We start from the raw sequence: 54,947 nt of genomic DNA, 5'->3' as shown, positions 1-54,947 counted from the left end.
TCCCTCCGCGTTGTGTGGGTGGGGCTTTTTTTTTTTTTAACGGGCGCGGGGGGGGGCGCCCCGCCCCCCGGCCGCCCCCCCGACAGAGCCGGGACGACACGCGGGACACGGGCGCCGCAGTTCCGTCGGCGCCCCCGCCCCGGGCGGGTGGCCATGCGTTCATGGAGCGATCGTGCAACCCTGACGCCGGGTCACGTTCACTCCTGGGCGACGGCTCCCGTGCGGCGGGGTCCCGGAATCCCGGGCGCGCCCGCCCCGGTGCCACGGACGGCCGTGCGACAGCCTCGTCACCATTTCACTCGAATGCCCCGCCCGAACGCATGCACATCTCATATGTGAGATAGCCTGCCGATATGTCAGACGACTACCTCGTACGCATCGGCAAGCTCATCCGTGACGCCCGTCAGCACCGGGGCTGGACACAGACACAGTTGGCCGAGGCTCTCGCCACCAGCCAGAGTGCCGTCAACCGCATCGAGCGGGGCAACCAGAACATCAGCCTTGAGATGATCGCCCGCATCGGCGAGGCTCTCGACAGCGAGATCGTGTCGCTCGGGTACGCCGGTCCGATGCATCTGCGGGTCGTCGGCGGCCGGCGCCTCTCGGGCGCCATCGACGTCAAGACGAGCAAGAACGCCTGCGTCGCCCTGCTCTGCGGCTCCCTCCTCAACAAGGGCCGCACCGTGCTGCGCCGCGTCGCCCGCATCGAAGAGGTCTTCCGGCTCCTGGAGGTCCTCAACTCCATCGGGGTGCGCACCCGCTGGATCAACGACGGCGTGGACCTGGAGATCGTGCCGCCCGCGCAGCTGGACATGGAGGCGATCGACGCCGACGCCGCGCGCCGCACCCGCTCGATCATCATGTTCCTGGGCCCGCTGCTGCACCGCATGGACCAGTTCAAGCTGCCGTACGCCGGTGGCTGCGACCTCGGCACGCGCACGATCGAGCCGCACATGATCGCGCTGCGCCGCTTCGGCCTGGAGATCGCCGCGACGGACGGCCTCTACCACGCACAGATCGACCACACCGTCACCCCCGGCCGCCCCATCGTGCTGACCGAGCGCGGCGACACGGTGACCGAGAACGCGCTGCTCGCCGCCGCCCGGCACGACGGCACCACCGTCATCCGCAACGCCTCCTCCAACTACATGGTCCAGGACCTCTGCTTCTTCCTGGAGGCCCTGGGCGTACGGGTGGACGGGGTCGGCACGACGACGCTGACCGTCCACGGCGTGCCGCAGATCGACGTGGACGTGGACTACTCCCCCTCCGAGGACCCGGTCGAGGCGATGAGCCTGCTCGCCGCGGCCGTGGTGACGGAGTCGGAGCTCACGATCCGCCGGGTGCCGATCGAGTTCCTGGAGATCGAGCTCGCCGTACTGGAGGAGATGGGCGTGGACTGCGCCCGTACCACCGAGTACGCGGCGGACAACGGCCGTACCCGGCTGGTGGACCTCACCGTGCGGCCCTCCAAGCTGGAGGCGCCGATCGACAAGATCCACCCGATGCCGTTCCCCGGCCTGAACATCGACAACGTGCCGTTCTTCGCGGCCATCGCCGCCTCGGCGCACGGCCAGACGCTGATCCACGACTGGGTCTACGACAACCGCGCCATCTACCTGACCGACCTCAACCGCCTCGGCGGGCGCCTCCAGCTGCTCGACCCGCACCGCGTCCTCGTCGAGGGCCCGACCCGCTGGCGCGCGGCCGAGATGATGTGCCCGCCGGCCCTCCGCCCGGCCGTCGTCGTGCTGCTCGCGATGATGGCGGCCGAGGGGACCTCCGTACTCCGCAACGTCTATGTGATCAACCGCGGTTACGAGGACCTGGCGGAGCGGCTCAACTCGGTGGGGGCGCAGATCGAGATCTTCCGGGACATCTGACGGGCGGGGTGTCGTGCCCCTGGAGCAAGGGGCACGACACTGCCCGATGGGGCTCCCCAGCCTCCGGCCCGGTGGCGCTGCCGCCGCTGAAACAGGCAGCGCGGCCGGCGATGCCCGGGTCTCGGTACCGGTGGAAAGACCGAGCCGGGGGTGGACGGCATTCCGCGCGGCGGTGGGGGCCCGTACGCATGCACGGCTTCACCCGCCCAGGCGACCGACACCGCAGCTACGGTTGATATGTCACCTATATCAGGATGGCGTGGGGACCGGCGGAGACGGCCGTCACCGCAGGCTCCGGCGAGTCCTTCGGTTCGGGCGGGCCGTGAGGCGCCGCCGTCAGCGGTCCGTGCCGATCTTCCCGACGACCGTCTCGGAGATCTCGGCCAGCATGGCGACCTGGCCGGGGGTGAGGTGGTCGAGCAGCAGGCGCCGGACGTCCTCGACATGCCTGGGTGCGGCAGCTTCGATCGCCGCACGGCCGACGGGGGTGATCATCACGTACGCTCCACGCCCGTCTTCGGCGCACTCGTCGCGCGCGAGGAGGCCGCGCTGGACCATGCGTTTGATCTGGTGGGACACCCTGCTCTTCTCCCACCCGAGCACCTTGGTGAGTTCGAGGATGCGCAACCGGGCGCCGGGGACGCGGCTCAGCTCCGCCAGCACCGGGTACTCGGCCCCGGACAGCCCGAACTCGCTCTGCATGACCCGGCCGGCCTCGCTCACCACCAGGTCGTGCATCCGCAGCATGCCGCGCCACGCCCGTTCCTCCACGGGGGTGAGCCAGCGGGGCTCCATGTCCATGGGTGCATGGTACCGAGAAGGTTGATGTCTCCACCGCCCTCGCCGCGGTGCCTCCCGCCGTCCCCGCCGGTCCGCCCGAAGGGCACGGGCGGTCAGCGGGCCAGCGGAGCCAGTGCCCGCCATTGGGCGAGCGGAAGTCCCCGGCCGTCGCCGATGGCGTGGATCGCGACGTGGGTGGCACCGGCATCGAGGTGGGCGCGGATGCGCGTGTGGATGGCTTCGAGGTCGCCCCATGCGACGACGGCGTCGATCAGCCGGTCGCTCCCGCCGCGGGCGAGGTCGTCCGCGGTGAAGCCCTGCCTTTGCAGGCTGCCGGCGTAGTGGCCCATGCCGATGAACGGCGCCAGGAACCCGCGGGCCGTGGCACGCGCGCGGTCCGGATCGTCGTCCACGACGACGGCCTGGTACGGGGCGAGCAGCGGGGCGGGGCCGAGCAACTCGCGCGCGCCGGCGGTGAACTCCGGCGTGACGAGGAAGGGGTGGGTGCCGGCGCTGCGCCGACCGGCGAGTTCGGTGAGCTTGGGTCCCATGGCGGCGACGAGGCGCTCGTCGGCGGGAACGGCGGCGGGTGCCTGGTCGAGCTGGTCGAGGTAGGCGTTGAGCGCGGTCAGCGGACGGTACGTCCCCCCGGCCTCCCGCGCGGCCGTGGCGTCGCTCACCCCCAGGCCGAGCAGGAGCCGGCGGCCGTACTCCTGGCTCAGCCGGGCGTGTCCGGCCGCCATGCCGGCCGCGCCGTGGCGCCAGATGCTGAGGACGCCGGTGGCCACCACGGTCTCGTCGGTGGCCCGCAGCAGGCGTTCCGCGTCCCCGAGGATGTCGCCGCCCCCGAGGCCGGGGATCCACAGGGCTCCCCAGCCGTGCCGGTCCAGCTCGGCCGCGGCCTCGTGGATCTCCACGGGGTCGGGGTGCAGGCGAAGTTCCGGGCTCCAGATGCCCAGGGTTCCGATGTCCATGATCATCTTCCTCGGTGGTGGTCCGGGGGAATCTCCGGCGGGGCGGGCGGGGCCGGTCGGCCCCGCGGGTGGACCGGCATCGGTGACGACGTCAGATCTGGTTCGCGCCGCCGTCGACGTAGATCTCGGTGCCGGTGATGAAGCTCGACTCACTGGTGGCGAGGAAGAGCGCGAGGCTCGCGACCTCCTCGGGCTGCCCCATGCGACCGAGCGGTACGCCCGCGGCGAGCGCCTCCCGGAGCTGGCCGGCCTGCTCCTCGTCGGGGGCGAGCCCGTTGAGGCCGGGGGTCGTGATCGGTCCGGGTGCGATCGTGTTGACGCGGATGCCGCGCCCGCGCAGCTCGTTCGCCCAGGTACGGGCGAAGGAGCGGATCGCCGCCTTGGAGGCCCCGTAGACGCCGAACGCCTCGTTGCCGACCGTGGCGGCGGTGGAGCCGGTGAGGATCACCGACGCGCCGTCGACCAGCAGCGGGAGGGCCTTCTGCACGGTGAAGAGCGTCCCCTTGACGTTGGTGCCGAAGGTGGCCTCGAAGTGCTCCTCGGTGACCTCCTCCAGCCGGGCGAACGCGCCGCCGCCGGCGTTGGCGAACAGGACGTCGATGCGGTGCCCGGCGTCGGCGATGGTGGCGTAGAGGCGGTCGAGGTCCGCGAGGTCGCCGCTGTCGGCCTGGACGGCCGTCACGTTTGCGCCGATCCGTGCGACCGCCTGGTCGAGGGCGTCCTTGCGGCGCCCGGTGATGTAGACGTGGGCGCCCTCCTGGCTGAAGCGCTGTGCCGTGGCCAGTCCGATGCCGCTGGTGCCACCGGTGATCACGACCGTCTTGCCGTCCAGCTGTCCCATGGTGTGCTCCTGTCTCCGAGCGGTCCGCGACCGCCCTTCTGTTTAATGTTCAACTAAAGTAGACCCCGAGTGGGTGACGTGTCAACTACTTACCTCCCCTCTGCGCACGCTGCCGACGGGCACCAGCGCGCCGAGCAGCACCGCGACGGCGCCGGCCGCGAACGCGGTTGTGGTGCCGCGGTGGTCGGTCAGCGCCCCGCCCGCCAGTGAGCCGAGCGCGAGGAACGTCTGCGAGGCGGTGACCAGCAGGGCGAGGGCGGCATCCGGGGCTTGCGGGAGCGCACGCATGACCCGCACCTGCCCGATCAGCGGCGCCGCCCCGAAGGCCGCACCCCACAGGAGGACGAGGCCCACGGTGACGGGTGTCGGGGTGGTGAGGGTGAGTGCCAGTACGGCGCCGGCGAGGACGGCTGCCGCACAGCCCGCCATCACTCGCGGCGAGCGGAACGAGGCGAAGCCGATGAGCAGGTTGCCCGCCAGGCCTGCCAGCCCGTAGCCGAGGAGCACCGCGGTGACGGCGCGAGGGCCGAGTTGGGCGTGCTGCTGAAGGTAGGGGGTGATGTAGGTGTAGGCGGCGAAGTGGCCGAAGAACACGGCCGCGGTGGCGAGCAGCGCGAGCGCGACGGGCGGCCGGCGCAGCGCGCTCGTGAGCGTGGCGGCCCGTACCGCCCCGGTCGGTCTGAGGGCGGGCAGCGCGGTGCTCAGCAGCACCGTGGCCAGCGCTCCGGCGGCAACCGCGAGGACGAAAGCGACGCGCCAGCCTGCGAGACGGCCGATCAGTGCGCCGAGAGGGAGGCTGACGACGGTGCCGGCGGAGATACCGGCCGTGATCAACGAGGCCGCCCGGTCGGCGTCGGCGGGTGCCACGAGGCGGCTGCCGACGCCCGCCCCCATGGCCCAGAACCCGCCGACGCTCAGCCCCAGCAGCAGGCGTGCGGCCACCATCACCCCCATGGTGGGCGCGAAGGCGGCCAGCCCGTCGGACAAGGTGATCAGGGCGGCGAGGGCGATCAGGACGTGGCGGCGGTCCAGCATGCCGGAGGCGACCGTGACCAGGGGTGCCGCCACCGCCGCCGTCACTCCGGGTACGACCACCAGGAGACCTGCGGTGCCGGTGTCCACGTGGAGGCCATGGCTGATGGCGGGCAGCAGGCCGACGGGCAGGAACTCCGAGAGCACCAGCACGAACGACACCGCGGCCACGGACGCCACGGCCGGCCAACCACCGCGCGGCCGTCTCGTTCCAGGCTTCGGCCCGGCCGTCTCCTCACGCGCTGTCGAGGGCGCGACTTCGGCCCTGGGGCCGGCCGGGAGGACACCCGGCGTCGGGGGCCGGCTGTTCATGGCTCTCCGTGGGTTGCTGGTCCGGACGGCGGCGGCCCGGGTGGGCCTGATGGCGGGGGCGGCACGAGTCCGGTCGCGCGGGCCGCCGGACCGTCGGCGAAAGGCGTCACTTCACCAGCCGCGTGAACTTGCGGACTTCCTCGGCGAAGAGCTGCGGCTGTTCGAACGCCGCGAAATGGCCGCCGTACGGGACCTGGTCGTTGAAGTAGACCAAGTCGCGGTAGGCCCGCTGGGCCCAGACCCTCGGGCTGCGCACCAGTTCGTGCGGGAACACGCTCAGCCCCACCGGCAGATCGAGCGTGGTCAGCCCGCCGCCGGAGTTCTGCCAGTAGATGCGGGCCGAGGAGGCGGCGGTGTCGGTGAGCCAGTACAGCGTGATGTTGTCCAGGATCTCGTCCGTCGACAGGACACCCTGCGGCCGGCCGGTGTTGTCGGTCCAGTCGAGGAACTTCTCGTAGATCCAGGAAGCCTGTCCCGAGGGCGAGTCGGCCAGGGCGTAGCCGATGGTCTGCGGGCGGGTGGTCTGCTCCTGGAAATAGCCGGAGTACTGGGTGGAGAAGGTCTGGATCTGGTCCAGTGCCGCCTGCTCGGCCGCGGTGACCGTGCCGGTGACCGGCGGGCTGAAGGCGTACTCCGGGAAGTTCAGGTGCACGCCGATGAGGCCCCTGGGGCGCAGCTTGCCGAGCTGGGTCGTCACACCGCCGCCCCAGTCGCCGCCCTGCGCGACGTAACGGGTGTAGCCCAGGCGTTCCATCAGCGTGGCCCAGGCTTCCGCGGTACGGGCGGTGGTCCAGCCGGTGGCGCCGGGACGGTCGGAGAAGCCGAAGCCGGGCTGGGAGGGGATGACGACGTGGAAGGCGTCCCGCGCCGTGCCGCCGTGCGCGGTGGGGTCGGTCAGCGGGCCGATGGCCTTCAGGAACTCCACGAACGAGCCGGGCCACCCGTGGGTGAGAATCAGGGGCGTGGCGTCGGCGTGCCGGGAGCGCACGTGGAGGAAGTGGATGCCCAGGCCGTCGATCCGGGTGCGGTACTGCCCCAGGGCGTTGATCCTCCGCTCGAAGCGCCGCCAGTCGTACTGCGTGCGCCAATACTGCAACAGGCTCTTCTGTGCGGCGAGTTGGACCCCCTGGGAGGAATCGTCGACGGTTTCCCGCTCCGGCAGGCGCACGCTCGCCAGCCGGTGGCGCAGGTCCCTCAGCAGAGCTTCGGGGACGTCGACGTGCAGTGGTGTGATCTGTTCCGTGGCTTCGGGCAGGCGCAGGGGGCCGACTGCGCCGACGCCGCCGTCCGTGCCGGCGAACGCGAGGTTGGCGCCCATGACCGCGGGGACGGTCGCCAGGCCCGCGACGGTGGCGTTCCGCAGCAGGGTGCGCCGGGAGGGCTGGAAGGGCACGGCGCCCGTGGCCGGGCCGGGTTGATGTGATGTACGCATGGGAGCGCTCCAATTCCAGAAGTGGGCACCCGCTGAACGGGTGCGGCGCGAACAGGGGGATTCGGGACGCATGCGCCGACGGGGCCGGCCGCCGGGGCCGCCGCCCGGTCGGCGGACGGCGGCGGACGGCGGCGGACGGCGGCGGACGGGCTACGGGCAGTCAGGCAGCCGGGTGCAGGGCCTGCTTCAGGCTCGCGACCGCGAGCGGCACGGCGTGCTTGGCCGCCTCGGTGTCGTGGAACTCGTCGACCACGACGAAGTCGTGGGCGAAGCGGGTCGGTTGCGCGGGCCGCGCTACCGGGCGGCGGCCTGCAAGGCGCCCAGGACGCCCAGTTGGCCGAACAGGACCGTGCCGGAGGGGTAGCAGTCGAACGACGCGATCTTGCCGTCGCGGACCCGGAACACGTCGCAGCAGGGCACCTCGATGGTCTTGCCGGTGGGTGCGATCACACCGAACGGCGTGCGCAGAGGGCCGTCGTGCGTCCCGTTGAGGGACAGTTCCACGATGACGACGTCGCCCTGGACGTAGACGTCGTAGAGCTCCCGGTGCATGTCCGGGAAGGCCTCGGCATAGTTCTCGACGGGCTGCGCGACATCCTGTCCGCGGTAGGTGACGCCGACCGACTGGTCGGTGAAGGTGCCGTCTTCGGTGAAGCAGGCGATCCATCCGGGAATGTCCTGGATCTCCGCCACCTGGTAGGCGGCCCTGATGAACTTCTCGTTGTCCGACATGAGACCTTGCTCCTTTTGCTGTGCGCGCACACCGGCCGCGGCCGTTCCGCTACGGTGGGCGTCGCTCCTGTGGTGGGTCGGTTCACCTGACGAGGCGGGCGAACGACCTCAGCTCCTGTGTGAAAAGCCCCGGCTGCTCGAAGGCCGCGAAGTGGCCGCCGGCAGCGATGTCGTCGTTGAAGTAGACGAGGTTCCTGTACACCTTCTCGGCCCACACCTTCGGGGTGCGCACCAGTTCGCCCGGGAAGACGCTGACGCCGACCGGCAGGTCGAGAGAGGTCAGTTCGTGGCTGCCCCGGGAGAATTCCCAGTAGAGCCTCGCCGACGACGCCCCGGTGGCCGAGAACCAGTAGAGGCTGATGTCGTCGAGCATGCGGTCGCGCCCGAGTACCCGCTCCGGGTGCAGTCCGCTGTCCGTCCAGTCGATGAACTTCTCGTAGATCCACGCGGCCTGCGCGGTGGGCGAGTCGGTGAGGGCGTAGCCGATGGTCTGCGGGCGCTGGGCCTGCTCGTAGAAGTAGCCCGCATACCGTTCGGCGTAGATCTGCTGCTGGCTGATCGCGGCCTGCTCCTCCGGGGTGCTGTCCCCGAGGGGCGTGTTGGTCAGCATGAACTCCGGGAGGTTCAGGTGGACGCCGATGAGTCCCGCCGGCCGCTGCTTCGCCATCTGCGTGGTGACCGCGCCGCCCCAGTCGCCTCCCTGCGCGATGTAGCGGTGGTAGCCGAGACGTCGCATGAGTTCGATCCAGGCGGAGGCGATGCGGGCCGGATCCCATCCCGGCTCCACGGGCCGGTCCGACCATCCGAATCCGGGCATGGAGGGGATGACGACGTGGAACGCGTCCTCGGCGCGCCCGCCGTACCGGGTCGGATCGGTGAGCGGCCCGATGGTGTCGAGGAACTCGACGAAGGACCCGGGCCAGCCGTGGTTCAGGATCAACGGCAGCGCGTTCGGATGCCTGGACGGAACGTGCAGGAAGTGAATGCCCAGCCCGTCGATCTGCGTACGGTACTGCCCGAGCTTGTTCAGGCGGTTCTCCAGGGAGCGCCAGTCGTAGTCGGTACGCCAGTGGTCGAGGAGGCTTCGCAGACGGCTGAGGGGCACGCCCTGAGAGGCGTCGTCGACGGTCTCGCGTTCCGGCAGGCGTACGGAGGCCAGCCTCCTGCGCAGGTCGTCGAGTGCGCTTCGCGGGACGCGGAGCTTCAGACGAGTGAGCTCCTGGCCGACGGCAGGCAGGGGAACCCCCGCCACCGTGGCTGCCCGGGCAGTGGTGCCGGAGGCGAGCAGACCGGCCGGTACGGCCGTGACCGCCCCGGCGATCGCGGTGGAACGCAGGAAGCGGCGGCGGGTACTTCCTCCCGCGGGTGCCTCGCTCGGGGCGGCGGCAGCAGGAGTGTCAGAGCCGAACATGTTCCGTCCAGGGGTAGGGAGGGCAAAACGATGGGGGCGACGGGCTGTTGTGACGTGCTCCACGTCCCGCTCAGTCCAGCGTGAGGACCACGCGGCCGTGCACCTCGTGGTTTTCCAGCAGCCGATGGGCCGCGGCTGCCTCCCGCATGGGCATCGGGTGGCGCTCCTTCAGCCGCAGCCGCCCCGCTGCGAAGAGGTTCAGTCCGTCGGCGACCGCGTCGGGCGCGCGGTCGGGAGTGGGGACGGACAGCCTGACGCCGAAGCCGGCGGCGTCATGGTCCGAAAGGGTGATGACCCTCTCCGGTCCACCGGCCAGGGCGACGGCGTCGGCCAGCACTCCCGTACCGGCGGCGTCGAAGACGGCGTCCACCGGGCCCAGTGCGCGTACGGCGTTCACGAGGCCGGCCCCGTACCGCACCGGACGCGCTCCGAGTTCCGCGGCGAACACGTCGTCGTGCTGCCCCACGGCGCTGACGACGGCGACGCCCTGGGCCACCGCCAGTTGCGTGGCGATGACTCCGACGGAGCCGCCGCCGCCGATGACCAGCAGCGTCTCGCCGCGTGACACGCCGAGTTGGCGCAGGACTCCGACTGCCGCCTCCACCGAGCCGGGAATCGCGGCGGCGTCCGTCCACGAGACCGAGGGGGCCTTGTGCGCCCACGACGAAGCCACGGCGTACTCGGCGTAGCCCCCGCGATCCATCAGCATGGCCGCCACCTCGTCGCCGACGGCGGTACCCGTCACGCCGGGACCCAGCGCATCGACGATCCCGGCGACCTCGTAGCCGAGGACGGCCGGCTCCCCCAGCGGGAAGCGGAGCCGCCCGGAGCGGATCGCGAGATCGGTGGGGCTGACCCCCGCGGCCTTGACCCGGATCCGGATCCGGCCCTCGCCGGGTTCCGGCATCGCCACCGGTGCCCACCGCAACACTTCCGGCCGACCGTATCCGGTCATCACGACGGCCTCAGGCATCACGCCCGCCTTTCTCTGTTCCGGTTCTCTGTTTCGGTTCTTCGTTTCGGTACTCGGTCGACCGCGTACGAGCGGATGCGGCAGCCACCAGGCCGATGACGGGGGATCCGCGCACGCGCCCCGGAGCAGGGCACGACGACTGTGGCAGGGGCGCCCGGTCCTGAGTGCTCCGTCCGTGCCAGGGAGCAGGACCGTTCGCGCCACCGAGTCGCGCGGGCCGTCCGCTTCCGGCCCCGTGTCCGGGCCGGAAGCGGACGGCAGCGCCACGTCGTCGGTCACACCTGGAGGGCGCCACCGTCGACGAACAGCTCGGTTCCGGTGACGAAGCTCGCCGCCGGCGAGGCGAGGAAGGCGACCACGGACGCGACCTCGTCAGCGGTGCCCATGCGCCCGAGCGGGACGGTGCCCGCCAGGTACTCCCGCATCTCGGCGGCGGCGGCCTCGTCGGCGGCGAGGCCGTTCAGGCCGGGCGTCTCGATCGGTCCCGGCGCCACGGCGTTGACACGGATACCGCGGCCCTTCAGCTCGTTGGCCCAGGTGCGGGCGAACGAGCGGACAGCGGCTTTGGAGGCGCCGTAGACGCCGAACGCCTCGCTGCCCTGGGAGCCGGCGACGGAGCCGGTGAGGACGACCGACGCCCCGTCGTTGAGCAGCGGGAGCGCCTTCTGCACGGTGAAGAGGACGCCTCGGACGTTGGAGCCGAAAATGGTGTCGAAGTGCTCCTCCGTGACCTGGTCGAGGGGAGCGAACTCGCCCCCGCCCGCGTTGGCGAACAGCACGTCGATCCGACGGCCGTCCGCGGCGACAGCCGCATAGAGGCGGTCGAGGTCGGCCGGGTCGGAGCTGTGCGCCTGGACCCCCTTGATGTCGCCGCCGACCAGGGCGACGACCTCGTCCAGAACCTCCTTGCGGCGGCCGGTGATGTACACGCGCGCGCCCTCCTCGGCGAACTTGCGCGCGGCTGCGAGGCCGATGCCCGCAGTGCCTCCGGTGATGACGACGGTCTGGGCGTCGAACTGTCCCATGGCTGGTTTCTCGCTTTCCCCTACGGCGGCCCTGCAGGCCGCAGTAGTAGTAAAAAATAGTTGATGTGTCATGCATTTGAGGATGATGCTCACCCGTCAGCGACCTCCAGGAGCCCTCGGTCGACCGAAGACTCCACGTGCACCCGGAGGCAGCTCCGCCGCTCAAGTAGCCCTCCAAACCGTGTCACGGCGACTCCCCTGCCGGTGTTCCACCCGCGCCCGAGCACCGGTCCATCCGGGCCTCTCTTGCATTCTCACCCTGATCAATCGATGACGTGTCATCTATATTCCTGGATGGATGACACGGCCGGCAGCTGTCGTCCCATTCCCTCGTGCCGCACGCGGCGGGGCGGAGGCCCTCGCGGATCAGCGCTCCTGAACGCCCCGGTGCCAGCCGGGCGACCCGACCACCACGGGTGGTCGCCCTCCTCGGATCGGCGAACGGGAGCATCCGCACCACACGTTTTCTGCCTGCGGATGCTCCTGGGATCCGCCTTCGCCGGACGGTTGGCTCGTGCCTACCAGAGCAGAAGCCGGTGACCGCACCGCTGCGGTCGACGGCCTGCGCCCATCCACGGACCATCGAGGTCGAAGTGACCGCACCACTCCTGCTTCCCGCCCCCGCCCTCCCAACGGTCGACACGGCCAGGGGGCCGGTGGACATCGTTCCGGCGCCCCCCGGTGCCCGGCCCGCCGGCACCGCCCACGTCCTGATCGCGCGAAGCGGCCCCGTGAAGGTTCCGCACCGCGGGGTCCAGCACACCCTGCACCGCGGTGACCTTCTCGTCACCGCCGCCCCCGGCCCGGGTGATCCGCCCCATTGGGATCGTCTGCCGATCTCCTGGTTCCGCTTCCCGGCCTTCTGGCTCGGCGCCTCGGCGTCCGAACTCACCCGCAGGCCGACCATCGTCGTCGACGTGGAGCGCAGTTACCTGGGCCGCCTCACCGGCAGCCTGTTGCTCGCGTCGGACTCCGGCGACCTTCCGGCACCGGAGCGGCACTCGGTTCTCGGCGGAGGCCGTCTCGGCCGGATCGCGGGCGACATGCTCTCTTCACTGATCGACGAACAGGCCGGCCACCGAGAAGGGGAACACGACCTGCGCAGGGGACAGGTGGCGCGGGTACGCGTCCACATCGAGGAGCGGTTGGCCGACCCGGGTCTGTGCGCGCGCTCGGTCGCCCACGCCCTCGGGATGTCCTCTCGCCACCTGCACCGGCTGTTCGAGGCCGAGGAGCTGTCGGTGGCACGGCTGATCCGTCGACGGCGTCTGGAGGTGTGCCGGGCCGAACTCCTCCGCGCGAGGGGGCGGGTGACCGTCGCCTCCGTCGCCCAGCGCTGGGGCTTCGCCAGTTCGGCCCACTTCAGCCGCGTGTTCCGCGAGGCATTCGGCATGAGCCCCCGCCAGTGGCAGCACCAGAACGCCGATCCCGCCCTGTCGGCAGAAGGCGACGCCGAGACCTCCTCCCCGGCAGGCCTGTCATGACGACCCCTCCCCCTCGGCACGGCAAGCCGGGCGACTGCGGCAGCTTAGGCCGTGTCGTGAAGGTCCCGCCCTCCGGGCGGACGACGCCACTTGCACCACACGACCTGGTCGGAGCCGGGCCGACGCCCGGCCCGCTGGAGCGATGCCGTCGGGAGGCCGCCGCTCACCCGGGCGCCGGGAGGCGGGGCACGGGCGGCTCGTCCCGCCCCCCGGCTCCCCGGATGGCGCCGCCTCCGCCCCCTCACCTGGTCGGCCTCGGCCGACCGCCTGCGCGCCGCCGCTGCGCGCAGGACGGATCCGGCCGAGCCCGCTGCGGGCGCGGCCTGTCCGGACCATCGGCGCTGACCAGCACGTATCCCTCCCCGGATGATGCTGCGAGCCGCCCGATCGCTAGCCTGATCGCCACGATGCGACCGTCCGTCCGGTGCGTGCGCAAAGAGCGTCGGGAGGCAGGTATGGCGAGTTTCGGGGCACTGCTGCGGCAGATGCGGCAGGAGGCGTCGCTCACTTTGGAGGAGCTCGCCGAAGCCTCCGGACTCAGCGTGCGCGGCATCGGTGACCTGGAACGCGGACGGCGTGCCGTCCCGCAGCGGTCCACGATCGCGGCCCTGGCCCTCGGCCTGCGTCTTGACGACGCGGGCCGGGCCAGGTTCCAGGCGGCGGCACGCGCCGCCAGGCCCGTGGGCGAGCCCGCGGGGGGAGGACGGCTCCCCCGGGGCGTCGACGACTTCGTGGGCCGGCGCACCGAGCTGGACGGGATGAGGACTCTCGCCGCCTCCGCCGAGAACGGGTACTGCCCCGTCATCGCGGTGTCCGGCCCCCCTGGGGTCGGCAAGAGTTCGCTCGCCCTCCAGGCCACCCGTGAACTCGCCGGCCACTTCCCCGCCGGCCGCACCGTCCTGGACCTGCGCGGCATGGACGAGGACCCGCCCGGTCCGGAGACACTGACCTTGCGCTGCCTCAAGGCGTTCGGCGTCGCCGACCGTGACCTGGCCCGCAGCGGCCCGGAAGGCCATCTTGAGATGTATCGGGACGCCATGGCCGAGCAGCCCCGCCTGCTCGTGCTCGACAACGCCCGCGACGAGGCCCAGGTGCGGCCGTTGTTGCCCGGGGCGGGCCGGAGCATGGTGATCATCACCAGCCGGCGCATGCTGACCGGCCTGAACAACGTGCACCGCATGCCGCTCGGGGAACTCACCGGGGCCGAGGCGGAGACGATGCTGAGCGGCCTGCTGGGCACCGAGCGCGCCCACGGCGAGGCCGCGGCGGTCGCGCGCATCGCAGCGCTGTGCGGCAACCTGCCCCTCGCGCTGCGGGTGGCCGGCAACTGGCTCGCCACCCGCACCGGCTGGAGCGCCGATCGGTTCGCCGAACGCCTGTCCGCCGAGGGGCGGCGTCTGGACTCGCTGGTCGCCGGCGACGTCCGCGTGGCCGCCGCCTTCGACCTGTCCTACCGCCGGCTCTCGCCTCCCGCCGCGCGGCTCTTCCGCCTGCTCGCACTCGTCCCCGGCCCCGACACGGCCACCGCAGGCGCCGGCATCCTGACGGGGCTCGACCTCTTCGACGTCGAGGACGCTCTGGAGGAACTGGTCGAGACCGGACTGCTCGCAACCGACCGCGACCGCTACCGCCTCCACGACCTCCTGCGTCTGTTCGCCGAATCCAGGCTCAAGGCCGAGGACTCCGCGGTCGACGCCGACACGGCGCGCACCTCGCTGCGGCACTGGCTGCTCGACACCACCGTCCTGGCGGGCCGCTGGTACGAGCCGAAGCACGGGGCCCCGACCACGCCGCCGGTCCTCGCGGACCTCTCCGACAGGAACAAGGCACGGCTGTGGCTCCAGGCCGAAGCCGACAACTGGCTCGGCGCGCTCCGTGCAGCCGCAGCCGCGGGCGAGCACGCCAGGGTCGTGGAGACCGCCGAGGCCATGCACTGGTTCTCCGACGAGTGGCTCTTCTGGGGTCACTGGACCGAGGTCTTCCGGACCGCCGCCTCCTCGGCCCGGTCGCAGGGAGACCGGTTGGCCGAAGCGACTCAACTCAACTACCAGGCGTGGGCCCTGACGATCTGCGACGGACGCCCCGCGGAAGGTGCCGCGTGCGCGACCCGGGCGCTGGAGGCGGCGCGAGAGGCCGGGGACCTCGCCCAGCAGGGATGGTCCCACACCTACCGTGCCTGGGCGCTGGTCCGTATCGGCGAGCCCTCCGCCGCAGCCGAACACAACGGACTGGCCGCCGACCTGTTCTCACGCGTCGGGGAGCGCCACGGCGCGGTGGCGGCGATGTTCGGACGCGCCGGCGCCCTCCTCGGGGCCGGCCGGCACCACGAAGCGGCCGACGCCTACCGGCAGTCGCTCGCCGTCGTCGAGGCCGCGGCCGAGACCTACGAGGCACCCTTCCTCCTGAACGCCCGGCTCAACGGCCACGGCGCACTGTCCGACGTCCTGATCGCCCTGCGGCGTTGGGACGAGGCCGTGGAAGAGCTGAACGTGTGCGTCCAGTACGCCCACGACAGCGGCAACACCGGCCTGGAGAGCCGCGCGTACGCCCGCCTCGCACGAGCCCACCTGGGCGCGGGCCGACTCCAGGCCGCAACGGCCGCCTACCGGGCCGCGGCGGCGTTCGGAGCCGGAGCCGAACCCGACGCGCGCAAGGAGGCGCAGGCCTACTTGGACCAGCACGGTCCGGATGACGACAGCGGGACCGCGTCCGACAACTGAACGGTGTCACATGGGTGTCGCGCTGTCGCGCCGCTCGGGTCCGCGCGGCACGACAGCCCGGCGGACAGATGCCCCGGAACCCCTCCGGACGAGGTGGCGGCGGACGACTCCACCACGTCGCGGCCCTCCGCCGTCACGGGGCCGAGCAGATCGACGGCGCGGGATCAGCCGTCCGCTGCCACGCCGACCAGGAGTTCGCGCAGGACGGCGGTTCCGTTGCTCGTGAGGACCGACGCCGGATGGAACTGGACCGAGGCATAGCCGGGGCCCCGCAGTGCGTGCACCTCACCGCTGCCCGCGTCCTGGCAGACGCGGATCTCGCCGCCCCGGTACGGGCAGGACAAGGTGGCCGAGGCCGAGTGCGCGGCGAACGTGTTGTAGAAACCGACGAGTTCCTGCCGGCCGAAGAAGTCGATCTTCTGCTGGGAGCCCTGATTGGGCTCCGCCTTGCGCACGATGTCGAGCCCCAGGAGGGAACTCAGCACCTGGTGCCCGAGACACACGGAGAGGAACGGGGTTCGGGAGTCCAGCAGCCCCCGGGTGAGATCCCGCAGGTGCGCGATCTTGGGGTCGCCGTGCAGCTGCGGGTCTCCGGGTCCGGGCCCCACGATCACGAAGTCCTGGTCGTCGAGGGTGTACGGCTCGTCGAAGCGGCGCACCGTCACGTCCAGGCCCAGCGAGGCGAGGCAGTGCCGCGCCATGGAGGTGAAGGTGTCCTCCGCGTCGACGACGAGGAGGCGCCGGCCGGCCAGCCGGTCGTCCGGGCGTCCACGGCCGTCCGGGTCCGCCAGCCAGAAGCCGGCCAGAGTGGCGTTGCGGTTCGCCAGCGCGCCCACCACGTCGGGGTGGTCCCCGAGTACCGGTCCGCGCGCCGACGCCGCGGCGCGGTGCCGTGCCGGGTGCCTCGTGTCGGGTTCGCTGCGCAGCGCGGACAGCAGCCCGGCGGCCTTCGCCCGGGTCTCGGCCACCTCGGCCTGCGGAGAGGAGTGCCTCACCAGGGTGGCGCCGACTCCGATGCTGAGCCTGCCCACCGGGTCGACGTCCGCGGTACGGATGAGGATCGACGAGTCCAGGGCGGTCCCGCCGTCGGCGTCCCGGCCGACCAGGGCCGCCACCCCGCTGTAGTAGCCACGGCCGTGGGGTTCGTACGTGCCGATGACCCGGCACGCGCTCTCAAGCGGGCTGCCGGTCACCGTCGGCGCGAACAGGGTCTCGCGCAGGATCTCGCGCGGGCCGCTGCTGCTGGAGCCCTCGATGAGGTACTCGGTGTGCGCGAGGCGCTCCATCTCCTTGAGGTACGGACCGCGCACCCGGCCACCGCGGTCGCACACCCGGCCCATCATCTTCAGTTCCTCGTCGAGGACCATGAAGAGCTCGTCCGACTCCTTGGCGTCCCGCAGGAATCCCATCACCCCGTCGAGATCCGCGCCGCCTTCGGGATACCGGTAGGTGCCACTGATCGGGTTCATCGTCATGGCGCCGCCGAGCAGGCTCACGTGCCGTTCCGGGGTCGCGCCGACGAGGCACCTCTCGCCCGTGTGGATCAGGAACGTCCAATAGGCGCCGGATTCGCCCTGGAGCAGCCGGCGGAAGAACGCCAGGGCGGTAGCCGGGCCCCAGTCCGTCAGCTGTGCCCGGTAGTCGCGCCGGATGACGAAGTTGGCGCCGGTGCCCCGGCCGATCTCGTCCTCGACGATCCGGCGCACCGTGCCGGCGTACGCCTCGTCGTCGATGTCGAAGCCGTGCTCGTCCATCCTGATCGGCACGTCCGCGACGTCCCGCAGGAACTCCTGCCGGGACAGGCCGCACTGTTCCTCGACCGTCAGGGCGAGCAAGGGGGTGCCGTCGTCACGGCAGGCATAGCCGCGTTCGGCCAGCTGACGGTAGGGCAGCACGGCGAGCACGTCGTGCCGGTCGGCGCCGGGGCCCTGGGGCAGGGGGAGTTCGGCGAGCGAACCGGGCTGGGAGACCGTGCCCACCAGCAGTTCCAGGCGGTCCGCTCCGGTGGCCTGCGGCCGGTGCAGCAGGGCGAACGGGGGCGGGTCGGCGGCGAGGATCCGGGACAGGAGCGGGTGCGGCGTGCCGGAGCGCGCCTCGTCGGCACCGGAGTTCATGAGCGGCTCGCCTCCTCCAGCTGCCGCACCACCGCATCGGTGGGCAGCGTCATGCCGCAGCGCGTGGCGACGTACTGGAGCGTCATACGGTGTTCGGCCAGGGTGAAGTCGGCGACGGCGTCCCCCACCACGAACGTCTGGATGTCGTGGGCGTACGCCTCCCCCGTGGTCATGAGAATCCCGACGTGGGCGTACACGCCGCACACGATCAGCTGGTCCCGGCCCGTGTCGCGGAACAGTTCCAGCAGGCTCGTGTTGAAGAAGGCGCTCGGCCTCCACTTGGTGAGCACCGTGTCCGATTCGCCCGGCGTCAGTTCCTCGACGACGGCGCGGTCCTCGGGCCCCGCGGTCATGCCCGGGCCCCAGAAGTCGTTGAGCAGTCCACGCTGTTGTCCGGTCATGGAACCCGGTTGCGCCGTATAGGCGACGGGGACGCCGAGCTCGGCGCAGGTCCGCCGGAGGCGGACGGTGTTGCGGACCAGCGGGTCGACGGGTGAACGGCCGGCGGTGAACGGCCTCAGGAAGTAGTTCTGCATGTCGTGCACGAGCAGGACGGCACGGGACGGGCTCACGGACCACGAGGCCGTGTTGGCCGGCAGGTCGTCCTCCGTGGGCATCGGGTAGGGCTCGATCGCCGGGATGGCCACAACCGACTCCTTTCCATGGCGGGGCTCACGCGCCGAGCGCGGCCCCGCCGTCGACGGTGAGGTGGTGCATGGTGATGTGCGCCGCGTCGTCCGACAGCAGGAACAGCACGGCGTCGGCGACGTCCTGGGGACGGGCCAGCTTGGCCAGCGGGATGCCGACCCGGAAGGCTTCCGGAGCACCGTCGATCGAGACGCGGGCCGCGGACTCGTCGTCCCACAGCGCGGTCAGCATGGGGGTGTCGGTCGATCCGGGGGCGACCACGTTGCAGCGGATGCCGTACGCGGCGCTCTCCAGGCCGAGGCACTTGGTGAACATGGACGCGGCGGCCTTCGACGCCGCGTACGCGGCCATCTCCATGCGCGCGGTGCCCGCGGCGTTGGAGGCGATCGTGACCAGGGCCCCGCGCCGCCGCGCTTTCATCCGGCGCACGACGGCGCGCGACACGTGGAAGACGCCCGTCGTGTTGACGGCGAAGGTCACCTGCCAGTCCTCGTCCGCGAAGCCGTCGACCCGGCCGCTGCGCAGCACTCCGGCGGCGTTGACGAGCCGGTCGACCGGGCCGAGCCGTTCCTCGACCGCCTCGACCACCGCCTCGACGTCCTGGCTGGAGGTGACGTCGACCGGGAAGGCCGTCGCCCGGTGACCGGCCCCCCGCAGCTTTTCGGCCACCCCGTGCAGCTGGTCGGCGTCCCGGTCCAGCAGGGCGACCGACACTCCACGTACGGCCAGTGCCTCGGCCACCGCGCCCCCGATGCCTCCTGCCGCACCGGTCACCACCGCGATCGTGTCCTTCATCGGCAAGACTCCTTTCCCCTCGCGTCGTCGTGCGTCATCGGTCCGTGTCCTGCCACGCGGAGAGCACGTCGCGTGCCTGCCAGGGGTTGAGCCGCGGGTCGCACAGCGTGGTGTACGCCCCGTCCAGCCGGTCGTCTCCGGACCCGTCCGCCACGCACTCGGTGACGTCGTACGGCGTCGTCTCCAGGTGCAGGCCCCCCGCGACCCCGCCCGCGCTCACGACGGCGTCCTGGAAGCCGACGACCTCCCGCACGATCGCGTCGACGCGCCGTGTCTTGACGCCTCCGGGCGCGGTCACGGTGTTGCCGTGCATCGGGTCGGACAGCCAGCTGACGGGGTGCCCCGCGGCCCGCACGGCGGACACCAGCGGGGGCAGCCGCTCGGTCACGGCCTCGGCCCCCATCCGCGCGATCAGGGTGAGCCGGCCCGGCGTGCGGTCGGGGTCGAGCAGTTCGCACAGGCGCACCAGGTCGTCGGGGTCCGCGGACGGTCCGACCTTGCAGGCGACGGGATTGTCCACGGCGGCGAGCAGGCGTACGTGCGCCCCGTCGGCCTGCCGGGTGCGCTCGCCGATCCATGGCCAGTGCGTGGAGGCCAACAGCAGTCGGCCGTCGCGGTTGCGGCGCAGCAGGGGCAGTTCGTAGTCCAGGACGAGGGCCTCGTGGCTGGTCCACACCTGGGTGGACGGCGCCGCCCCGTCGGCCATGCCGCGCAGCCGCAGGGCGTCCAGGGCGGAGGCCGCGGCGTCGTAGCAGCCCACCATCCGCGAGGGCGCCGGACGCCGGGCCCGGGCGTCGGGCTGGGGTCGGTTGACCATGTGGCCGCGATAGACGGGAAGTTGACGTCCGCCGACCTCTTCCACGGGCTGGGAGCGGGGCTTCGCGAACTGGCCGGCGATGCGGCCGACCCGCAGGACGGGCCTGCCGGAGCGGGCGCTCATCACCGCGGCGAGTTCGTCGAGGAGATCCGCCTTGTGGCCGACGGGTCCGGCCCCGCACTCCGCCGGATCCTCCGCGCAGTCGCCGGCCTGCACCACCTGGAATCGGCCTTGCGCGACCTCGGCCAGCAGGGCGTGCAGCGTCGTCACTTCGTCGCGGGTGACCAACGCGGGCTTGGTGGAGAGGAGTTCACGTACGGGTTCGAGTTGCGGGTCGTCGAGCCAGTCGGGCTGCTGCCGGGCGGGCAGCGCCCGCCATCGGCGCACCTCGTCGAAGGAGAGGGCCGCGCCCTCGTCCTCGACGAGCAGCAGAGCGGTGTTGTCGGACATCGTTGCACTACCTCCGTGGGTGGCGCGGGCGGGAGAGGAGCCGGCGTGGCGCGGTCAGACCCGGTGGGCGGCCGGGGCGGTGTCCCTCGTGCGCAGCCGCGGGTTGTCGTCGAACAGGGCGGTGAGCTCCTTTTCGGCGATGCCGAGAGCCCGGGCGGAGAAGGAACGCAGAGCGCGCAGGTAGTCGTCCCGCAGGCCGGCCTCGTCGAGATGCGGTGCGCGGCCGTTCTCCAGCAGGATCCGGCCCGCCACCAGCACGGTGTGCACGTCCTGTGTGCCGCCCAGCGTCAGATAGCCCTCCAGTGGGCGGGGGTTGAGCAGATAGCGCCAGTCGTCGATGGGCACGAGCACCAGGTCGGCCTGCTTGCCCACCTCCAGGCTGCCGACCTCGTGCTCCCAGGCGAGGCCGCGGGCCGCGATCCGGGTGGCCATGGCCAGGGCCTCGCTGGCGGGCAGGGTGGTGTGGTCCGCCGCGAGTTCGTTGTACATCTGCCAGGCGGCCCGCATCTCCTCGGCCATGCCCATGACGGGGAACACGCCCCCGTCCGTGGACAGTGACACGTCGAGGCCGGAGCGTTTGAGTTCGGGGATGAGACCGGTCTCGCTCAGGGTGGACTCACCGGTGGGGCCGTATTTCGCGGGCGAGTGGCTGATGTGGACCCGGGCGTCGAGCAGCATCCGCCGCTCTTCGGAGTCGGCGAACGCGCAGTGCACCGCCATGAGCCGGTCGTTGAGCAGGCCCAGCCGGTCGAGCCTGCGCACGGGGGTGAGGCCGAAGTGTGTGCGCACCGCCTCCGCCTCGTGGCGCAGCGCGCCCACGTGGGTGGCGAACGGAACGCCGTAATCGGCCGAGAGGCGGGCCAGGCCGCGGCCGAGCTCGTCGCTCATGTTGGTGAGGTAGGGCGCGGTGGGCCAGGCCCGGAGCCGACCGGTCCGGTCCGCCGCGCCCCGGTCCAGCACCCGCTGGATCCGGGCCAGTTCGGTGTCGGTGTCGCGGGTCCGCTCGGGGGTTCCGCTGCCCGTCCCGCACACCGTGTCCGCCACCCAGGCGCTCACCGAAGCGCGGATGCCCAGTTCCAGCGCCGCGTCGGCCAGCGCTTCGGGACGGTTGACGGACCCGACGTCGCCGAGTGTCGTGGTGCCGGAGCGCAGTTGCGTCCAGAGCGCGTACCGGGCGACGGCCCTCGCCTCGTCGGGCTCCAGGGCGTCCACCAGGCGGCGGAATCCCTCGAACCCGGCGGAGACCTGGGCGATGTCGCCGCCCAGGGCCATGAAACCCGGCTCGTCGGCCCGGTCGTCCGGTGTGCGCAGGGCGCCTTTGAAGGGCAGTCGCACCGCGAACAGGTCGTGCCAGTGGTTGTTCACGAACCCCGGCATGACGAGCATGGAGCCGGCGTCGAGCGTCCGCAGCCCCGCCCGCTGCCCGGGGGTGAGCCCTGCGACGGCCCGGGCCACCTCCTCGCAGGGGCCCACGGCGGCGATCCGGTCGCCCACGACGAGCACGGACCCCGTGGGGTGCACCCGGGCGGCGGCGTCCGCCGTACAGACGTGTCCGCCACGGATCAGGAGCGCCGGCGGGCGGCCGGGGAGCCCTTCGTCGCCCGGCGGGGTGGTCCCGTTCACGCCGTGGCCTCCCCGGACTCCGCCGCGACGGTGTCGAAGTGCCGTTGCCAGGCGTCCAGGGTCGGTTCGGCCGCCAGCGCGCGGAACGAGACGGGCAGCCCGTCCCGCCGCCACCGGTTGACCAGTCGCATCATCTCCAGGGATCCGAGACCGAGATGAATGAGATTGGCATCCGGCGCGATCTCGTCGGGTTGCGCACCGATCATGGTCGCGACGGCCTCGCGCAACGCGGCGGACACCTCCGTCGGTATTCGGCCCGGACTGTCCGCTGTGCTCTCCATCGTTGCTTCGTTTCCTTCTGTCTCGGCGGGACGGGGGGCGGGACGGCGTGCGGCGCGGCAGGAGCGGATGGGATCGGCACCGTCGGCCGGCGTCGGAACGGCGTACGACGTCACCGGCCGGCCGCCGCTTCGGACGGTGCGGTGTCCGTCGCGCGGATCCTGGCCGCCGCGTCGGCGGCGAGGGTCTTCTTGTCGACCTTGCCGAGCCCGGTCAGTGGCAGCTTCTCGACGATCGCCAGCCAGTCGGGCAGCTTGTAGTCGGCCAGACCGTCCGCGTGCAGCGCCTCCTTCAGCTCCCGCAGGCCGGGCGGCGGCCCGTCCGGGACCACGTAGGCGCCGACCCGCTCGCCCAGGAACGGGTCGGGCACCGGCACGACGGCCACTTCGGCCACCGCCGGATGGGCCAGGATGTGTTCTTCCACCTCTCCGGCGGACACCTTGTCCCCACCCCGGACGATCACGTCCTTGATGCGGCCCTCGATGACGAGAGCGCCGTCGGCGGTCAGCCGCGCGAGGTCGCCGGTGCGGTAGAAGCCGTCCTCGGTGAAGGCGCGGGCGTTGTGCTCCGGAGCCCGGTAGTAGCCCTGGAGGGTGTACGGGCCTCGGGCGAGCAGTTCACCGATGCTGCCCGGCGGCAGGTCGTCGCCGTCGGGGCCGACGACGCGCACCTCGTCGGCGGGCGAGAGCGGCCTGCCCTGGGTGGTGACGACGGCCTCCGCACTGTCGGTGGCGCGGGTCAGGGTGAGCAGTCCCTCCGCCATCCCGAAGACTTGTTGCAGCCGGCATCCGAGGACGGGGGAGACGCGCTCCGCGACGGAGGCGTGCAGTCGGGCCCCGCCGATCTGCACGAGCCGCAGGCTCGACAGGTCGGCTTCGTTCCACTCGGCGGCCTCCAGCCACAGTTGCGCCAGGGTCGGCACCAGCGAGGTGAAGGTGACGCGTTCACGCTCGATGGTCTCGAAGCACTCGTCGGCGATGGGCGCCTCCATCAGGACCACGGTGCCGCCGGAGCGCAGTGTGCCCACCACACCGGGGCACCCCCAGGTGAAGTTGAACTCCGCCGGGAGCACCGCCAAGTAGACGTCTTCGGGTCCCAGTTCGAGCAGTTCGGCGGCGGCCCTGGTCTGGTAGGCGTAGTCGTCGTGGGTTCGCGGTATCAGCTTCGGCAGCGCCGTCGTACCACCGGAAAGCAGGAAGAACGCGACGTCGGACGGGTCGGGCGGTGGCAGCGGCTCGGGCTCGGCGTCGACGTCGTCCAGCGGGACCAGCAGCCCGGCGGGGGTGCCGGCGGGGGCCTTCACGGCCGGGTCCAGGACGAAGACCTTCCGCAGGGTGTCGAACTCGCCCGCGAGGTCGAGGGCCAGCCGCGTGTGGTCGAAGCCCTGGTACGTGCCGGGTACCACGTAACCGACCGCCCCGGAGATGGCGCACAGATGGCGGATCTCGTTGGCCCGGTGGGAGACCAGCGAGAACACCGGCTTGGCCCCCATGCGGAACAGGGCGAAGCAGACGATGACGAACTCGGGCACGTTCGGCAGCTGTACGACGACCCGGTCACCCGCGGCGATGCCCTGTCGCACGAACCCCGCCGCCGTCCGGGACACCCGGCGGTCGAGTTCGTCGTACGTCAGCCGGCGCCGCCCGTGCACCAGGGCGGTGCGGTCACCGTGTGCCGCCCCGGCGGCGGCCAGCTGGTCCGCGAGGTTCTCTCCCCGCCAGTGGCCCGCCGCCCGGTACCCCTGTGCCCGCTCCTCGGGCCACGGGGTGCATCCCTCAAGCATGGTCGCCCTCCCCCTCGGTCCCACGGGGGACGGTGATCTCGACGATGGCGCAGCCCGCCTCCATCCCGGGCGAGGCGCCGATGACCATCACGAGGTCGCCCGCGCCGACCTGGCCGGTCCGCCAGAGGTGTTCGAGGCCGGCGACCGGGTCGGCTGCGCCCAGGTGGCCGGTGATGCGGGTGAGCTCCCAGACACCCCGCTTCTCGTCGATGCCCAGGGGGTCCAGGAAGGACGCCTGCAGAGGCAGTTGGGAGAAGCCGACGTGGCAGACCCGGGAGATGTCCGCCATCGTGACGCCTGCCTCCGCCAGCGACCGGTGCGCGGCGGCGGCGACCGTGTCGCCGAAGTTGCCCATGGGCGGCGGGACTCCCCTCGCCCACTCGCGGCGCCAGAACTCCCTGCGCTCCTCCAGGTTGAGGGTGCGGCCCACGGTGGGACCGGGCGGGAACAGGGGCTCTCCCCCGCGGTGCAGTTCCTCCATCGAGGGGGCCGACACGGAGCCGACGGACAGCACCCGGGCGAAGCCGCCCCGGCGGGACACCACGGCCGCCGCTCCGGCGTCACCCAGCAGGAAGAGCTTCGAGGCCCGCCAGCGGTCCGCCAGCGGGGTGGAGAAGTTGTCACCGGCGGTCAGCAGCACCGCCGGCGGTTCGGAGGGGGCCGCCATCAGACGGCCGGCGGCCAGCTCCAGCGCGGAGAGCATGCCGAGGCAGCCCTGCCGTACCTCGACGGCCGTCACCGGGCGGTCGAGCGTGTGCCGCAGGACGTAGTGGTGGGCGGACCAGCCGTCCGGGCCCTGGAAGTGGACACTGCTGTGCAGCAGCGCGCCGAAGTCCTCGGGTCCGTGACCGGAGCGGGCCAACGCCTTCCTGGCCGCGCGCACGGCCAGATCGGGCCCGGTGGTCTCGCCCGCGACGGGCACGGACTCGATGCCGGACTCCTCCCGGTCCTGCTCGTCGTACAGCCCTTCCTCGACGGCGCGGGCCGTCGGGTACAGCTCGGGCAGATGGGTCGCGATGCCCGCGAGATGAATTCCGCTGAGCCTCACGGGCGGGTCCCTCCCGCCATCGCACCGGCACCGGCACCGGCACCGGCACCGACGGGCTCGGCGGGCTGGGCGGCGGGCACCAGGAACCGTCCGACGCTGCCCAGCTTCTCGCAGGTCTCCTCCAGTTCCCGCTCCGGGCGGGACTGCCCCACGATGCCCGCGCCGGCCCGCAGCCAGGTGCGGCCGTTCTGCCGGTAGACGCTGCGCAGCACCAGGGTCGCGTCCATGGCCCCGGCGTGATTGACCGTCAGAACGGCCCCGCCGTAGAGCCCCCGGGCCTCGGACTCGTTGCTGCGGATGCTGTCGTAGGCGGCGTCCTTGGGCACACCGGACGCGGTGACCGCCGGGAACACCGCCTTGAAGGCGTCCCAGGCACCTCGGCCGTCGGCGAGCTGCCCGCCGACCCGGGAGGCCAGGTGCTGCACGGTGCCGCGATCCTTGACGACCATGAACTCCTCGACGTCGACGGTGCCGGGGGCGCATACCTCCAGGAGTTCGTCGCAGGCGATCTTCACGGAGATGGCGTGCTCGTAGATCTCCTTGGGGTCGCTGAGCAGTTCCGCGCGCAGCCGGTCGTCCTCGGCCCGGTCACCGGTGAGCGCCCGGGTCCCGGCCAGAGGCTGGCTGACCACACGTCCGTCCGGGGCGACCTGGACGACGATCTCCGGGCTGAAGCCCGTCGCCTCGATGCCGCCGAGGCTGAGCAGGAAGGACCTGGCGGGGTTGTTGCCACGCCGGCCCGCCAGGTACGTGCCCACGAAGTCGAGTTCGTGATCGACCGGGACCACCCGCGAGAAGATCACCTTCTGAAGGAGCCGTTCGTTGATCGCGTCGACCGCGACGCCGACGGCCCGGCGGTAGGCATCCGCTCCGGCCTGCCGTACGTCCACGGGATCCGGTACGGCCCGCGACTCGGTGTGCTCCGCGGACAGCACGTCCAGCGCGGCCGAGAGGGTGGCCTGGTCCGCCGAGCGCAGATACGCCTCGCCGGCCTCGATCCTGATCTCGGTGTGGGGGACGACGAGGTGAAGCAGCCGCTGGTCACCGACGTGCCGGAGGTCTCCGTCCTTGGCGTACGACAGCTCGAACGCCGCCCAGCCGTAGGCCCGCCAGTCCTTGACCCGTACGGCGTCGAGCAGGCTCTGCACCTGCCGCAGCGGGCGGCCGTCCCATGGCAGCAGCACCTCCTCCTGCTGCTGGCGGAGCCGAGCCCCCGTACGGTCCAGGGTGATCTCGGCGAGCGCGCCGCCGGCGTAGGACCAGACGCCGCCGTTCTCGTAGACGACGTAGTCCGGGTGCAGACCGGACGACGCCAGGCGAGCAGCGGCGGTCATGGGATCCGAGGCCGGTCTCAGCCGCGTCTCGAAGTAGTGCCGGGGGGTCTGGTGCATCTCGAACGTCCTCTTCTCGATGGCCGAAAGGGGAAAGCGGGGGCGGGCGCTCCACCGGGGCGGGCGCTCCACCGGGGGGCGCTTCACCGGTGGGCGGGCGCTTCACGCGGGGCGGGCGCTCCACCGGGGGTCGGGCGCCTCATTGGGGAGCGGCGCGCGTCCCGGAGAACCGGCGCGCGATCAGCGAGAGCGCGGGGGCGGTGAGCAGGGTGGAGATCAGCGCCATGACGACGAACATCGTGAACACCTCGGGCGTGATGACCCCGAGGTCCAGACCGACGTTGAGCACGACCAGCTCGGTCAGACCGCGGCAGTTCATCAGGGCGCCCATGGCCAGCGACTCCTCCCAGCCCATGCCGCAGCCTCTGGCAGCCAGCGTGGTGCCGACCCACTTCGTGGCCATCGCCGTCGCCACGACGGCCAGACACCAGCACCATGCCTGCCAGTCGCCGAGCAGCCCGATCGAGGTGCGCAGCCCGGAGAAGACGAAGAACAGCGGCAGCAGCAGTGCCTCGGTCACCGATCGCAGCCGTCCCACCGCCCATTCGACCGGGACCGAGCCCCGCGGCGTGACCGCTCCCAGCAGGAAGGGCCCGAAGATCGCGTGGATGCCGATCCGGTCCGTGGACAGCGCGCTGAGCAGAATGCCGGAGAAGAGCACCGGCATGACCGTGCCGCGGGACCAGGTGCGCGACCCGAGTGTGTGCTCCAGCACGGGGCGCACCGCGAAACGCAGCAGCGCGCAGAACAGCGCGGTGAGGCACAGGATCTGGACCACGCCGTACAGGGAGGAGCCCTCCGCCGCGGCGACCACCACGGCGAGCAGACACCAGGCCGTGACGTCCCCGACCGCCGCGCCGGCGAGCGCGACCGGTCCGACGGTCAGCTCGTCGGAGCGCCGTTCGGCGATGATGCGGGCCAGCACCGGAAAGGCCGTGATGCTCATGGCGACGGCGATGAACAGTCCGAAGGCCGTGAAGCCGAGGCCGTCCGGGGCGTACGGCTCGTACATCCCCAGCGCCAGCAGCACCCCCGCGAGCAGGGGCACGGCGACACCGACGTGACTGATCGTCAGAACAATCTGCCCGCGCCCGCGCACCGCTCCCAGGTCCAGCTCGTAACCGACCATGAACATGAAGCAGATCAGGCCGAGTTGGGCGAGGATGTTGATCGGCACCGTCAGGTCCGCGGGAAACAGCCGGTGGTACCCGCTCGGCCACAGCAGTCCCAGCAGCGAGGGACCGAGCAGGACACCGGCGACGATCTCACCGATGACGGCGGGCTGGGACATCCGCCGGAAGAGACCCGCCGTCAGATGGCAGACGCAGAGGATCACCGCCAGGGCCAACAGCAGCTCGGCGAACGTTCCGGAGGCCGCGTGTGCCCTGCCGGCCGATCCGCTCGACCCGGCGTCCGTGATGCCGAAGCGCAGCACGACCGCGACCAGAGCCGCCGGGATCAGCACCAGGAGGGCGTAGACGTATCGCGCCCGGGAAGGGGCCGGGGCGCTCCGCCCCGTCTTCGGGGGCGCCAGCCTCAGTTCGTCGGCCACGACGCGTACCGGCGCAGTCCGTAGAGCAGGGGGCCCGGTGTGCGGTTCAGGTGGACGTCACGCACCTCGGCGAAGACGACGACGTGGTCGCCGTGGGTGTCCTGCCGTACGACCGCACAGTCGGCGACCGCGTGGGCGTCGGAGCGCAAGTGCGGTCCGGCGGCGGCCGGGGGTGCGGTCCACTCGACGCGGTCGAAGCGGTCCGGCGCACCGGAGGCGAACAGTTCCGCGGTCGGCTGCGCCCCCTGGTGGAGGAGGTTCATGGCGAACGCCCCGGCTTCGAGCGCGGCGTGCAGGGTGGGGCTGCCGCTGCGCAGGCACACCAGGAGAGTGGGCGGTTCCAGGGCGACGCTCACCAGGGACGTACACGTCATGCCCCAGGGGCGGGTCCGCGAGTCGAAGGCGGTGACGATCCCCACTCCCGTGGGGAACCCTGCCATCAACTGCCGCATGGCGTCGGGGCCCTGAAGGCGGGTGTGATCGCCCACAGCCGCACGCGTGGCTCGGTTCATGGGAGGTCTCCGCGCTCTACTTGCCGTGCAGGGAACGCAGGATGTCGTACGTGGAGGGCAGTTCCTCCAGCTGCTCGGCGGCACGGCGCGGTACGTCGGCGAACAGTGCGTCCGCGCCGGCGACCGACGCGGGTTTGTACCGCAGGGCGGGCAGCACGTGCTCGGGGAGGAAGCCGAGGCCGGCGAGCATGCACCAGTAGTTGGTGTTGTTCCAGAAGTTCTTGTTGCTGAGCTCGGACGTCCCGTGGAGCACCTGTTCGCCGCTGGAATACGGGTTGACCGGCAGTCCGGCGCGGTAGAGCTCGATCTTCTCCCGCAGGTCGTCGCCGATCGGCAGCTTCTTGTTGGCCCGCCAGAACTCCGTGTCCGTGCGCGGCGAGAACGCGAAGTGGGTCTGGATGAAGTCCACCGTGAAGTCGAACATGCTCTCGATTTCGCGGTTGAACCGGTCGCTCAGCGTCGGGTCGAACCGCTTGTCCGGGAAGTGCTTGGCGAGCTGCTCGACGGCGGTGTAGATGAAGTAGATGCCCGTCGACTCCAGCGGTTCCACGAAGCAGGAGGACAGGCCGATGGCGACACAGTTGCGCACCCAGGCCCGGCGGTTGCGGCCCACCCGGAAGGACACCTGGTTCAGTGGGGTGTTCTCCGGGTCGAGCCCCCACAGTTCGCAGAACTCCCGCGTCGCGTCGTCGCGCGTGGTGAATTTACTGGAAAAGACGTAGCCGGTGCCGAATCGGGACAGCATCGGAATCTTCCACGTCCAGCCATTCGACATGGCGATCGACGAAGTGAAGGGCTCGACGCCGTTCGCCTCGTCGTCGTGGGAAACCGCCGTGGCCACCGCACTGTCGCACAGCAGCTTGTCCCCCATGTCGAGGAACGGCTCGCCCATCGCCTTGTTGATCAGCAGGCCGCGGAAGCCCGAGCAGTCGACGAACAAGTCGCCTTCCAGGACTTCGTCGTCCGTCGTGCGCAGGGCCGTGATGAAGCCGCGCTCGTCCTGGATCACCTCGGCCATCTCGCCCTGGACATGCCGCACACCCTGCTTCTGCGTGGCGAAACGACGCAAGAAGTCGGCGACCAGCGCGGCGTCGAAGTGCCAGGCGTAGTCCATGGCCGGCGTGCCGTCCGCCTTCCAGGGACCCTTGTTGGCGTCCAGGACCGCGGTCTCCGGGAAACAGGCACGGTCGAACGGCCCGGGGTCGTCACCACGCTGCTGCTTGAGGTACCAGTACTGCGGCAGCGGAACGCCGTCGTGCTCCTTCAGGTGAGCGAAGTGGTGGTAGAAGGTGTCCGTCCGCGCGCCGAGCGGGCGGGGCTGCGGGACACCGCGTCCCGGTGTGCGCCAGTTCACGAACTTGATTCCCGCCTTGAAGCTGGCATTCACCTCCCGCATCCACTCGTGCTCGGGAATCCCCAGGAAGTCGAAGAAAGCGGAATGCAGGTTCGGGACCGTCGCCTCACCCACACCGATACGCGGAATGGCGGGCGCTTCGAGCAGGGTGATGTCCACTTCCCCCTGCAGCGCCTTCCCGAGATAAGAAGCCGTCATCCAGCCGGCCGTTCCCCCGCCGAGAATCACCAGACTTCTGACTCGCCCGTCACTCATGGCATTCCCCCATCGGCATTCCGTTCAGCGGGATGTCCACCCGGCTGTTCGCTCAGGCCCACATCTTGCGGACGGTTTCTATACCGATACGGAAAGGAACCATATCGCCGCTATACCGTGCAGGTCAGGGGGACAGGATTTCGCGACACGATCTTGTCGATGCCGGCCGCAGAGGTTGCGCCGGCGGGGCCGAGGAGGCGTCGGACCGGCTCCGCCCGCGGGGCGCCCCGTTCGCCCTCCACGACGACACGGCCTGGCAACTCCCGCCCTCGGAGCAGGGGTTCGGCTCCGGGCGGACACACCGGCACCGGCCGGACCGGTGGCGGGAGGCGGGAGTCCTCGACCCGTCGCACCGGGTTGGCTTCGCCGAGCCGAATACGGCGGGTGAACCCAACTGGTCGTGCACGTGTAAGGGGCGTCCCGCATCCGCGCGGACAGGGGGCGCCGGCACCGGCCCGTCTCAGGTCGACCGGCGGTGAACAGGCAGCGAACACCGTCCGATCCGCGGCGGACGGAGCACCCCGCTCAAGGTCGTCACGACCGCGCCCGACGTCGACGACGTCACCCGGATCTGGCCTGTACACGGCACGCACGCGGCCCCGGCGGCCCCGCCGACGACCAGAGGTGCTACGAGCTCCGAGAAGCGTCCCGGGGAGTTGAGGGTCCCGGCGGTGGACCGAGCGTCGGCGCATATCTCAGGCGGCGGGATGAGAAACACCCGCCAGGTAAACCCACCGGATCACATGTGGAAATGGGGGTCTGGAGACGATCTCCGGCTGGTAGCGTCTGGCCCGTGCCCTCGGCCTCATGGCACCGAAGCGTTTCGACTTATCCGGACCGTGCACACGCAAGGGGGTAAGGGTGGAATTCTATGTTCTCGGACCTGTCGGAATAAGACAGGCGGGGCGGGACCTCACGCCGATGGCGGAGAAACCGAAGACGGTACTCGCCGCGCTTCTCCTGGCCGGCAACCGCGTCGTCTCCGACGCGTACTTGCGCGAGGTCACCTGGGGGCCGACGCCGCCCGCCACGGTCGACCAGCAGCTCTTCACCTATGTCTCACGGCTGCGCAAACTGCTGTCTCCCGGAGCGACCATCCTGCGCCGTCGGCCGGGCTATCAGCTCGTGCGAACCGACGCGGGCCTGGACCACGCCGAGTTCGGGCGCCTGGCCGGTCTCGGCTACGACGCGTTGAAGGCGCACCGCCACGCCGAGGCCGCCGAGCACCTGGCCATGGCACTCGCGCTGTGGCACGGCCCCACGCTCGCCGGCGTGACGGAACACCTGACCCGGGTCGAACTCCCCCGGCTCGAAGAAGCGCGCATGGCCGCACTGGAGGGCCGTGTCGCCGCCGACCTCGCTCTCGGCCGCCACGACGCGCTCGTGTCCGAACTCGTCGGCCTGGTGGAGGCCCACCCTCTGCGGGAGCGGCTGCGGGCCCAGTTGATGACCGTGCTCTACCGCGTCGGGCGGCAGGCCGACGCCCTGGCCGAGTACCAGCGCGGACGAAGGATTCTCGCCGAGGAACTGGGCATCGAACCCAGTTCGGCGCTCGCCGACGTCTTCCAGTCCATCCTGTCCGGGGACATGGGACTCACCGCCCTTCCCCAGGAGATCCGCGTCCAGGCCCGGCCGAGGGTGCGGCCGGCCATGCTGCCTCCGGGCGTCGCCGACTTCACGGGACGCGAGCCCCAGTTGCGCGAGTTGTCCGGCCTGCTGCGCGACGACCGTGCCGGGCCGGCGCCGGTCGTGGTCACCGGCGCCGCCGGCGTGGGCAAGAGCGCCCTGGCCGTGCGCGCCGGACGCCGGTGCCTCGATGCCTTCCCCGACGGCCAGTTATACGCAGACCTGGACGGGTCGCAGGACCGCCCGAGGGATCCCTTCGACGTGCTCGAATGGTTCCTGCAGACGCTCTGCGAGCCCAGGACGCCGATCCCCGGGACGCTGGAGGCACGCACCCAGCTCTACCGCAGTGTGCTCGCCTCGCACCGTGTCCTGATCGTCCTGGACAACGCCCACTACGAGCGGCAGGTACGGCCGCTGCTTCCGGGAGCCGGGGGCAGCCGGGTGGTCGTGACGACCCGGTCGCGTTTCACGGCCCTCGAGGGTGCGCGGTCGCTGGAACTGAACGTCTTCGAACGGCCCGAGGCACTCGGCCTCCTGTCCCGCGTGGTCGGCTCCGGGCGGGTCGCGGCGGAGCACGAGGCGGCCGACTCGCTGGTGGCCCAATGCGGCCGGCTGCCGATCGCGGTCCGTGTGGTGGCCGGCCGGCTGGCCGCCAAACCCCATTGGCCGCTGGCCGAGATGGTACGCAGGCTGGCCGACGGCGACCGGCGACCGCTCGACGAACTGCGCCTCGCCGACATCGACGTGCGGGCCTCGCTGCGCACGAGCTACCTGCATCTTGCCGCCGAGGCCAGGACGGCACTGTGGCGGCTGTCGCTGCTCCACACCGCGGAGATACCCGGCTGGCTGGCGGTCGTCGTACTGGAGACCGACAGGGAGGAGGCGGAAGACCTCCTCGAGTCCCTGGTCGACGCCCGGCTGCTGGAGGTGTGCGACACCGATCGCGCGGAACGGCTGCGCTATCGGATGCCACCCGTGATCCGCCTGTTCGCGCACGAGTGCGCGCTGGCCGAGAGCACCACCGCCGAACGTCGCCGAACCGTCGACCTGGCGCTCACCGCGTGGCTGACGCGGGCCCGCGCCGCCGTCCGCGGCTTGGCCGACGGGCGTCAGGCAACCGCGGGCAACGCCCTGCTCTGGTTCGACACGGAGAAGAGCGGGCTCGTCTCGGCGTTCCGGCAGGCCGTCGCCGACAGGCACGACACCACCGCCCGCTCGCTCGCCCGTACCCTCACCGAACTGCGCGGACTCAGTGGTGCGGCGGCCGGCCGCGGCGCCGCGCTGCAAGGCTTCACCCCGCCTCAGACCCTGGCCCCGGTCTGAGGCGCCGCGGAACGGTACGAGGCGGAGAACCGATCCCCGGTGCGGCAGCCCTGTGAGGCGCACGGCACCGGGGGACGCGGTCGGTGACGACGAGCGCCCGGGGGGACGGACCGCTCGACCCGGCACCGACCGCGTGTCCGGTCGGACCGCCGTCACGTCGTGGCGTCGGCCCGCGCCTCCCGCGCCGGTGCGCCCCCGCCGGTCTGCGCCACCCGTCCCCCGGCGCCGCCCGAAGGCAGGCGGACCATCAGGAAGGCGATCACCGAGGCCACGGCCCCGAGGGCGGCGGCCACCCAGAGCATGAGGTTCAGGCCGGACGCGAACGCCTCGCGCACCAGATGCTCCATTCCCTCGCGCGCACCGGCCGAGGACCCCGAGATGACCGACTGGGCCTGTCCGCCACTGAGCGCGACGGCCGTCTCGTGCGCGTGGGGCACCTGGCCGTCGTCCCGGAGCACGCTCTCGATCCGGGACTGGAAGATCGCGCCGAACACCGCGATGCCCAGCGCGAAGCCCAGCTGCCGGAACGTGTTGACCGCGCCGCCGGCCATGCCTCCGCGCTCGGGCGGCACGGAGGCCAGCGCCGCCGCCGCCAGGCTCGGCGTCACCAGGCCGACGCCCATGCCGGACACGACGAGCCCGGCCAGGAGGGTACCGGCCGAGGATCCCGCGTCGAGCATCGCCTGGAGCGCGGAGCCGAGACCGATCAGTGCCAGCCCTCCTCCCATGGACGTCCGGGCCGGGAACGGGCCGAACTTGCCCGCCAGCGTCGACACCAGGAACGCGGCACCGCACATGGGCAGGATGCAGAGGCCCGCCTTGACGGGCCCGTAGCCCAGGACCGTCTGCATCCACAGCGACTCGAACAGCAGGTAGGCGAACGCCGCGCCCTGGAGGATCAGTCCGCTGAGCATGATGCCGGTGAACGTCGGCCGGCGGAACAGGGACAGGTCGAGGATCGGGTGCTCGTGCCTCGACTCGACCACGAGGAAGAGCGCCAGCGCGACCACCGCGAGCACGAACATGCCGAGCGTGAGGGGCACGCCCCAGCCGTCGGAGTGGGCGTGGATCAACGCGAAGGTGAGCGCGCCGCTCGCCACGGTGAAGGTGAGGGTGCCGAGGACGTCCGCGCGCTGCCTGCCCGGGGACTTCGCCTCGCGCACGACCCGCACGGTCATCAGGACGGCGATCAGGCAGACCGGCAGGTTGACGAAGAAGATCCAGCGCCAGTCCAGGTATTCGGTGAGCAGACCGCCGACCACCGGACCGGCCGCCGCCGCGACGGCGTTGGTGGCACCCCACACGGCGAAGGCCACACCACGTTCCCGGCCGCCGTAGTGCATGCCCAGCAGGGCGATCGTCGTACCGAACATGCCGGCGGCACCGAGCCCCTGGACCGCCCTGGCCGCGATCAGCACCTCGGCGTTCGGGGCGATCGCGCACACCAGCGAGGCCGCCGTGAAGACGATCAGTCCGCCGAGGTAGACCTTCCTGCGGCCGATCCGGTCGGCGGAGGAACCCACCCCGAGCAACAGGGCCGCCAGGGCCAGGGCGTAGACGTCGACGACCCACTCGAGGTCGGCGAGGGTGGTGTCGAGATCCTTCGCCATGTCGGGCAGCGCCACGGTCACGATCGTGACGTCCACCAGCAGCATGAAGGTTCCCAGGCTGATCGCTGCCAAGGGCCACCACTTACGCATACGAGCTCCTTCCACATCCGAGAGCCCACGGGCCCGTTCGACGGCCCCCAGCTTCCGGGCGCGGCGCCCCTCCGCCCTCGTACGGCGAGCGAAGTGACGGAAACCGACAACGGGGCGACTAACGTGAAGGAAAAAGCGGGCTCCTCGTCGGAACGAGACGTCCTGACCGTTTGATCGACTGGAGCACCGGTGCGGTCTCCACATGGTTCACGGTCTTCAGCGCGCCGATCCGCGTGCTCAGGTAGTCGTAGAACCCGTCGATGTCCCGGAACACGCCGATCGCCACCAGATTCGACGGCCCGGAGGTGGCTGCCGTGAAGCTCACTTCGGGGTGCTGGGACAGCTCTTCGCCGACGCTCACCAGATCCGCCGGCGGCACCGTGAGCCAGAACATGACCTCGGTCTCGTACCCGAGGAGCGCCGAGTCGATCTCGACGTCGAAGAACAGCGCCCCCATCTCGCGCAGGTACTCCATCCGACGCCTGACCGTCGACTCCGACCAGCCCGTGGCGGTGGCCAGTTCGGCGTGACCGGCCCGGCCGTCCGAGGCGAGTACGGCGAACAGGTCGCTGTCGCCCTCGCGCATCCGCACGCGCACCCCCTTCGGCGGCGGCTCGGGCAGCCGGGGCCGCAGCAGATCGGCCTGCCCGGCGGTCAGGGCCCGGGTCCTGCCGTGCCAGCCCGTGGGCCCCCCGAAGAAGGTGTGCAGGAGGTAGTGCGCGGATATGTCGACCACGCGGGGGGTACGCGGGAGCCTCTGGAGCAGCAGCGACGCGCCGTCCGCACGGCGCGTGGCACGGGTGAGACACACGATCTCCGTGCCGCCGGCGGTGAGACTCACCCAGGTGGTGTCGTCCCGTCGCGCCAGCGCGGCGGCGACGCTGCCCGACGTGTCCGGGGTGCAGCGGACCCGCAGGAGCCATTCGATGTGACCGAAGCGAGCGGCGTCGGGCAGTCCCAGCACCCGCATCGCGCCGCTCCCACGCAGCCGGCGATAGCGGCGTGCCACGGTTTGGTCGGAGACGCCCAGGACCTCGGCGACATGCTTCAGCGGTGCTCGCCCGTCGAGCTGAAGGGCGTGCACGAGGCGGAGATCCAGCTCGTCCAGATCATGGAATTCCATCTGCGGAAGGCTAGTTGACGTCGCTATCCGGCACGAGGGGGCAGTTGTCTGGCGTCTTCCCGCGAAGTCGGCGAACATCGCGGGGCACGTGGCACCGACGGGGCGGGGCCGCCCCGGGCGCCCGCAGCCGTTTTCGTCAGCACCCGAAAGCGTTTCAAGAAGAAGAGGGGAGCCCGATGAGCGCGATCGACCCCGCGGAGGCGCTGGAGCGGTCCACACCGTTACCGGATGCCGGTCCCGCTGCGGAACAGAGCATGACCACGAAGCAGCTGCTGCGCCCGTACACCCGGAGCTTCGCGACCGTGGTGGTCCTTCAGGTCGTCGGCGCCCTCGCGGGGCTGGCGCCGCTGCTGGCCGTCGTCGAACTGGGGCGGACCCTGCTGTCCTCCGGCCCGATCGACCACGACCACGTCTGGAACGTCGTGATCGCCGGTGCGGTGGGCCTGTTCGTCCGTCTGCTGCTCACGGCCACGTCGTCCGCCCTCGGGCATGTCCTGGACGGACGGGTGCAACTGGCGTTTCGCCGACGACTCGCCGAGCAGCTGGGGCGCGTGCCGATCGGCTGGTTCTCCCGCCGCCGGACCGGTGAACTGGCCAAGGTGGTCGGCGAGGACGTGAGTGCCGTGCACCCGCTCATCGCCCACGCCCCCGCCGAGCTCACCGCCGCTTTCGTGGTCCCCCTGGCGTCGCTGGTCTACCTGTTCTCCATCGACTGGCGGCTCACCCTGATCACCCTGGTGCCGGTGGTGGCCGCCGTGGCCCTGGTCCCCCTGATGGAGACCCCGGCCCGAAAACGCGAACAGCAGGAGTTCGACGGGGGCATGGGACGGATCTCGAGTTCCGTCGTCGAGTTCGTGCAGGGCATCGCGGTGGTGAAGGCCTTCGGCGGTTCCCGGCGCGCCCACCGTACGTTCCTGACGGCCGCGGACGATTTCGGCGCCATCTTCTACCGGTGGGTGCGCGGTATCGCCAGGATCGGCGCCGTGATCCAGATGGTGCTGTCGCCTCCGTTCGTGCTGCTGGTCGTCCTGCTCGGCGGTACGCCCCTCATCACGAGCGGCAGTCTGGCCCCGGCCGACCTCCTGCCTTTCCTGCTGCTCGGACTGGGCCTGACCGCCCCGATCGGAGCCCTCAGCCACGGCTTCGACGACCTCCAGGGGGCCGGACGCGCACTCGGCCGGATCAAGGAGGTGCTCCGGGAGGAGCCGCTGGCGGAGCCCGCGCACCCCGGCGAACCGCAGGGGCACCGGGTCGAACTGCGCGACGTCCGGTTCGGATACGACGACGATCACGAGGTACTGCGGGGAATCGACCTGGTACTCGAACCCGGTACGGTCACCGCGCTCGTCGGGCCGTCGGGAAGCGGGAAATCCACGCTCGTCCAGCTGCTGCCACGGTTCTTCGACCCGACCCGGGGCTCGGTCGTCCTGGGCGGTGTCGACCTGCGCGAACTCGGCAGCCGGGAGCTCTACCGGACCGTCTCCTTCGTCTTCCAGGACGTTCGCCTGCTGCGCGCGACGATCGCGGAGAACATCGCGCTGGCCGTCCCCCACGCCGACCCCGACGCCGTGGTACGCGCCGCGAAACTGGCGAACATCCACGAACGCATTCTCGAACTGCCCGGCGCCTACGAGTCGGTGATCGGCCAGGACACCGTGTTGTCGGGTGGCGAGGCACAGCGGATCGCGATCGCACGCGCGCTGCTCGCCGACACTCCGGTGCTCGTTCTCGACGAGGCCACCGCCTTCGCCGATCCGCAGACCGAGCAGGCGGTGCGCCGTGCGCTGGCGACGCTCCAGGGCGACCGGACGGTGCTGGTCATCGCCCACCGGCTGGAGACGGTCGCCGACGCCGACACCGTCGTGATGCTCGAGAACGGGCAGATCGTCGAGCGCGGCCGGCCCGCCGAACTGCTCGCGCGGGGCGGCAGTTTCGCCGCGTTCTGGCAATCCCACCGCTCTGCGGTGAGCGACGGGTCCGACATCCACGGTGGCGTACTGCAAGGAGACGAACGTCGATGATTCGACTGCTGCTGGGCGTGCTGGGACGCGAGTACGCGGGCCCGTTGCGCCGCACCCTGGCCCTGATGGCGACGACCGCGGTCGTGGAGGGTCTGTCCTACGCCCTGCTCGTCCCCGTCCTGCGGGAACTGTTCGGCACCACGCCCGGCGACGCCTGGCCCTGGCTGATCGGCTTCGGGGCCTCGGTCGCCGTCTACGGGGTGCTGCGCTACCTCAGCGACCTGTCCGGGTTCCTGGTCGCGGCCGGGATGCTGCGTGGCCTGTACCACCGGTTCGGCGATCACCTGGCGAAACTGCCGATCGGCTGGTACAGCGCCGGCCGTCTGGGCGAGGTGTCGGTGCTGGCCAGTCGCGGCGTACTCCAGGCGATGGGCGTGATCGCGCATCTGCTCGGACCGTTCGTCTCGGCATCGGTGACCCCCCTGACGATCGTCGCCGTGATGTTCGCCTGCGACTGGCAGCTGGGTCTGGCCGCGCTGGCCGCCGCACCCGTCGTGGCGGCGATCCAGATCTGGACGGGCCGCGCGATGGCCGCCGGCGACGCGGAGCGCACCGAGCGCGACCACGAGGCCACTGGGCGGGTCATCGAATTCCTGCAGGCCCAGCCCGTGCTGCGGGCCGGCGGCCGGACCGACGAGCGCTTCCGGCTGCTGGACGACGCACTGCGGGGGGTGCAGCGGGCGTCCCGACGGGCCACGGTGTCGTCACTGCCCGGCACCCTGGGCCTGACGCTCACCGTGCAGGCGATGTTCACCGGACTGCTGGTCCTCGGTGCCTACCTCGCGCTCGGAGGAGACGTCGGGGTGGCGGAGGTGCTGACGATCCTGGTGCTGGCGGCCCGCTGCGCGGATCCACTGCTGTCGCTGTCGGAGACCGGCGGAAAGCTCCGCGGCGCACGCTCCGTACTGGCGGGACTCGACGCGGTGTTGCGCGCCGAGCCGCTGCCCGAGGCGACCGACCCGATCCGGCCGGTGAGCCACGAGCTGGATCTGGAGTCCGTCGTGTTCCGGCACGGCGACCGCACGGTCCTCGACGAGATGTCGCTGTCCGTACCGCAGGGCCAGCGGCTCGCCGTCGTCGGACCGTCGGGCACGGGCAAGTCCACTCTGCTCCAACTGCTCGCGCGGTTCTACGACGTCGACGCCGGCGTGGTGCGCGTGGGCGGTGTGGACGTGCGCTCCATCGACCCGGACGTGTTGATGGAGCAGATCTCCATCGTCTTCCAGAACGTGTACCTCTTCGACGGCACGATCGAGGAGAACATCCGTCTCGGCCGCCCCGACGCCGAGGAGTCCGAGGTGCGGGCGGCGGCGACGGCGGCAAGGCTGGACGAGGTGATCGAGCGACTGCCAGGCGGCTGGGCGGCGCATGTCGGTGAGGGCGGTGCGCTCCTGTCGGGCGGTGAACGCCAGCGGGTCTCGATCGCGCGCGCCCTGCTGAAGAACGCGCCCATCGTGCTGCTGGACGAGGTGACCTCCGCGCTCGACCCGGTGAACGAGGCAGCCGTCCACGAGGGCATCGAGCGCCTGATGGCGGGCCGGACGGTGGTGATGGTGGCGCACCGGATGCGGACCGTCCAGCGTGCCGACCGGGTCGTCTTCCTGGAGGGCGGCCGGATCGTGGAAGAAGGCAGCCATGACGAACTACTGCGTCGCGGTGGCCGTTACGCCGACTTCTGGAGCATCTCCATGGCGGCCGTGACCGGGAAGTGAGCCGGCGCACACGCGGTCCTGGGGCGAAGGGGTGGTCGTGCCGGCTGATCCGCCGGCACGACCCGTGGCGGGGTCGTACGGGACCCGGTGCTCCTTCCGGTGGGCCGGCCCGCCGTCCGCGCTCACGCGGCGGATTCCGCTCAGGCGGTCCGGCGGGGCTGGAGCACTCCGGAGAGGAGGACCGTGAGCAGTCCGGCCAGGGGGACCACCAGCAGGCCGATCCTCAGGCTCGTGGCGTCGGCGACCAGGCCGACGACCGGCGGGGAGACCAGGAAGCCCAGGCGCATGAGCCAGGAGACGATCGTCAGCCCGGACCCGGGCTTGAGGCCCGGGAGGCTGTCCGCCTCGTGCATGGCGGCGGGGACCAGGGTCGCCACTCCGAACCCCGCGGCGGCGAAGCCGAGGACGGTTCCGGGCAGCGTGGGCACGGCCAGGGCCAGGCCCATGCCGAGCGCGGCGATCAGGCCGCCGGTGCGGGCCACCGCCCGCTGGCCGAAGCGGTCCACGAGCCGGTCGCCGATGATGCGGCCGACGAACTGGGCGCCGACCAGGGCGATGTAGCCGGTCGCGGCGAGCGTCGCCGAGGCACGCAGGGAGTCGGAGAGGTAGAGCGCGGCCCAGGAGTTGCCGGCGTCCTCCACGAGGGTTCCGGCGGTCGCGATGAGGACGAGGGCGGCCAGTACGTACGCGGTGCCGCGTCGGGCGGTGAACGAGGGGCGGGCCGGCTCGGGCGCCAGACCGGCGGGAGCGGGCCCGGCGTCCGGGTGTTCGTTGTCCGGGCGTTCGTCGCCCAGGCTTTCGTCGTCCGGTCCGGGCAGGCAGTAGCGCAGGGCGACGAGAGCGGCGGCGACGAACACGAGGCCCGACACGGTCAGGTGCTGACCTCGCGTGAGGTCGAGCGCCATGGCGCCCGCGGCCATGAGGCCACCGGCGACGGCGCCGATCGACCAGATCGCGTGGAAGGAGTTGATGATGGACCGCCCGTAGCGGCGCTGTACGCGCAGGCCGTGCGCGTTCTGCGCGACGTCCGTGACCGCGTCCATCGCCCCGGCCAGGAAGAGCGCCGCCGCGAACAGCGGTACGGCGCCCGCGAGACCGGCGGCGAGGACGCCCGCGCCGGTCAGCAGTGTGCCGGCGACCGCGACGCGGGCCGAGCCGAACCTGCGGAGGAGCGCTCCGGCCGCCGGTCCGGCCACCAGGGCGCCGGTGGGGAAGGCCGCCACGGCCAGGCCGTAGACGGCGTTGGTCATGCCGAGTTCGGCCTTGATCTGCGGATACCTCGGCAGGAGGTTGGCGAAGAGGGCCCCGTTGGTCAGGAACAGTACGGCGACGGCCGCACGGGCCCGCCGATCTGCGACGGGAGGGCGAACCGGTATGGCGTCGACAGTCATAGGGTGACCCTAACGCCCAAGCGTACGAACGTACACCTCGTGGCGGTCCTCCCTGCCCCGGGCGCCAGGGGCCCCCGCCTCCGGCGCCGCCGCGACGTCAGGGCATCAGGCCCGCGGCGACGGTCGCTCCCAGTTCCCAGCAGGCTTCGACGTCGGCCTTGGCCGGCTCCCCGGTGACCGTCACGGCGTCCGCCGCACGCCGCCACCCCAGGCCCCTGGTGATCGACTCGATTCCGCGCACGGCGCCGGTGACGTCGTTCCCGCCGTGCACCCAGGAGCCGAAGGGGCGCCCGCGCGTCGCGTCCAGGCACGGGTAGTAGATCTGGTCGAAGAAGTGCTTGAGGGCCCCGGACATGTATCCGAGGTTCGCCGGGGTGCCGAGCAGGACGCCGTCGGCGGCGAGCACGTCGGACGCGGTCGCGGAGAGGGCCGCGCGCCGTACGACGCGGACGTCCTCGATGCCGTCGGCCGACGCCCCGGAGACGACGGCTTCGAAGAGTGCCTGGCAGTTCGGCGAGGGTGTGTGATGGACGATCAGCAAGGTGGCCACAGCCCCGCACCCTGCCCTTTGCCGCCGTCCGGCCGCAAGCGGGGCGCGCCGCCACCCGGTACGCGTACGCCCCGAAGACACGGCCCGACGGGACGCCGGATCGGGGGCCTCGAAACCTACGCTGGCCGCATGGCCGACGACAGCACCGAGGAACGCCGAGCGCGCCCGGCCGACGCCTCCGCCGGCGCGGCGGGCGGGAGCGCGGCGGGCGGGAGCGCGGAGCACCCCGCCGACCGGCTCAGCTGGCTCAAGGAGCGGCTGTACGCGACGATCACCATGATCTCCGTGGTGATCGGCCTGTCGGCGGCCGAGCACCCCTCCACGACCGGGGCGGCGGCCAGTGTCGCGGCTGCCGCCATCGGCCTCTGGCTGGCGACGCTCGTCGCCGACGAGCAGGCCCACCGGACGGTGCACGGCCGGATCGCCACGCGGGCGGAGCTGCGCCGGATGCTGTGGGTCAGCAGCCCGCTGCTGCTCTCCGCCGTCGGCCCGCTGATCCTGATCGGCGCCGCGGCTCTGGGTGTGATGTACCTGGAGTCGGCGTTGTTCGCGGCGGCCGGGGTCAGCGTGGCCGGTCTGTTCGGCTGGGGCTGGTACGGCGGAGTCCGGCTCGGCAACGGCACCACGGTCGCCCTGCTGGCCGGTGCGCTCGACGCCGCGATCGGACTGGCCGTCGCCCTGGTCAAGGCCACCGCCGGCCACTGACGGCGGACTCGGCCACAGCCCTTGGCCAGGTTCTCCGAGCAGGCGCCCTGCTCCGGGGCCCGAGGTCGGGGCCCCGGAGCAGGGCCCGGGGTCAGATGGCCGGGTAACCCGGCTGGAGCGGGGCGGGGTGGCCGGGCTCCTCGGCGGGACGGCGGTGGAGAGCCGTCAGGCGTATGGCGAAGTACACCGCGGCTGCCGCCGCGACGATGTCCAGGCCGTCGGAGACCGCCGTCCGCAGGGCGGCGCTCCTGATCTCCGTGAGCGGTGCGTCGATGTCGTATTCGCCCGCGAACCGTCCGGCGGCACCCGACAGGAGGAAGAGGCCCCACCACAGCCGCACCGGCCACGGGGACGGGTACCGGGCCGGTTCGGAACCCAGGGTCCGGGTGGCGGCTTCCCACATCTGGAGGGCGATGCGGACGGGCATCCACAGCATCCCGATCGGCACGAACCACGAGCCGATCGCCCAGCCGGGGCCCCGCTCGAACGCGTCCTGGGCCAGGGCCCCGATGTACGTGCGCATCCGGTAGAACCAGATGATGAAGACGACGGCGCAGGCCACGTACGCGAGGACCTGGAACAGTCCGGCGACCGCGTAGAGGGTGTCCGCCGCGTCGAGCTCCTCGGTGGGGACGACGGAGAAGTTCTCGTCGCCGTCGGCCGTGTTCGCCACGTTCAGGTCGGCGAACACGGCGAAGAGGTCGGTGAGCGCCACCACGCCCAGCAGTGCGACGACGGCCTTCAGCAACCCCTCAGGGGCGCGCGGCGGCCGGGGCGGCAGGGCCCCGGGCCAAGCAGGCTGCTGAGCAGGTGCAACGAAATCGGACACGGCAAGGTCCCCCCGGACGCATGAATGAGTAAGTGGCCCGCTTCGAGCGGGCAGAGGGAACGTACGCCCTCACGGAGCGGAACGTCCATTCGATTCGGAGCGAAGAGGCTCAGAGCATGACGAGGAGGCGGGTGTCCGCCTTGAGCTTGCGGTTCACCGAGCGGCTCTGCACGTACACCTCCAGCCGGGGGTTGGTCCCCGCCTTCACGGAGACGGTCCCGCGGACGCCGGTCCCGAAGAGCAGGCCGCGCGCGGCGTCGCCCGTGTACGCGCGGTCGGTGTCCTTCTCGACCACGATGACCTCCTTGTCCGGCTGGACCTGCACCCGGGCGCCCAACTGGTAGTAGCAGGAGCCGCGCTGGTAGGAGACGCCCGGGTGGGAGTCGACGAAGGACCGGATGTCGATCTCCTGGTCGACCTTGAGGAGGCGGTACTTGTCCACCGCGATCGGTTCCAGACTCGCCCGCACCTGGTCCACCGATATGTCCTGCCCCACGGCGAACAGGTTCTTCGTACCCCGCACACCCTGTTCACGGCCGCGGAGGAAGCTGGTGGCGGCGGCGCGCACGGTGCCGATCGCCTCCTCCACGCCCTCCTTGGAGTCGGCGTCCCAGATGGCGATGTTCCCGGCCGGGAAGCCGTAGTTCTGGGCCGTCCGCTTGGCCAGGGAGTTCGGCACGAGGATGGCCGAGGTCCAGTGCCCCGGAAGCCCGCCCATCTTCGCCGAGATCCGGTCGAGCCAGGGCCCGAGGATGGTCATGTCGCCGTCGTGCCGCCGGTCGCCGCCGGAGGCGTTCTCCTCGCCGTCCGTCACCACGATCTGGAGGAAGCTGTGCTCGCCGTACTCCTCCCAGATGTGACCCAGGTCGTCCAGGGACTTCAGCGACGCCTCTATGAGCGCGGTGGCCCCGTTGTTGACCTTGTACAGGCCCCGCATGGACGGCAGATGCTTCACGTCCATGTCCCAGACCAGGTTCTCCACCCGGTGGTCGAAGGAGTAGAGGCTGATCCGCGTCTCGTGGCCGAGGCTGTCCGATTCGGCCTTCAGCCCCGCAACGAACTCGTCCACGACACGGATGAGCTGACCCTGGTGCTGGTACATCGAGCCCGAGCAGTCCACGACCAGCGCGACGTGGTTCACCTTGTGCTGGATCTTGTTTCCGGACACGCTTCCACTCCCCCTTCAAAGGCCCCCGAGCGGCTCCCCGAGTGATGTTCCAACCTTAGGAGGGGGCACTGACAGCGGGGCCGGGCGCCGGACGAGGAGCGCGCGGGTACCGGTGTCCGGCGGGCAGTCGCCCGCCCGGTGTCCGACGGACGGGGGCTCCGCCCGCGTGCGCACGGCAAGGACTCAGACGGACCGGGTCAGCTTCCGGGCGGTGCCGCAGTGCACCGTGCTCGCGTGGCGCCGCAGTTGTACGAGCGTCACGGCGAGCAGTGCGGTGAACACCCCCAGGAGCACGGCCGCGATCACCGCCTGCCGGCCGCCGGTCGCCGCGGGCCCCTCCTCCCGGGTGAGCAGCCCGAGCAGGGAGAGCAGGGCGCCCACCAGGTAGACGGAGCGCACCCGCCGCAACTGCCGCAGCGCGCGGGGGGCCAGGGCCACATGCCTCTTCGATGCCATGGACGGCTCCTGCCCCGAACGGAGGCCCGCAGAACCCGCGTTGGGGGCAGAAGATCCGGAGGTCACGTGGTGCCGAGCCGGATCTGCAGGGCGGGGTAGTGCGGGACCTCGAAGCCGAGGGCCTCGTAGAGGCGTGCCCCGTCCGGGGTCGCGTTGAGGTCGACCATGGTCACCCCGGTCTCCTCGTCGAACCAGCGCAGCAGCGCTTCGGTGCAGGCACGCGCGTATCCCCGCTTGCGGGCGGCGGGTTCGGTACTGACGTTGAAGAGGTGGCCGCGCAGGCCGCTGAGGCTGCGGGGGCCGGGGGCGCGGCGCTCGCAGGCGCCGACGGCGTTGCTGACGACGCCGAGCTCCGGATCGTCCACGACGAAGGCGGCGAACTCGTCCTCCCGTGGGAGCCGTTCGGCGAACCAGTGGGCGGCGGCGTCCCGCCACGGCGCGTCCTCGGGCCCGGTCGGCACCCCCATTCCGGCCATCATCAGCGCGCGGAGCCGTACGAGGGCGGGTACGTCGTCGGCCGTCGCGCGGCGGACTTTCGGAGCGGGGGTGGGGAGTGCGCTCGCCATGACCACCATGGTGCGGACGAACTCCCGGCCCGGCAAGCGGATTGCCCGGTCCGGGTGGGGGCACACGGTGTACGGGCCGCCGGTGGTCGCGGGGTTCGCGATCCGCGGGCAGGCCGCCGCGGGGGCGCGCGGTCCCCAGCGCGTGCGCCTGCGACTCCGTCCGCGTCCGTACGCCGTACCGTCCGCGTCCGTCCACCGCAGAAGGGGTCCTCGCATGGCCGTGCACAAATCCCTGGTCCTCGTCCTCGACAGTGCCGATCCGATGGAACTGGCCGAGTTCTACGCCGGTTTGCTGGGTGCCGAGTCCAGGCCGGGCCGGGGCGACGACTACGTGGAGGTGGTCGGGGAGGCGGGGGTGCATCTGGCGATCCGGCGGGACCCCGGGTACGCGCCGCCGAGTTGGCCCCGTCCGGACGACTCGCAGCAGGCCCATGTGCTCATACGGGTCGGGCGCGAGGACATGGACGCGGCGGAGCGGGAGGCGATCGGTCTCGGTGCCACTCCGGTGGAGGCCAGGAACAACGGCGGCGTCCACGACACGCGGTACTACGCCGATCCGGCCGGACACGGGTTCGCACTGACCGCCGTCTGAAGCGCCGACCGCTGCGTGAAGGCCGTCCCGCACCCGAGGCCCCTCCCGTACGGAACCGCCCGGTCGGCGCCTTCGCGCAGGTCAGCGCCTCGTTCGGCGCAAAAGTGAGGGTGTCCGGCCTGTTCCCTGCGAGGGGGAGGCTGGGCTAAGGTCCCGTCCCGTCCGGTCGGAAAATCTCACCGGGCGCCCTCCGAAACCCGCACGGAGTTCCTTCCTCATGCCCAGAATCTCCAAGGCCGTCCTCGCCGCGACCGGTGTCCTGGTCGCCACCGCACTCGCCGGTCCCGGCGCGACCGCCGCCCAGGCCTCTCCCCCGGGCCACGCCGCCGGCCACGGCGCCGACGCCGGTGCGAGCGCGCAGGTGTGGATCACCACGCCGGACGGCAAGCAGCGCCTGGCCGACGCCGGTACGGCCGCCGTCACCACCACGCCGAGCAGCGCCCCGACCGTGGTGGTCGACCCCAGCCGGACGTACCAGACGATGGCGGGCTTCGGCGCCTCGATCACCGACTCCTCGGCGTCCGTGCTCTCCGGGCTGGCCCCGAAGGCGCGCGATGCCGCCATGCGGTCGCTCTTCGACTCCCGCACCGGGGACGGCCTCAACTACCTGCGTCAGCCCATCGGCGCCTCCGACTTCACCGACGGCCCCGCGTACACGTACGACGACCTGCCGGCGGGCCGGACGGACTACGGCCTGGCGCACTTCTCCATCGCCCACGACAAGAAGCAGATCCTGCCGCTGCTGCGCCAGGCCGAGCGGATCAACCCCGGCATCAAGATCGTGGCGACTCCGTGGAGCCCGCCCGCGTGGATGAAGACCGGCGGTTCCCTGGAGGGCGGGCGCCTGATCGACGACGCCCGCGTCTACCGCGCCTACGCGGCCTACCTGGTGAAGTTCGTCCAGGCCTACCGCGCGGAGGGCGTCGACATCGACACCCTCACGGTCCAGAACGAGCCGCAGAACCGGAACCCGAAGGGCTACCCCGGTACGGACATGCCGTCCTGGCAGGAGGCGAAGGTCATCGAGCAGCTCGGTCCGCTGCTCAAGAAGGCCAAGCTGAAGACGGAGATCCTCGCCTTCGACCACAACTGGTCGGAGCACCCGGACGACACGGTGGGCGCACCGGCGGACGAGGCGGCCGACACCGACGCCTACCCGCAGCAGCTGCTGGGCTCGTCGGCGGCGCGGTACGTCTCGGGCACCGCCTACCACTGCTACTACGGCGACCCGAGCGCGATGACCGCACTGCACGACCGGTTCCCGACGAAGGACATCTACTTCACGGAGTGCTCGGGCAGCCAGTCGTCCGTCCCGGAGAACACCTTCTCGGACACGCTCAAGTGGCACACCCGCAACCTGGTCATCGGCGCGACCCGCAACTGGGCGAAGACGGTCGTCAACTGGAACATCGCGCTCGACCCGGAGGGCGGCCCGCACGCGGGCGGCTGCACCGGGTGCACCGGTGTGCTGACGGTGGCGGAGGACGGTACGGTCACCCGCAACGCCGAGTACTACACCCTCGGCAGCCTCTCGCGCTTCGTCGCCCAGGGTGCCGTGCGCATCGCCAGCACCTCCTTCGGCACCACCGGCTGGAACGGCCAGGTCGAGGACGTCGCCTTCCGCAACCCGGACGGCAGCACCGTGCTGGTCGCCCACAACGAGAGCGACGACCCGCAGACCTTCGCGATCCGTGAGGGCGACCGCTACCTGACGTACACGCTGCCCGGCGGCGCGCTCGCCGACTTCGTCTGGAAGTCCGGCCGCACCTCGGGCACGGGCGGGAAGGCGGTGGACCCGGCCGGCTGGACCGCCACCACCTCCACGGCGGGCACGGCGGCGGACGCCGTCGACGACGACGCCAGCACCCGCTTCTCCTCCGGCGCGGCGCAGGCCCCGGGCCAGTACCTCCAGGTCGACCTGGGCGGCAAGCGGCAGGCGGACCGGGTGGTCTTCGACACCGGCTCCTCCACCGGCGACTACCCGCGCGGCTGGACGGCGTCCGTGAGCACCGACGGCACGCACTGGACCGACGTGGTCACCGACGCCGCGGGCACCGGGCAGTTCACCACCGTCGAACTCCCGCACCGCCAGGTCCGTTACGTCCGGATGACGCTCACCGCCTCCGCGGGCAGCTGGTGGAGCGTGGCGGACGTCCGCGCCTACACCGACGCCCGCTGACCACAGTCCCCCGCTTTCCCGTACGGCCGTTCCTCAAGTGCGAGGGGCGGCCGTACTGTTGCGCACGACCAGGCTGGTGGCGAGCTCCATCCGCGTGGTCATGGGAGCCTCGTCGCGCATCCGCAGCAGCATCTGGACCGACTCCTCGGCCATCTGGCGCAGCGGCTGGTGGACGGTGGTGAGGGCGGGGCTCGACCAGCGGGCGATCGGCACGTCGTCGTACCCGACCACCGAGAGGTCGTGCGGGACGCGCAGTCCGCTGACCCGTGCCGCTTCCAGCACGCCGAGGGCCTGGAGGTCGCTGCCGGCGAAGATCGCGGTGGGCGGGTCGGGCAGGGCGAGCAGCTCCATCGTCCGGTCGTAGCCGCCCTCGACGTGGAAGTCGCCGTAGAGCACCAGGTCGGAGGAGGCCTCCAGGCCGGCCATGCTCATCGCGGAGCGGTAGCCGTCCAGCCGGGCGAGCGAGCAGATCATGTCCTCGGGCCCGGTGATGATGCCGATCCGGCGGTGGCCCAGCTCGATGAGATGGCGCGTCGCGGCGAGGCCGCCGCTCCAGTTCGCCGAGCCCACCGACGGGACGTCCGGTTCGGGGTCGCCGGCCGGGTCGATGATCACGAAGGGGATCGACCGGGACCGCAACTGCTGCTTGAACTCCACCGGCAGTGCCGAGAAGACCAGCACCACACCGAGCGGTCGCCGTTGCAGCACCCCCTCGATCCACTCGGGGCTCGGTGAGTGGCGGGTGCCGCTCTCGGTGAGCACCACGCCCGCCCCGTGAAGCTTGGCGACGTTCTCCACGCCCCTGATCAGCTCCATCGCCCAGATGCTGTCGAGCTCGTGGAAGACCAGCTCGATCAGCGGGGCCTCCCGGGCGGACCGGGTCGTCCGCCGGTAGGAGTGCGTCTCCAGCAGGCGCTCCACCTTGACGCGCGTCGGCGCCGCGACATCCTGTCTGCCGTTGAGCACCTTCGAAACTGTCGAAATGGAGACGCCGGCCTGCTGGGCCACCTGGGCAAGGGTGATGCGGCCCACGTTCTCGTCATCGCGCATGGTGAGAAGCATAGGGCACGAACAATTGGCCAACAGAGATAACAAATCAGCAACTTGGAGCCCGAGGGTTGACCCCTCCAGCCGTCGAGCCCTAGCGTCCCGACGCATGAAGTTTCGGTAATGAAGCCGAAACATTTTCGAAAGGCGAGACCATGACGCGACGCAACCGGCTCCCACGGATCGCTGCCGTCGGCGGGCTGGCGCTGACCATGGCCCTGTCCCTCTCCGCTTGTGGAGGCGACGACTCCGCATCCGGCGGCGACAAGATCCACGTGCTGGTCTACGGGGACGCCACGAACAAGGTGGAGAAGCAGCTCGTCGCCACCTTCAACAAGACGTCGAAGGTCAAGGTGGTCCTGGACACCATCCCGGGCGCCGACTACCAGGCCAAGCTGCAGACGATCATCAACAGCAAGCAGGCGCCGGACGTCTTCTTCAACTGGGGCGGCGGCAGCATCAAGCCCTTCGTGGACGCCGGACTGCTCCTCCCGCTGGACGACTTCATCGCGAAGGACCCCAAGCTCAAGGACAACTTCCTCCCGTCCGTGTTCAACAGCACCGTGGTGGACGGCAAGGCCTACGGCATCCCGATGCGCGGTACGCAGCCGGTGCTGATGTTCAACAACAGCAAGGTGCTCAAGGAGAACGGACTCACGGCCCCCAAGACCTGGGACGAGCTGCTGAACGCCGTGAAGGTCCTCAAGTCGAAGGACATCACCCCGATCGCCCTCGGCGGCGGTGACAAGTGGCCGACGCTGATGTGGTTCGAGTACCTCTTCGACCGCGTCGCCGGCCCGGAGCTCGTGCAGAGCGCGGTCAAGGGCGACAAGGACGTCTGGGCGACCGACGGCAGCAGGGACGCGCTGAACAAGCTCAAGGAGCTCATCGACGCGGGCGCCTTCGGCACCAACTTCGACTCGGTGAAGTTCACCGACGGCGGCTCGCCCGCACTGCTCGCCTCCGGCAAGGCGGCCTTCGAGCTGATGGGTTCGTGGGAGTACTCCACCCTGCAGGACGCCCAGCCGGACTTCGCCAAGAGCGACCTCGACTACAGCGCCTTCCCCACCATCGACGGCGGCAAGGGTGCCCCGACCGACATCGTCGGCAACACCAACAACTTCTACTCCGTGCTGAAGAAGACCAAGCACCCGGAGGAGGTCGCCGAGTTCCTGAAGCTGATGTACTCCGACCAGTTCGTGAAGGCGCAGCTCTCGATCGGCAACCTGCCGACCACGACCAACACCGAAGCGCAGCTGGACACCGCGGCCAGCCCCGACTACGCGCACTTCCAGTACGACCTCGTCAAGAACGCGCCCTCCTTCCAGCTCTCCTGGGACCAGGCGTACCCGCAGACCGCCGGCACGGCCCTGAGCACCGCGGTGCAGCAGTTCTTCAACGGCGGGATCGACGTGGACGGCTTCATCAAGGCGATGCAGGGCCTGCCCACCTCCTGACCGCGCTCCACCATCCGACTTGGAACACCTCTCATGACCACAACTGCCACCGCGGTCCCCGCGGACAGCAAAGGGGTCGAGCGGAGCGGCCGTCGACCCGGCCGCTCCCATGAAGGCGCCAGCCGCCCCGGCTTTGCCTGGGCGGCTCCGGCCGCCGTCTTCTTCGGCCTCTTCGCCATCGTCCCGCTCCTCCTGGTCGTCGTCCTCTCCTTCGCGAGCTGGGACGGGCTCTCCGACCCGGAGTTCGCCGGTCTCGACAACTGGAAGAAGTTGTTCGACGACCCGATCATGATCAAGAGCCTCTGGCTCAGCCTGCTGCTCACCTTCCTGGGTGTCGTCGTGCAGACCCCGCTCTCCATCCTCCTGGGGGTGTGGGCCGCGGGTCACCAGCGCAACCGTGCCGTGCTGTCGGCGATCTACTTCGTCCCGCTGCTGCTCTCCGCCACGGCCGTCTCCGTGCTGTGGCGCGCAGTGCTCGACCCCAACTTCGGTGTCCCCGCGCACGCCGAGTGGCTGTTCGGCGACGGCAACCTGTTCGGCAACCAGAGCACCGCGATCGCGGTCCTGATCTTCGTCGGCACGTGGCAGTTCACCCCGCTGCACACCCTGATCTACCAGGGCGCGGCCCGTTCGGTGCCCCGGGTGCTCTACCAGGCCGCGGAGATCGACGGGGCGGGCCGGTACCGGCAGTTCTTCCACATCACCCTGCCGCAGCTGCGCAACAGCGTCGTCACCTCGATGATCCTGATGGTGGTCGGCGGTCTGACGACGTTCGACACCGTCCTCATCCTCACCCAGGGCGGACCCGGCACGGACACCACCATCAGCGCCTACTACATGTACCAGAAGGCGTTCAAGACCTTCGACTACGGAACGGCCTCGGCCATCGGCGTGATGCTGGTCCTGGTCGCCACGGTCATCTCGCTGGTGATGGTGCGCCTCACGGGCTACGACAAGATGAACAGCACCATGGAGGGCATGTGAGCAGGCGCCGTCCCAATTTCCTCGCCGGCTTCGGCTCCACCGTCTGGCTCCTCGTCGTGGGGCTGCCGCTCTACGTGATGCTCGTCGCGACCTTCCAGAGCCGCGCCGACTACGGGTCCAACGGGCCGTTCGCGCTGCCCGAGCACTTCACGTTCGACAACTACGTCAACGACTTCAACAGCGGGTTCGGGCAGTACTTCCTGAACACCGTGATCGTCACGCTCTCCGTGGTGGCGATCGTGGTGCTGCTGGTGGCGCCGCTGTCGTACGCGATCGTCCGCAGCCGCAGCCGGGTGACCGGCCTGGTGTTCCGGCTCTTCCTGCTGGGTCTCGCCATCCCCTCCCAGGCGGTGATCGTGCCCATGTTCTTCGCGATCAGCGAGGCGGGGCTCTACGACAACCTCATCGGCGTCATCCTGCCGACGGCCGCCTTCGCGATGCCGGTGTGCGCCCTCATCCTCACCGGCGTGATGCGCGACATCACCCCGGAGCTCTACGAGGCCATGACGATGGACGGCGCGACCCACCGGCGCGTCTTCTTCCAGCTGGTGCTGCCGCTCTCCAAGAGCGGGATCTCCACGATCGTCGTCTTCTCCGCCCTCCAGGCGTGGAACGGCTTCCTCTTCCCGCTCGTCCTGACGCAGTCCGCCGGGTCCAAGGTCGTCACCATGGGCCTCTACGACTTCCAGACCGAACACGGGGTCGACATGCCGGCGATGCTCGCGGCTGTCGTGATCTCCATGATCCCCATCCTGCTCGTATATCTGTTCGCCCGCCGAGCCCTGGTCCAGGGGCTGATGGGAGTCGGAGGAAAGTGACCGACCACGTGTCCGTACAGACCGAACCGGCCGAAGAGGTGACGCTCCCGTCGTGGCGGGACCCGTCCCGTTCCCCGGCCGATCGCGCCGACGCCCTGCTCCAGGAGATGACGCTGGAGGAGAAGATCGCCCAGCTCTTCGGAGTCTGGGTGGGCGCCTCCGACGACGGGGCCGAAGTCGCCCCGCACCAGCACGACATGGAGGAGCCGCCGCCGCTGGCCGACCTGCTGCCCGAGGGACTGGGCCAGCTCACCCGCCCGTTCGGTACGGTCCCGGTCGACCCCGCCCTCGGCGCGCTCTCCCTGCTGCGCACCCAGAGCGCGATCACCGCCGCCAACCGCTTCGGCATCCCGGCCGTGGCCCACGAGGAGTGCCTCGCGGGATTCGCCGCCTACGGAGCGACCGCGTACCCCGTGCCGCTCTCCTGGGGCGCGACCTTCGACCCGGCGCTCATCGGCGACATGGCGGGGGCGATCGGCCGCGACATGCGCTCGGTCGGCGTCCACCAGGGGCTCGCCCCGGTGCTCGACGTGGTGCGCGACGCCCGCTGGGGCCGCGTGGAGGAGACCATCGGCGAGGACCCGTACCTCGTCGGCACCATCGCCACGGCCTACATCAAGGGCCTGGAGCAGGCCGGCATCGTCGCCACCCTCAAGCACTTCGCCGGGTACTCCGCGTCCCGCGCGGGCCGCAACCTGGCGCCGGTCGGCATGGGCTCGCGCGAGCGCGCCGACGTCATCCTGCCGCCGTTCGAGATGGCCGTGCGCGAGAGCGGTGTCCGCTCGGTGATGCACGCCTACACCGACACCGACGGCGTTCCGTCCGCCGCCGACAAGGAACTGCTGACCGGACTGCTCAGGGACGTCTGGGGCTTCGACGGCACCGTGGTCGCCGACTACTTCGGCATCGCGTTCCTCAAGACCCTGCACGGTGTGGTCGGGACCTTCGGGGAAGCGGCCGTCGCCGCGCTCCTCGCCGGCGTCGACGTGGAGCTGCCGACCGTCAACACGTTCGGTGAGCCGCTCCGCGCCGCCGTCGCCGAGGGGCTCATCGCAGAGGCCGACATCGACCGCGCCGCCCGCCGGGTCCTCGTGCAGAAGGCGCAGCTCGGTCTGCTGGACGCCGACTGGAACCCGGTGCCCGACGCGCTCGCCGGTGCCGAGCTCGCCCCGGAGACGCTGCGCGGCGCGGTGGTCCTGGACAGCGACACCAACCGCGCCCTGGCCCGCCGCATCGCCGAGCAGGCCATCGTGCTGCTCCGCAACGACGGCATCCTGCCGCTCAAGGGCGAGAACGCCCCCACGCGCATCGCGCTGATCGGCCCCAACGCCGACCTGCCCACCGCGGTGCTCGGCTGCTACTCCTTCCCCGTGCACGTCGGCAGCCAGCACCCGCACCTGCCCGCCGGTGTCGAACTGCCCACCTTGCGCGAGGCGTTGGTGGCGGAGTTCCCCGGCAGCGAGATCGTCACGGTGGCCGGCTGCGGCATCGACGACGACAGCACGGACGGATTCCGCGAGGCGCTGGCCGCCGCGCGCGACGCGGACGTCGTCATCACCGCCCTGGGCGACCGGGCCGGCCTCTTCGGCCGGGGCACCAGCGGCGAGGGCTGCGACGCCGGCTCCCTCACCCTGCCGGGCGTGCAGGGGCAACTGCTCGACGCGCTCCTGGACACCGGCACCCCCGTCGTCGTCACCCTGCTGGCGGGCCGTCCGTACGCGCTCGGCCGCGCGGTGGACGAGGCCGCGGCCGTCGTGCAGACGTTCTTCCCGGGCGAGGAGGGCACCCGTGCCCTCGCCTCGGTGCTGAGCGGGCGGGTCGCCCCGTCCGGGCGGCTTCCGGTCAGCGTGCCGAAGAAGCCGGACGCGCAGCCGTCCACCTACCTCGCGGCCCGGCTGGGCCACGCGAACGAGGTCTCCAACATCGACCCGACGCCCGCGTTCGGTTTCGGCCACGGGCTCACGTACACGACGTTCGAGTGGTCCGGCCTCGCCGTCGCGGCGACCGGGATCCCCACGGACGGCGCGGCCGAACTGGAGTGCACGGTACGGAACACGGGCGACCGCGACGGCGTCGAGGTCGTCCAGCTCTACCTGCACGACCCGGTCGCCTCCGTGGTCCAGCCGGTGCAGCGCCTGGCCGGTTACGTACGGGTCGAGCTCGCCGCGGGCGAGGCCGCCAGGGTGCGCGTGAGCGTCCCCACCGACCTCGCCTCGTTCACCGGCCGCGACGGCGCGCGCGTCGTGGAGCCGGGCGCGCTGGAGCTGCGGCTCAGCGCCTCCACCACGGACCCGCGCCTCACCGCCGAGGTGACGCTCACCGGCCCCGCGCGGAAGGTGGACCACACCCGCCGCCTGCACGCCGCGTGGCAGGTGGAGACGCTCAAGGAGCACTGAGCCCCCGGTGCGGTACCTGCACGGCTGAACAGCTCAACAACCCGACACTCGATGCCGGAGCCCGGTCACCCGTCCTACGGGCTG

Annotated in this window: 43 protein-coding genes; 13 read left to right on the top strand and 30 right to left on the bottom strand. The window is 71.3% G+C overall.

The features are described 5' to 3' along the window. The first annotated feature begins 353 nt into the window (after positions 1-353). Entirely contained in the window at positions 354-1,883 is a 1,530-nt protein-coding gene (locus tag ACFWEE_RS27865) for a helix-turn-helix domain-containing protein (RefSeq protein ID WP_386893181.1), read from the top strand. A gap of 336 nt (positions 1,884-2,219) precedes the next feature. Here ACFWEE_RS27865 and ACFWEE_RS27860 read toward each other — a convergent pair whose 3' ends face one another. The 9 genes from ACFWEE_RS27860 to ACFWEE_RS27820 form a co-directional block, all read right to left on the bottom strand. Continuing rightward, the gene (locus ACFWEE_RS27860; RefSeq protein ID WP_386893183.1) at positions 2,220-2,678 is read right to left on the bottom strand and encodes a MarR family winged helix-turn-helix transcriptional regulator; all 459 of its coding nucleotides are present in this window, start codon (positions 2,676-2,678) and stop codon (positions 2,220-2,222) included. 98 nt (positions 2,679-2,776) lie between these two features. Then, entirely contained in the window at positions 2,777-3,637 is an 861-nt protein-coding gene (locus tag ACFWEE_RS27855; protein ID WP_386893179.1) for a TIGR03620 family F420-dependent LLM class oxidoreductase, read from the bottom strand. A gap of 91 nt (positions 3,638-3,728) precedes the next feature. After that, positions 3,729-4,478, bottom strand: coding sequence for an SDR family oxidoreductase (locus ACFWEE_RS27850; protein ID WP_386893177.1), 750 nt, complete (start codon positions 4,476-4,478; stop codon positions 3,729-3,731). An 81-nt stretch (positions 4,479-4,559) separates the two neighbouring features. Further along, positions 4,560-5,690 (bottom strand): MFS transporter, encoded by a 1,131-nt coding sequence (locus tag ACFWEE_RS27845; RefSeq protein ID WP_386893175.1) that lies wholly within the window; start codon positions 5,688-5,690, stop codon positions 4,560-4,562. A gap of 238 nt (positions 5,691-5,928) precedes the next feature. Further along, the gene (locus tag ACFWEE_RS27840; RefSeq protein WP_386893173.1) at positions 5,929-7,254 is read right to left on the bottom strand and encodes an epoxide hydrolase family protein; all 1,326 of its coding nucleotides are present in this window, start codon (positions 7,252-7,254) and stop codon (positions 5,929-5,931) included. A gap of 294 nt (positions 7,255-7,548) precedes the next feature. Then, the gene (locus ACFWEE_RS27835) at positions 7,549-7,986 is read right to left on the bottom strand and encodes a nuclear transport factor 2 family protein (protein ID WP_386893171.1); all 438 of its coding nucleotides are present in this window, start codon (positions 7,984-7,986) and stop codon (positions 7,549-7,551) included. 82 nt (positions 7,987-8,068) lie between these two features. Then, complete coding sequence (locus ACFWEE_RS27830; protein ID WP_386893170.1) at positions 8,069-9,397, bottom strand: epoxide hydrolase family protein; 1,329 nt, start codon at positions 9,395-9,397, stop codon at positions 8,069-8,071. A 70-nt stretch (positions 9,398-9,467) separates the two neighbouring features. Next, a complete protein-coding gene (locus ACFWEE_RS27825; protein WP_386893169.1) occupies positions 9,468-10,370 on the bottom strand; it encodes an NADP-dependent oxidoreductase in 903 nt (300 codons plus the stop codon). A gap of 275 nt (positions 10,371-10,645) precedes the next feature. Beyond that, on the bottom strand, positions 10,646-11,395 hold the full coding sequence (locus ACFWEE_RS27820) for an SDR family oxidoreductase (protein ID WP_386893168.1): 750 nt from the start codon (positions 11,393-11,395) through the stop codon (positions 10,646-10,648). Positions 11,396-11,931: 536 nt separating this feature from the next. On the opposite strand from ACFWEE_RS27820, the gene ACFWEE_RS27815 reads away from it, so the two are divergent. Then, the gene (locus ACFWEE_RS27815) at positions 11,932-12,879 is read left to right on the top strand and encodes a helix-turn-helix domain-containing protein (RefSeq protein WP_386893166.1); all 948 of its coding nucleotides are present in this window, start codon (positions 11,932-11,934) and stop codon (positions 12,877-12,879) included. Between the two features lie 455 nt (positions 12,880-13,334). Next, entirely contained in the window at positions 13,335-15,599 is a 2,265-nt protein-coding gene (locus ACFWEE_RS27810; RefSeq protein WP_386893164.1) for a helix-turn-helix domain-containing protein, read from the top strand. Positions 15,600-15,763: 164 nt separating this feature from the next. Here the strand turns inward: ACFWEE_RS27810 and ACFWEE_RS27805 are convergent, their stop codons facing one another. The 12 genes from ACFWEE_RS27805 to ACFWEE_RS27750 all read right to left on the bottom strand — a co-directional run bounded on the left by ACFWEE_RS27805 (position 15,764) and on the right by ACFWEE_RS27750 (position 30,220). Further along, positions 15,764-17,713, bottom strand: a complete 1,950-nt coding sequence (locus ACFWEE_RS27805; protein ID WP_386893162.1) for an anthranilate synthase family protein — start codon at positions 17,711-17,713, stop codon at positions 15,764-15,766. Then, positions 17,710-18,360, bottom strand: coding sequence for an isochorismatase family protein (locus tag ACFWEE_RS27800; protein WP_386893160.1), 651 nt, complete (start codon positions 18,358-18,360; stop codon positions 17,710-17,712). Before ACFWEE_RS27800 ends, ACFWEE_RS27805 begins: the two co-directional genes overlap by 4 nt. 25 nt (positions 18,361-18,385) lie before the next feature. Continuing rightward, positions 18,386-19,156 carry a 2,3-dihydro-2,3-dihydroxybenzoate dehydrogenase gene (locus ACFWEE_RS27795; RefSeq protein WP_386893158.1) on the bottom strand — a complete coding sequence of 257 codons (771 nt, stop codon included), beginning with the start codon at positions 19,154-19,156 and terminating at the stop codon, positions 18,386-18,388. A 34-nt stretch (positions 19,157-19,190) separates the two neighbouring features. Then, positions 19,191-20,423: a 3-deoxy-7-phosphoheptulonate synthase gene (locus ACFWEE_RS27790; protein ID WP_386893156.1), complete on the bottom strand. Its 1,233-nt coding sequence runs from the start codon at positions 20,421-20,423 to the stop codon at positions 19,191-19,193. Positions 20,424-20,477: 54 nt separating this feature from the next. After that, positions 20,478-22,046: an amidohydrolase family protein gene (locus tag ACFWEE_RS27785; protein ID WP_386893154.1), complete on the bottom strand. Its 1,569-nt coding sequence runs from the start codon at positions 22,044-22,046 to the stop codon at positions 20,478-20,480. Then, positions 22,043-22,327: a phosphopantetheine-binding protein gene (locus tag ACFWEE_RS27780; protein ID WP_386893152.1), complete on the bottom strand. Its 285-nt coding sequence runs from the start codon at positions 22,325-22,327 to the stop codon at positions 22,043-22,045. Before ACFWEE_RS27780 ends, ACFWEE_RS27785 begins: the two co-directional genes overlap by 4 nt. Before the next feature lie 110 nt (positions 22,328-22,437). Beyond that, complete coding sequence (locus ACFWEE_RS27775; RefSeq protein WP_386893151.1) at positions 22,438-24,108, bottom strand: (2,3-dihydroxybenzoyl)adenylate synthase; 1,671 nt, start codon at positions 24,106-24,108, stop codon at positions 22,438-22,440. Further along, the gene (locus ACFWEE_RS27770; RefSeq protein ID WP_386893150.1) at positions 24,101-25,156 is read right to left on the bottom strand and encodes a ketoacyl-ACP synthase III family protein; all 1,056 of its coding nucleotides are present in this window, start codon (positions 25,154-25,156) and stop codon (positions 24,101-24,103) included. Before ACFWEE_RS27770 ends, ACFWEE_RS27775 begins: the two co-directional genes overlap by 8 nt. Next, positions 25,153-26,547, bottom strand: coding sequence for a salicylate synthase (locus ACFWEE_RS27765; RefSeq protein ID WP_386893148.1), 1,395 nt, complete (start codon positions 26,545-26,547; stop codon positions 25,153-25,155). The genes ACFWEE_RS27770 and ACFWEE_RS27765 overlap by 4 nt, the downstream gene beginning before the upstream one ends. 139 nt (positions 26,548-26,686) lie before the next feature. Continuing rightward, a complete protein-coding gene (locus ACFWEE_RS27760) occupies positions 26,687-28,099 on the bottom strand; it encodes a cation:proton antiporter (protein ID WP_386893147.1) in 1,413 nt (470 codons plus the stop codon). Beyond that, positions 28,084-28,611 carry a flavin reductase family protein gene (locus tag ACFWEE_RS27755; RefSeq protein WP_386893146.1) on the bottom strand — a complete coding sequence of 176 codons (528 nt, stop codon included), beginning with the start codon at positions 28,609-28,611 and terminating at the stop codon, positions 28,084-28,086. The genes ACFWEE_RS27760 and ACFWEE_RS27755 overlap by 16 nt, the downstream gene beginning before the upstream one ends. 16 nt (positions 28,612-28,627) lie before the next feature. Beyond that, complete coding sequence (locus ACFWEE_RS27750) at positions 28,628-30,220, bottom strand: tryptophan halogenase family protein (protein ID WP_386893145.1); 1,593 nt, start codon at positions 30,218-30,220, stop codon at positions 28,628-28,630. Between the two features lie 921 nt (positions 30,221-31,141). Here ACFWEE_RS27750 and ACFWEE_RS27745 point away from each other — a divergent pair. Further along, positions 31,142-33,169 carry a BTAD domain-containing putative transcriptional regulator gene (locus ACFWEE_RS27745; protein WP_386893143.1) on the top strand — a complete coding sequence of 676 codons (2,028 nt, stop codon included), beginning with the start codon at positions 31,142-31,144 and terminating at the stop codon, positions 33,167-33,169. Between the two features lie 152 nt (positions 33,170-33,321). On the opposite strand, the gene ACFWEE_RS27740 is transcribed toward ACFWEE_RS27745, so the two are convergent. Together ACFWEE_RS27740 and ACFWEE_RS27735 are read right to left on the bottom strand one after the other, a co-directional pair. Then, positions 33,322-34,869 carry an MFS transporter gene (locus tag ACFWEE_RS27740; RefSeq protein ID WP_386893141.1) on the bottom strand — a complete coding sequence of 516 codons (1,548 nt, stop codon included), beginning with the start codon at positions 34,867-34,869 and terminating at the stop codon, positions 33,322-33,324. A 118-nt stretch (positions 34,870-34,987) separates the two neighbouring features. Then, the gene (locus ACFWEE_RS27735; protein WP_386893140.1) at positions 34,988-35,992 is read right to left on the bottom strand and encodes an Lrp/AsnC family transcriptional regulator; all 1,005 of its coding nucleotides are present in this window, start codon (positions 35,990-35,992) and stop codon (positions 34,988-34,990) included. Positions 35,993-36,246: 254 nt separating this feature from the next. On the opposite strand from ACFWEE_RS27735, the gene ACFWEE_RS27730 reads away from it, so the two are divergent. Together ACFWEE_RS27730 and ACFWEE_RS27725 are read left to right on the top strand one after the other, a co-directional pair. Continuing rightward, complete coding sequence (locus tag ACFWEE_RS27730; protein ID WP_386893138.1) at positions 36,247-38,013, top strand: ABC transporter ATP-binding protein; 1,767 nt, start codon at positions 36,247-36,249, stop codon at positions 38,011-38,013. Next, on the top strand, positions 38,010-39,725 hold the full coding sequence (locus tag ACFWEE_RS27725) for an ABC transporter ATP-binding protein (RefSeq protein WP_386893136.1): 1,716 nt from the start codon (positions 38,010-38,012) through the stop codon (positions 39,723-39,725). Before ACFWEE_RS27730 ends, ACFWEE_RS27725 begins: the two co-directional genes overlap by 4 nt. A 140-nt stretch (positions 39,726-39,865) precedes the next feature. Here the strand turns inward: ACFWEE_RS27725 and ACFWEE_RS27720 are convergent, their stop codons facing one another. Both ACFWEE_RS27720 and ACFWEE_RS27715 read right to left on the bottom strand, forming a co-directional pair. After that, positions 39,866-41,116, bottom strand: coding sequence for an MFS transporter (locus tag ACFWEE_RS27720; RefSeq protein ID WP_386893135.1), 1,251 nt, complete (start codon positions 41,114-41,116; stop codon positions 39,866-39,868). Between the two features lie 97 nt (positions 41,117-41,213). Beyond that, positions 41,214-41,666 (bottom strand): flavodoxin family protein, encoded by a 453-nt coding sequence (locus ACFWEE_RS27715; protein WP_386893133.1) that lies wholly within the window; start codon positions 41,664-41,666, stop codon positions 41,214-41,216. Positions 41,667-41,795: 129 nt separating this feature from the next. Between ACFWEE_RS27715 and ACFWEE_RS27710 the strand changes: the two genes are divergently transcribed. Continuing rightward, entirely contained in the window at positions 41,796-42,371 is a 576-nt protein-coding gene (locus ACFWEE_RS27710; protein ID WP_386893132.1) for a hypothetical protein, read from the top strand. Positions 42,372-42,462: 91 nt separating this feature from the next. Here the strand turns inward: ACFWEE_RS27710 and ACFWEE_RS27705 are convergent, their stop codons facing one another. The 4 genes from ACFWEE_RS27705 to ACFWEE_RS27690 form a co-directional block, all read right to left on the bottom strand. Then, positions 42,463-43,200, bottom strand: coding sequence for a DUF4328 domain-containing protein (locus ACFWEE_RS27705; protein WP_386893130.1), 738 nt, complete (start codon positions 43,198-43,200; stop codon positions 42,463-42,465). 109 nt (positions 43,201-43,309) lie between these two features. Continuing rightward, positions 43,310-44,368 carry a VWA domain-containing protein gene (locus ACFWEE_RS27700; protein ID WP_386893129.1) on the bottom strand — a complete coding sequence of 353 codons (1,059 nt, stop codon included), beginning with the start codon at positions 44,366-44,368 and terminating at the stop codon, positions 43,310-43,312. Positions 44,369-44,551: 183 nt separating this feature from the next. Continuing rightward, on the bottom strand, positions 44,552-44,824 hold the full coding sequence (locus ACFWEE_RS27695) for a hypothetical protein (protein WP_386893128.1): 273 nt from the start codon (positions 44,822-44,824) through the stop codon (positions 44,552-44,554). 62 nt (positions 44,825-44,886) lie between these two features. Then, positions 44,887-45,390 (bottom strand): GNAT family N-acetyltransferase, encoded by a 504-nt coding sequence (locus tag ACFWEE_RS27690; protein ID WP_386893126.1) that lies wholly within the window; start codon positions 45,388-45,390, stop codon positions 44,887-44,889. A 214-nt stretch (positions 45,391-45,604) separates the two neighbouring features. Here ACFWEE_RS27690 and ACFWEE_RS27685 point away from each other — a divergent pair, with 214 nt between their 5' ends. After that, entirely contained in the window at positions 45,605-45,982 is a 378-nt protein-coding gene (locus ACFWEE_RS27685; RefSeq protein ID WP_386893124.1) for a VOC family protein, read from the top strand. Positions 45,983-46,199: 217 nt separating this feature from the next. Beyond that, positions 46,200-48,161: a discoidin domain-containing protein gene (locus ACFWEE_RS27680; protein WP_386893123.1), complete on the top strand. Its 1,962-nt coding sequence runs from the start codon at positions 46,200-46,202 to the stop codon at positions 48,159-48,161. Between the two features lie 33 nt (positions 48,162-48,194). On the opposite strand, the gene ACFWEE_RS27675 is transcribed toward ACFWEE_RS27680, so the two are convergent. Beyond that, positions 48,195-49,223: a LacI family DNA-binding transcriptional regulator gene (locus ACFWEE_RS27675; protein WP_386893121.1), complete on the bottom strand. Its 1,029-nt coding sequence runs from the start codon at positions 49,221-49,223 to the stop codon at positions 48,195-48,197. Between the two features lie 140 nt (positions 49,224-49,363). On the opposite strand from ACFWEE_RS27675, the gene ACFWEE_RS27670 reads away from it, so the two are divergent. The 4 genes from ACFWEE_RS27670 to ACFWEE_RS27655 are packed head-to-tail and all read left to right on the top strand — an operon-like array spanning position 49,364 to position 54,863. Then, positions 49,364-50,665 carry an ABC transporter substrate-binding protein gene (locus ACFWEE_RS27670; RefSeq protein ID WP_386893119.1) on the top strand — a complete coding sequence of 434 codons (1,302 nt, stop codon included), beginning with the start codon at positions 49,364-49,366 and terminating at the stop codon, positions 50,663-50,665. A 33-nt stretch (positions 50,666-50,698) separates the two neighbouring features. Continuing rightward, positions 50,699-51,649: a carbohydrate ABC transporter permease gene (locus ACFWEE_RS27665; RefSeq protein WP_386893117.1), complete on the top strand. Its 951-nt coding sequence runs from the start codon at positions 50,699-50,701 to the stop codon at positions 51,647-51,649. Continuing rightward, the gene (locus ACFWEE_RS27660; protein WP_386893115.1) at positions 51,646-52,467 is read left to right on the top strand and encodes a carbohydrate ABC transporter permease; all 822 of its coding nucleotides are present in this window, start codon (positions 51,646-51,648) and stop codon (positions 52,465-52,467) included. The genes ACFWEE_RS27665 and ACFWEE_RS27660 overlap by 4 nt, the downstream gene beginning before the upstream one ends. Continuing rightward, the gene (locus ACFWEE_RS27655; RefSeq protein ID WP_386893113.1) at positions 52,464-54,863 is read left to right on the top strand and encodes a glycoside hydrolase family 3 N-terminal domain-containing protein; all 2,400 of its coding nucleotides are present in this window, start codon (positions 52,464-52,466) and stop codon (positions 54,861-54,863) included. Before ACFWEE_RS27660 ends, ACFWEE_RS27655 begins: the two co-directional genes overlap by 4 nt. Positions 54,864-54,947 lie beyond the last annotated feature (84 nt).

Origin of the sequence: Streptomyces sp. NPDC060184, assembly GCF_042728795.1 — a bacterium.
In the GTDB taxonomy this organism is placed as follows: Bacteria; Actinomycetota; Actinomycetes; order Streptomycetales; family Streptomycetaceae; genus Streptomyces.
This window is presented reverse-complemented; position numbering and strand designations above follow the sequence as displayed.

Coding starts and splice junctions, on each gene's coding strand:
- ACFWEE_RS27865 (WP_386893181.1), top strand. CDS start 354: ATGTCAGACGACTACCTCGTACGCATCGGCAAGCTCATCCGTGACGCC.
- ACFWEE_RS27860 (WP_386893183.1), bottom strand. CDS start 2,678: ATGGAGCCCCGCTGGCTCACCCCCGTGGAGGAACGGGCGTGGCGCGGC.
- ACFWEE_RS27855 (WP_386893179.1), bottom strand. CDS start 3,637: ATGGACATCGGAACCCTGGGCATCTGGAGCCCGGAACTTCGCCTGCAC.
- ACFWEE_RS27850 (WP_386893177.1), bottom strand. CDS start 4,478: ATGGGACAGCTGGACGGCAAGACGGTCGTGATCACCGGTGGCACCAGC.
- ACFWEE_RS27840 (WP_386893173.1), bottom strand. CDS start 7,254: ATGCGTACATCACATCAACCCGGCCCGGCCACGGGCGCCGTGCCCTTC.
- ACFWEE_RS27835 (WP_386893171.1), bottom strand. CDS start 7,986: ATGTCGGACAACGAGAAGTTCATCAGGGCCGCCTACCAGGTGGCGGAG.
- ACFWEE_RS27830 (WP_386893170.1), bottom strand. CDS start 9,397: ATGTTCGGCTCTGACACTCCTGCTGCCGCCGCCCCGAGCGAGGCACCC.
- ACFWEE_RS27825 (WP_386893169.1), bottom strand. CDS start 10,370: ATGCCTGAGGCCGTCGTGATGACCGGATACGGTCGGCCGGAAGTGTTG.
- ACFWEE_RS27820 (WP_386893168.1), bottom strand. CDS start 11,395: ATGGGACAGTTCGACGCCCAGACCGTCGTCATCACCGGAGGCACTGCG.
- ACFWEE_RS27810 (WP_386893164.1), top strand. CDS start 13,335: ATGGCGAGTTTCGGGGCACTGCTGCGGCAGATGCGGCAGGAGGCGTCG.
- ACFWEE_RS27805 (WP_386893162.1), bottom strand. CDS start 17,713: ATGAACTCCGGTGCCGACGAGGCGCGCTCCGGCACGCCGCACCCGCTC.
- ACFWEE_RS27795 (WP_386893158.1), bottom strand. CDS start 19,156: ATGAAGGACACGATCGCGGTGGTGACCGGTGCGGCAGGAGGCATCGGG.
- ACFWEE_RS27790 (WP_386893156.1), bottom strand. CDS start 20,423: ATGTCCGACAACACCGCTCTGCTGCTCGTCGAGGACGAGGGCGCGGCC.
- ACFWEE_RS27780 (WP_386893152.1), bottom strand. CDS start 22,327: ATGGAGAGCACAGCGGACAGTCCGGGCCGAATACCGACGGAGGTGTCC.
- ACFWEE_RS27775 (WP_386893151.1), bottom strand. CDS start 24,108: ATGCTTGAGGGATGCACCCCGTGGCCCGAGGAGCGGGCACAGGGGTAC.
- ACFWEE_RS27765 (WP_386893148.1), bottom strand. CDS start 26,547: ATGCACCAGACCCCCCGGCACTACTTCGAGACGCGGCTGAGACCGGCC.
- ACFWEE_RS27755 (WP_386893146.1), bottom strand. CDS start 28,611: ATGAACCGAGCCACGCGTGCGGCTGTGGGCGATCACACCCGCCTTCAG.
- ACFWEE_RS27750 (WP_386893145.1), bottom strand. CDS start 30,220: ATGAGTGACGGGCGAGTCAGAAGTCTGGTGATTCTCGGCGGGGGAACG.
- ACFWEE_RS27745 (WP_386893143.1), top strand. CDS start 31,142: ATGGCGGAGAAACCGAAGACGGTACTCGCCGCGCTTCTCCTGGCCGGC.
- ACFWEE_RS27740 (WP_386893141.1), bottom strand. CDS start 34,869: ATGCGTAAGTGGTGGCCCTTGGCAGCGATCAGCCTGGGAACCTTCATG.
- ACFWEE_RS27735 (WP_386893140.1), bottom strand. CDS start 35,992: ATGGAATTCCATGATCTGGACGAGCTGGATCTCCGCCTCGTGCACGCC.
- ACFWEE_RS27730 (WP_386893138.1), top strand. CDS start 36,247: ATGACCACGAAGCAGCTGCTGCGCCCGTACACCCGGAGCTTCGCGACC.
- ACFWEE_RS27725 (WP_386893136.1), top strand. CDS start 38,010: ATGATTCGACTGCTGCTGGGCGTGCTGGGACGCGAGTACGCGGGCCCG.
- ACFWEE_RS27720 (WP_386893135.1), bottom strand. CDS start 41,116: ATGACTGTCGACGCCATACCGGTTCGCCCTCCCGTCGCAGATCGGCGG.
- ACFWEE_RS27710 (WP_386893132.1), top strand. CDS start 41,796: ATGGCCGACGACAGCACCGAGGAACGCCGAGCGCGCCCGGCCGACGCC.
- ACFWEE_RS27695 (WP_386893128.1), bottom strand. CDS start 44,824: ATGGCATCGAAGAGGCATGTGGCCCTGGCCCCCCGCGCGCTGCGGCAG.
- ACFWEE_RS27690 (WP_386893126.1), bottom strand. CDS start 45,390: ATGGCGAGCGCACTCCCCACCCCCGCTCCGAAAGTCCGCCGCGCGACG.
- ACFWEE_RS27685 (WP_386893124.1), top strand. CDS start 45,605: ATGGCCGTGCACAAATCCCTGGTCCTCGTCCTCGACAGTGCCGATCCG.
- ACFWEE_RS27680 (WP_386893123.1), top strand. CDS start 46,200: ATGCCCAGAATCTCCAAGGCCGTCCTCGCCGCGACCGGTGTCCTGGTC.
- ACFWEE_RS27675 (WP_386893121.1), bottom strand. CDS start 49,223: ATGCTTCTCACCATGCGCGATGACGAGAACGTGGGCCGCATCACCCTT.
- ACFWEE_RS27670 (WP_386893119.1), top strand. CDS start 49,364: ATGACGCGACGCAACCGGCTCCCACGGATCGCTGCCGTCGGCGGGCTG.
- ACFWEE_RS27665 (WP_386893117.1), top strand. CDS start 50,699: ATGACCACAACTGCCACCGCGGTCCCCGCGGACAGCAAAGGGGTCGAG.